The 57,671-nt window shown below is 62.7% G+C and carries 46 protein-coding genes, 1 tRNA gene and 1 pseudogene; 14 read left to right on the top strand and 34 right to left on the bottom strand.

Annotated elements, in window-relative coordinates; genetic code table 11:
* Positions 1-464: 464 nt before the first annotated feature.
* Positions 465-1,724 carry a UDP-N-acetylglucosamine 1-carboxyvinyltransferase gene (gene murA, locus ASU23_RS02185; RefSeq protein ID WP_007726224.1) on the bottom strand — a complete coding sequence of 420 codons (1,260 nt, stop codon included), beginning with the start codon at positions 1,722-1,724 and terminating at the stop codon, positions 465-467.
* A 54-nt stretch (positions 1,725-1,778) separates the two neighbouring features.
* Between murA and ASU23_RS02180 the strand changes: the two genes are divergently transcribed.
* A complete protein-coding gene (locus ASU23_RS02180; RefSeq protein ID WP_003941362.1) occupies positions 1,779-2,351 on the top strand; it encodes a cob(I)yrinic acid a,c-diamide adenosyltransferase in 573 nt (190 codons plus the stop codon).
* Positions 2,352-2,361: 10 nt separating this feature from the next.
* On the opposite strand, the gene ASU23_RS02175 is transcribed toward ASU23_RS02180, so the two are convergent.
* The 22 genes from ASU23_RS02175 to argS form a co-directional block, all read right to left on the bottom strand.
* Positions 2,362-2,784 carry a DUF2550 domain-containing protein gene (locus ASU23_RS02175; RefSeq protein ID WP_058037053.1) on the bottom strand — a complete coding sequence of 141 codons (423 nt, stop codon included), beginning with the start codon at positions 2,782-2,784 and terminating at the stop codon, positions 2,362-2,364.
* A gap of 49 nt (positions 2,785-2,833) precedes the next feature.
* On the bottom strand, positions 2,834-3,202 hold the full coding sequence (locus ASU23_RS02170; RefSeq protein WP_003941287.1) for a F0F1 ATP synthase subunit epsilon: 369 nt from the start codon (positions 3,200-3,202) through the stop codon (positions 2,834-2,836).
* Positions 3,203-3,208: 6 nt separating this feature from the next.
* Positions 3,209-4,660 carry a F0F1 ATP synthase subunit beta gene (gene atpD / locus ASU23_RS02165; protein ID WP_003941349.1) on the bottom strand — a complete coding sequence of 484 codons (1,452 nt, stop codon included), beginning with the start codon at positions 4,658-4,660 and terminating at the stop codon, positions 3,209-3,211.
* Between the two features lie 3 nt (positions 4,661-4,663).
* Positions 4,664-5,647 (bottom strand): F0F1 ATP synthase subunit gamma, encoded by a 984-nt coding sequence (locus tag ASU23_RS02160; protein ID WP_003941320.1) that lies wholly within the window; start codon positions 5,645-5,647, stop codon positions 4,664-4,666.
* A gap of 48 nt (positions 5,648-5,695) precedes the next feature.
* A complete protein-coding gene (atpA, locus tag ASU23_RS02155; protein WP_007726218.1) occupies positions 5,696-7,339 on the bottom strand; it encodes a F0F1 ATP synthase subunit alpha in 1,644 nt (547 codons plus the stop codon).
* A gap of 62 nt (positions 7,340-7,401) precedes the next feature.
* Positions 7,402-8,226, bottom strand: a complete 825-nt coding sequence (locus ASU23_RS02150) for a F0F1 ATP synthase subunit delta (protein ID WP_003941304.1) — start codon at positions 8,224-8,226, stop codon at positions 7,402-7,404.
* A 5-nt stretch (positions 8,227-8,231) separates the two neighbouring features.
* Positions 8,232-8,792 carry a F0F1 ATP synthase subunit B gene (locus ASU23_RS02145; RefSeq protein WP_003941337.1) on the bottom strand — a complete coding sequence of 187 codons (561 nt, stop codon included), beginning with the start codon at positions 8,790-8,792 and terminating at the stop codon, positions 8,232-8,234.
* Between the two features lie 7 nt (positions 8,793-8,799).
* Positions 8,800-9,042 carry an ATP synthase F0 subunit C gene (locus ASU23_RS02140; RefSeq protein ID WP_003941327.1) on the bottom strand — a complete coding sequence of 81 codons (243 nt, stop codon included), beginning with the start codon at positions 9,040-9,042 and terminating at the stop codon, positions 8,800-8,802.
* Positions 9,043-9,125: 83 nt separating this feature from the next.
* Positions 9,126-9,953: a F0F1 ATP synthase subunit A gene (atpB, locus tag ASU23_RS02135; protein ID WP_020970049.1), complete on the bottom strand. Its 828-nt coding sequence runs from the start codon at positions 9,951-9,953 to the stop codon at positions 9,126-9,128.
* A 280-nt stretch (positions 9,954-10,233) separates the two neighbouring features.
* Positions 10,234-10,644, bottom strand: coding sequence for a hypothetical protein (locus tag ASU23_RS02130; RefSeq protein WP_020970050.1), 411 nt, complete (start codon positions 10,642-10,644; stop codon positions 10,234-10,236).
* 92 nt (positions 10,645-10,736) lie between these two features.
* A complete protein-coding gene (locus ASU23_RS02125; protein WP_030537335.1) occupies positions 10,737-11,924 on the bottom strand; it encodes a glycosyltransferase family 4 protein in 1,188 nt (395 codons plus the stop codon).
* Positions 11,921-13,246 (bottom strand): serine hydroxymethyltransferase, encoded by a 1,326-nt coding sequence (glyA, locus tag ASU23_RS02120; protein WP_047270157.1) that lies wholly within the window; start codon positions 13,244-13,246, stop codon positions 11,921-11,923. Before glyA ends, ASU23_RS02125 begins: the two co-directional genes overlap by 4 nt.
* A gap of 2 nt (positions 13,247-13,248) precedes the next feature.
* Positions 13,249-13,911, bottom strand: coding sequence for an L-threonylcarbamoyladenylate synthase (locus tag ASU23_RS02115; protein WP_003941345.1), 663 nt, complete (start codon positions 13,909-13,911; stop codon positions 13,249-13,251).
* On the bottom strand, positions 13,908-14,840 hold the full coding sequence (gene prmC, locus ASU23_RS02110; RefSeq protein ID WP_054186744.1) for a peptide chain release factor N(5)-glutamine methyltransferase: 933 nt from the start codon (positions 14,838-14,840) through the stop codon (positions 13,908-13,910). The genes ASU23_RS02115 and prmC overlap by 4 nt, the downstream gene beginning before the upstream one ends.
* 77 nt (positions 14,841-14,917) lie before the next feature.
* The gene (prfA, locus tag ASU23_RS02105) at positions 14,918-15,997 is read right to left on the bottom strand and encodes a peptide chain release factor 1 (RefSeq protein ID WP_003941341.1); all 1,080 of its coding nucleotides are present in this window, start codon (positions 15,995-15,997) and stop codon (positions 14,918-14,920) included.
* 146 nt (positions 15,998-16,143) lie between these two features.
* On the bottom strand, positions 16,144-16,380 hold the full coding sequence (gene rpmE / locus ASU23_RS02100; RefSeq protein ID WP_003941310.1) for a 50S ribosomal protein L31: 237 nt from the start codon (positions 16,378-16,380) through the stop codon (positions 16,144-16,146).
* A 225-nt stretch (positions 16,381-16,605) separates the two neighbouring features.
* Positions 16,606-18,744 (bottom strand): transcription termination factor Rho, encoded by a 2,139-nt coding sequence (gene rho / locus ASU23_RS02095; RefSeq protein WP_007726195.1) that lies wholly within the window; start codon positions 18,742-18,744, stop codon positions 16,606-16,608.
* 503 nt (positions 18,745-19,247) lie between these two features.
* Positions 19,248-20,192, bottom strand: coding sequence for a homoserine kinase (thrB, locus tag ASU23_RS02090; RefSeq protein ID WP_007726194.1), 945 nt, complete (start codon positions 20,190-20,192; stop codon positions 19,248-19,250).
* 44 nt (positions 20,193-20,236) lie between these two features.
* Positions 20,237-21,319 (bottom strand): threonine synthase, encoded by a 1,083-nt coding sequence (thrC, locus tag ASU23_RS02085; protein ID WP_003941280.1) that lies wholly within the window; start codon positions 21,317-21,319, stop codon positions 20,237-20,239.
* On the bottom strand, positions 21,316-22,629 hold the full coding sequence (locus ASU23_RS02080; protein WP_007726192.1) for a homoserine dehydrogenase: 1,314 nt from the start codon (positions 22,627-22,629) through the stop codon (positions 21,316-21,318). The genes thrC and ASU23_RS02080 overlap by 4 nt, the downstream gene beginning before the upstream one ends.
* On the bottom strand, positions 22,626-24,047 hold the full coding sequence (lysA, locus tag ASU23_RS02075; protein ID WP_003941384.1) for a diaminopimelate decarboxylase: 1,422 nt from the start codon (positions 24,045-24,047) through the stop codon (positions 22,626-22,628). The genes ASU23_RS02080 and lysA overlap by 4 nt, the downstream gene beginning before the upstream one ends.
* Positions 24,044-25,696, bottom strand: a complete 1,653-nt coding sequence (gene argS, locus ASU23_RS02070; RefSeq protein WP_003941360.1) for an arginine--tRNA ligase — start codon at positions 25,694-25,696, stop codon at positions 24,044-24,046. The genes lysA and argS overlap by 4 nt, the downstream gene beginning before the upstream one ends.
* Before the next feature lie 216 nt (positions 25,697-25,912).
* Between argS and ASU23_RS02065 the strand changes: the two genes are divergently transcribed.
* Positions 25,913-26,740, top strand: coding sequence for a DUF3105 domain-containing protein (locus ASU23_RS02065; RefSeq protein ID WP_003941378.1), 828 nt, complete (start codon positions 25,913-25,915; stop codon positions 26,738-26,740).
* Positions 26,733-27,452, top strand: coding sequence for a DUF305 domain-containing protein (locus ASU23_RS02060; protein WP_058037051.1), 720 nt, complete (start codon positions 26,733-26,735; stop codon positions 27,450-27,452). Before ASU23_RS02065 ends, ASU23_RS02060 begins: the two co-directional genes overlap by 8 nt.
* 55 nt (positions 27,453-27,507) lie before the next feature.
* On the opposite strand, the gene ASU23_RS02055 is transcribed toward ASU23_RS02060, so the two are convergent.
* Entirely contained in the window at positions 27,508-29,877 is a 2,370-nt protein-coding gene (locus tag ASU23_RS02055; protein WP_058037050.1) for a phosphoketolase, read from the bottom strand.
* 243 nt (positions 29,878-30,120) lie between these two features.
* Between ASU23_RS02055 and ASU23_RS02050 the strand changes: the two genes are divergently transcribed.
* Positions 30,121-30,196 (top strand) — tRNA-Arg (locus tag ASU23_RS02050).
* Positions 30,197-30,442: 246 nt separating this feature from the next.
* Here the strand turns inward: ASU23_RS02050 and ASU23_RS02045 are convergent.
* A complete protein-coding gene (locus ASU23_RS02045; RefSeq protein ID WP_058037049.1) occupies positions 30,443-34,918 on the bottom strand; it encodes a hypothetical protein in 4,476 nt (1,491 codons plus the stop codon).
* Between the two features lie 770 nt (positions 34,919-35,688).
* Between ASU23_RS02045 and ASU23_RS02040 the strand changes: the two genes are divergently transcribed.
* The 3 genes from ASU23_RS02040 (at position 35,689) to ASU23_RS02030 (ending at position 39,952) form a co-directional block, all read left to right on the top strand.
* The gene (locus ASU23_RS02040; RefSeq protein WP_030537328.1) at positions 35,689-36,615 is read left to right on the top strand and encodes a LysR substrate-binding domain-containing protein; all 927 of its coding nucleotides are present in this window, start codon (positions 35,689-35,691) and stop codon (positions 36,613-36,615) included.
* 128 nt (positions 36,616-36,743) lie between these two features.
* Complete coding sequence (locus ASU23_RS02035; protein ID WP_007726181.1) at positions 36,744-38,072, top strand: MFS transporter; 1,329 nt, start codon at positions 36,744-36,746, stop codon at positions 38,070-38,072.
* Positions 38,073-38,074: 2 nt separating this feature from the next.
* Positions 38,075-39,952, top strand: coding sequence for an FAD-dependent monooxygenase (locus tag ASU23_RS02030; RefSeq protein WP_058037052.1), 1,878 nt, complete (start codon positions 38,075-38,077; stop codon positions 39,950-39,952).
* 73 nt (positions 39,953-40,025) lie between these two features.
* Here the strand turns inward: ASU23_RS02030 and ASU23_RS02025 are convergent, their stop codons facing one another.
* Positions 40,026-41,555 (bottom strand): MFS transporter, encoded by a 1,530-nt coding sequence (locus ASU23_RS02025; protein ID WP_007726177.1) that lies wholly within the window; start codon positions 41,553-41,555, stop codon positions 40,026-40,028.
* 85 nt (positions 41,556-41,640) lie between these two features.
* On the opposite strand from ASU23_RS02025, the gene ASU23_RS02020 reads away from it, so the two are divergent.
* On the top strand, positions 41,641-42,018 hold the full coding sequence (locus tag ASU23_RS02020; protein ID WP_003941367.1) for a MarR family winged helix-turn-helix transcriptional regulator: 378 nt from the start codon (positions 41,641-41,643) through the stop codon (positions 42,016-42,018).
* A gap of 233 nt (positions 42,019-42,251) precedes the next feature.
* Positions 42,252-43,403, top strand: coding sequence for a N(5)-(carboxyethyl)ornithine synthase (locus ASU23_RS02015; RefSeq protein WP_042445537.1), 1,152 nt, complete (start codon positions 42,252-42,254; stop codon positions 43,401-43,403).
* A gap of 9 nt (positions 43,404-43,412) precedes the next feature.
* Here the strand turns inward: ASU23_RS02015 and ASU23_RS02010 are convergent, their stop codons facing one another.
* From ASU23_RS02010 to ASU23_RS01990, 5 genes and pseudogenes are all read right to left on the bottom strand, one after another.
* Positions 43,413-43,784 (bottom strand): limonene-1,2-epoxide hydrolase family protein, encoded by a 372-nt coding sequence (locus tag ASU23_RS02010; RefSeq protein WP_058037048.1) that lies wholly within the window; start codon positions 43,782-43,784, stop codon positions 43,413-43,415.
* The gene (locus ASU23_RS02005; protein WP_058037047.1) at positions 43,781-44,935 is read right to left on the bottom strand and encodes a 3'(2'),5'-bisphosphate nucleotidase CysQ; all 1,155 of its coding nucleotides are present in this window, start codon (positions 44,933-44,935) and stop codon (positions 43,781-43,783) included. The genes ASU23_RS02010 and ASU23_RS02005 overlap by 4 nt, the downstream gene beginning before the upstream one ends.
* A pseudogene (gene cysC, locus ASU23_RS02000) lies at positions 44,932-46,775 on the bottom strand (adenylyl-sulfate kinase). The gene ASU23_RS02005 and the pseudogene cysC overlap by 4 nt, the downstream one beginning before the upstream one ends.
* On the bottom strand, positions 46,775-47,701 hold the full coding sequence (gene cysD / locus ASU23_RS01995) for a sulfate adenylyltransferase subunit CysD (RefSeq protein WP_003941285.1): 927 nt from the start codon (positions 47,699-47,701) through the stop codon (positions 46,775-46,777). The pseudogene cysC and the gene cysD overlap by 1 nt, the downstream one beginning before the upstream one ends.
* A 143-nt stretch (positions 47,702-47,844) precedes the next feature.
* Positions 47,845-48,780 (bottom strand): helix-turn-helix domain-containing protein, encoded by a 936-nt coding sequence (locus tag ASU23_RS01990; protein WP_058037046.1) that lies wholly within the window; start codon positions 48,778-48,780, stop codon positions 47,845-47,847.
* 116 nt (positions 48,781-48,896) lie between these two features.
* Here ASU23_RS01990 and ASU23_RS01985 point away from each other — a divergent pair, with 116 nt between their 5' ends.
* From ASU23_RS01985 to ASU23_RS01975, 3 genes are read left to right on the top strand one after another with little or no spacing between them, the layout of a single operon-like run.
* Entirely contained in the window at positions 48,897-50,063 is a 1,167-nt protein-coding gene (locus ASU23_RS01985; protein WP_058037045.1) for a hypothetical protein, read from the top strand.
* A gap of 2 nt (positions 50,064-50,065) precedes the next feature.
* Entirely contained in the window at positions 50,066-50,848 is a 783-nt protein-coding gene (locus ASU23_RS01980; RefSeq protein WP_007726165.1) for an SDR family oxidoreductase, read from the top strand.
* Positions 50,849-50,855: 7 nt separating this feature from the next.
* Positions 50,856-51,995, top strand: coding sequence for a sulfotransferase (locus ASU23_RS01975; protein WP_007726163.1), 1,140 nt, complete (start codon positions 50,856-50,858; stop codon positions 51,993-51,995).
* A gap of 72 nt (positions 51,996-52,067) precedes the next feature.
* On the opposite strand, the gene ASU23_RS01970 is transcribed toward ASU23_RS01975, so the two are convergent.
* Entirely contained in the window at positions 52,068-52,913 is an 846-nt protein-coding gene (locus tag ASU23_RS01970) for an alpha/beta fold hydrolase (RefSeq protein WP_058037044.1), read from the bottom strand.
* Positions 52,910-54,700 (bottom strand): amidohydrolase family protein, encoded by a 1,791-nt coding sequence (locus tag ASU23_RS01965; protein ID WP_058037043.1) that lies wholly within the window; start codon positions 54,698-54,700, stop codon positions 52,910-52,912. Before ASU23_RS01965 ends, ASU23_RS01970 begins: the two co-directional genes overlap by 4 nt.
* A gap of 97 nt (positions 54,701-54,797) precedes the next feature.
* Here ASU23_RS01965 and ASU23_RS01960 point away from each other — a divergent pair, with 97 nt between their 5' ends.
* Both ASU23_RS01960 and ASU23_RS35060 read left to right on the top strand, forming a co-directional pair.
* On the top strand, positions 54,798-55,445 hold the full coding sequence (locus tag ASU23_RS01960) for a TetR/AcrR family transcriptional regulator (protein ID WP_003941289.1): 648 nt from the start codon (positions 54,798-54,800) through the stop codon (positions 55,443-55,445).
* A 394-nt stretch (positions 55,446-55,839) separates the two neighbouring features.
* Entirely contained in the window at positions 55,840-55,965 is a 126-nt protein-coding gene (locus ASU23_RS35060) for a hypothetical protein (protein ID WP_003941303.1), read from the top strand.
* 82 nt (positions 55,966-56,047) lie between these two features.
* On the opposite strand, the gene dcm is transcribed toward ASU23_RS35060, so the two are convergent.
* Entirely contained in the window at positions 56,048-57,343 is a 1,296-nt protein-coding gene (dcm, locus tag ASU23_RS01955; protein ID WP_058037042.1) for a DNA cytosine methyltransferase, read from the bottom strand.
* Between the last annotated feature and the right edge of the window lie 328 nt (positions 57,344-57,671).

The raw sequence follows: 57,671 nt of genomic DNA, 5'->3' as shown, positions 1-57,671 counted from the left end.
AACAATCACCGACGAAAAATACTCACACCCCGAACATCAGAACCGAAACCCGAAGGCCCGGAACATCATCCGATATGTGAAGTACCAAAAAAATTTGGCACTGACATTCATCGACACACTGTTGAGTTCTCAAAGAACACGCACACACCATCACCACGACCCTATGGACGCCGCTCCGGGGCAACTTTCCCAGCCTATCCCAACCAAGTCACCGGCGCAAACCGGAACCCCGTGAAGAAAAACTGGATTGTGTTCGCCAGGCACTTCGTACAACCTCGTGTCACTCGCCGTGAAGGCGGGAGTCGGTGTCCGTGTCGCTCTGACCTGGAATAAGTTACGCGAACCTTCAATCAATTCACAAATCGCCTGGTCACTACAGCGATTGGCCGGCTAAGGCCAGGTCAGACTGTTGCGCCTATCTGCCAATCGCGAATAGACCCGAGTGTGACGCCGAGCACCGATACCTAGTCGGAGCCCACCCGCTCGATCACTCCCCCGAGTCCACGGAGATTCTCGACGAATCGCGGGTACCCACGGTCGATGTGGAAGATGTCGTGAACTTCGGTGGTTCCGTCCGCAACCAACCCCGCAAGCACGAGCCCGGCGCCGGCCCGAATGTCCGAAGACCACACCGGCGCACTCGACAACACTGGAACTCCGCGGATCACCGCATGGTGACCGTCAGTTCGGGCGTCGGCGCCGAGTCGGATCATTTCCTCGACAAATCGGAAGCGCGATTCGAACACGTTCTCGGTGATCATCGACGTGCCTTCGGCAACCGCAGCCAAACCGATTGCCATCGGCTGCAGGTCGGTCGGGAATCCGGGGTACGGCAATGTTGCGAAATTGACCGCTTTGGGCCGTTCACGCTGAATGACGCGGAAACCGTCAACCTCGGGAGTCACCTCCGCGCCGGCTGTCCGAAGCTTGTCGAGGACCAACCCGAGATGCTTGTGGTTCACCCCGCGAACTCGGACGTCACCCCTGGTCATGGAGGCAGCGACACCCCATGTTGCGGCAACGATCCGGTCACCGATGACGCGGTGCGTAGTCGGTTCCAACTTGCGGACGCCTTGAATGGTGAGCGTCGAACTTCCGCCGCCAGATACCTTGGCGCCCATCTCGTTGAGCATGTTGCACAGATCCACGATCTCGGGCTCACGTGCAGCGTTGTCGATCACTGTCTCACCACGGGCGAGGACCGCTGCCATCAAGATGTTCTCGGTTGCACCCACAGACGGGAAGACCAGGCGGATGTTCGCTCCATGCAGGTCGTCTGCCTCGGCAACTACACATCCGTGTTCGATCTCGCTGCGCGCACCCAACAGGCGGAGCCCGGATTGGTGCATGTCGAGGGGCCTCGAACCGATGGCGTCACCGCCAGGCAAGGCAACAACAGCGCGTCGACAACGCGCGACCAGCGGACCGAGAACACACACTGACGCTCGGAACTGTTTCACCGCATCGAAGTCAGCGTGATACTTCGGCTCGGCCGGCGTCGTGATCCGCACTTCGGAATCTTCGAGTTCGACTTCGCAGCCCAGACCTCGCAGAACGTCCGCCATCAGCGGTACGTCGAGAATGTCCGGGCAGTTGGTCACGACAGTGGTGCCTTCGGCCAACAGCGCCGCGGCCATCAGCTTCAGCACACTGTTCTTGGCCCCTCCCACCAGTACTTCACCTTCGAGGCGGTTACCCCCGGTCACAAGAAAGTGCTCACTCACGGTTCACAGCCTAGAGCCACAACCTCGTCGGCACCGCGCCGGTACCGTAGCCCTATGTCTGTTCACCTGACGAAGATCTACACCCGGACCGGCGACGACGGGACCACGGGCCTCAGCGATTTTTCCCGCGTGTCCAAGAACGATCCGCGTCTGATCGCCTACGCGGATTGCGACGAGACCAATGCAGCGATCGGTGTGGCCGTTGCCCTCGGCACTCCCCCGGAGAATCTCCTCGCAATGCTGCGCCAGATCCAGAACGACCTTTTCGACGCAGGGGCCGACTTGTCCACCCCCGTGGTCGAGAACCCGAAGTACCCGCCGCTACGAGTGACTCAGTCCTACATCGATCGACTCGAAGGGTGGTGCGATGAGCTCAATGAGCAACTGGCACCGTTGAATTCGTTCATTCTGCCGGGCGGAACCGCCTTGGGAGCCCTGCTTCACGTAGCAAGAACCGTCTCGCGCCGTGCGGAGCGTGCGGCTTGGTCCGCCATCGATGCGAACCCGGAGGACACGAGCGTGCTCCCCGCGAAATACCTCAACAGATTGTCGGATCTGCTCTTCATCATGGGAAGAGTGGCAAATCCTGAAGGCGATGTGCTCTGGAAGCCCGGCGCCGGAGCTTGAGCGGAACCGGTCAGGCGGTGCGTCGCCTACGGGCGCGCCCGTCCGGCCGCGATTCCACCCAGGACAGGAACGCTGTCAATGCTCCACTGTCCAAAGCGATTTCGTAGGCCGACGAGCCGTCATTGACCTTGACCACGACGATGTCGTCGCTCATGATGTCGAATTCGGTACCCGAGGGAGAGCGACGGCTCTCGACCTCGATTCCTTGACGATCAATCCTGGAGTCCGGGCCCGGCCGCAGACTCGACAGTTTGAAAAAGACAAAGGTGCTTTCGCCGTAGCGAATGATTCCGTGACGCCACCCGCTGTCCCCCGGGGATGGCAGAACACGAAGCAGTGCAGCGGTACCGCCGCGACGCAGAACCACCAGACGATACAGAAAAGCCGCGACGAGAACCGCGAGCAGCACAACCAGAATGATCAACACAGTCATTCCGAATGTCACTGTTCGTCGGCTTCCGTCGCGGCTTTACTCGAGTAACTTACGCGCGCTCGACGGCCCGGAGCTGACCCTTGGCGACCGCAATCGCTTCGAGGTCGCCCGAGTTCTCCGCCAAGACAGCCTTGGCTGCCTCGACGTCGATGTCCTGTGCCATGTCCGCGGACTCGGCAAGGATCGTCACCGTCGTCGCAGTGACGGAGAGAAATCCTCCGTGTACCGCAGCAACGATACGCTCGCCGTCGACCGAGGTGATCGACACGGTTCCGCCCTCGATCAGCTGGCCGAGGACCGGCTCATGCCCAGGCATGATTCCGATTTCACCCTCGGTGGTCTGAGCGCTGACCAGCGTCGCCGAACCAGACCACAAGCGCTGCTCGACGGCAACGAGTTCTACGGTCATCTCAGCCATCGTGGACTACTTCCCGGCCATCTTCTTGGCTGCAGCCTCGACGTCGTCGAGTCCACCGCAGCTGTTGAACGCCTGCTCGGGCAGGTGATCGAACTCGCCCTTGCAGACGCGGTCGAAGGCTTCGATCGTGTCGCGGAGCGGCACGACGGAGCCGGGCTCACCGGTGAACTTCTCGGCAACGATGAAGTTCTGGCCGAGGAACTTCTGGATACGACGGGCGCGGCCGACGAGGACCTTGTCCTCTTCCTGAAGCTCGTCCATACCGAGGATGGCGATGATGTCCTGCAGTTCCTTGTACTTCTGCAGGATGCGCTTGACCTCGTTGGCAACGCGGAAGTGCTCGGCACCGACGATGCCGGGCTCCAGGATGCGGGAGGTCGAGCTCAGCGGATCCACAGCGGGGTAGATACCCATCTGCGAAATCGGGCGCGAGAGCTCGGTGGTGGCATCGAGGTGCGCGAACGTCGTAGCCGGCGCGGGGTCGGTGTAGTCGTCGGCGGGCACGTAAATAGCCTGCAGCGAGGTGATCGAGCGACCGCGAGTCGAGGTGATGCGCTCCTGGAGCTCACCCATCTCGTCCGCCAGCGTGGGCTGGTAGCCCACTGCCGAAGGCATACGGCCGAGGAGGGTGGAAACCTCGGAGCCTGCCTGCGTGAAGCGGAAGATGTTGTCGATGAACAGCAGAACGTCCTGGCCCTGGACGTCGCGGAAGTACTCCGCCATCGTCAGTGCGGACAGGGCGACGCGCATACGCGTTCCGGGCGGCTCGTCCATCTGGCCGAAGACTAGGGCGGTGTCCTGGAGGACGCCCATCTCTTCCATTTCCAGGTGGAGGTCGGTGCCCTCACGGGTACGCTCACCGACGCCTGCGAACACCGAGGTGCCCGAGAACTCGCGAGCGATACGCGTGATCATTTCCTGGATCAGAACGGTCTTGCCGACGCCGGCGCCACCGAACAGGCCGATCTTTCCACCCTTGACGTACGGGGTGAGAAGGTCGATGACCTTGATGCCGGTCTCGAGGATCTCGGTCTTACCTTCGAGCTGATCGAAGGCTGGTGGCTTGCGGTGGATGCCCCACTGCTCGCCGTCGCGGCCGAGGCCCGGGGTGTCGAGGCAATCGCCCAGTGCGTTGAACACGTGGCCCTTGACGACGTCACCGACGGGAACCGAGATCGGCTTGCCCGAGTCGGTCACTGCAGTGCCGCGGACGAGTCCGTCGGTGGGCTGCATGGAGACGGTGCGGACCAGGTTGTCACCGAGGTGCTGTGCAACCTCGAGCGTCAGCGTCTTGGCGACCGAGGGAAGCGTGATCTCGGCGTTCAGGGCGTTGAACAGTTCAGGAACAGCGCCACGCGGGAATTCAACGTCCACGACGGGACCGATGACCCGCACGACGCGACCGGCTACGGCCGAAGCCGAACCTGCCCCGTTGTTTTCGGTTACTGCTGCGGTCATGTGCTAGTCACTTCCTGCGCTCGAGGCGAGCGCGTTGGCGCCGCCGACGATCTCGCTGATTTCCTGGGTGATCTGGGCCTGGCGAGCCTGGTTGGCCTGACGGCTCAACGTGTTCACCAGTTCGTTTGCGTTGTCCGTCGCGGCCTTCATGGCAGTACGACGGGCTGCCGACTCCGATGCCGCAGCATCGAGAAGCGACGAGAAGATACGAGTGCTGACGTACTTCGGGAGAAGAGCACCGAGAAGCTTCTCGGGCTCGGGCTCGAAGCTGAAGTCCGCGACGGGGCCATTGTCATGGTCGTCGTCGTGGCCATTCGTCAGCATGTCGTCACCGAGTTCGATGCGCTCTTCCGACACGAAGACCTCGAGAGGAGCCATACGGCGAACCTCGGGAGTCTGCGTCAGCATCGACACGAAGCGGGTGTAGACGATATGGAGTTCGTCGACGCCCTCGATCGTGCCTTCACCGTTCGGAGCGGCAACCTGGTTACCCGAACCAGCCATGAACAGCTCCACCAGGTGGCGGCTGGCCTTCGCTGCATCCGAGTAACCCGGATCCTGCGAGAAGCCCGTCCACGCAGCACCGATGTCGCGGCCGCGGAACGTGTAGTAGCCGAGCCCCTTGGAACCGAGCACGTACACGACCGGCTCCTTGCCCTCGCTGCGGAGGAGAGCCATGAGCTCTTCTGCCTGCTTGAGGACGTTGGAGTTGTAGCCACCACACATGCCGCGGTCACTGGTGACAACGAGGACCGCTGCCCGCTTGGGCTCCGGACGCTCGTTGAGCAACGGGTGATCGAGCGAAGCAGACGCACTCGCCAATTCGGTGAGTACCTTCGTGATCTCCTCGGCATACGGCTTGGACGCGGCGACGCGAATCTGAGCCTTGGTGATACGCGAAGTCGCGATCAGTTCCTGTGCCTTGGTGATCTTCTTGGTCGAGTTGACCGACTTGATACGAGACCGCAATTCGAGAATGCTCGCCATCGATCAATCACTCTCCCTTCGGAATTCGCAGTGTCATGGGCGCGTACGTCACTTGCTGACGGTCTTGCGCTTGACGTTGATCTGCTCGTTCGCGACCTCGTCGGCGCCCAAAGCGTCAGCCTCGGCTTCGTTCACTACCCGGCTTCCGTCGGATGCGATGAAGCCTTCCTTGAACTTGTTCGTCGCGGCGATCAGCTCAGCAGCGTTGTCGGCATCGAGTGCCTTACCGCCGTTGATGCTGGAGTAGACGCCAGCAGCCGAGTGCTTGAGGTCTTCGAGCAGTTCCTTCTCGAAGCGACGGACGTCGCCGATCGGAACGCTGTCGAAGATGCCTTCGCCGGCCAGGTAGATCGAGACGATCTGGTCCTCGACGGGGATCGGGCTGTACTGATCCTGCTTGAGCAGCTCGACCAGACGGGCCCCGCGCTCGAGCTGAGCCTTGGAGGCAGCGTCGAGGTCGGAAGCGAAGGCGGAGAACGCTTCGAGCTCACGGAACTGAGCCAGTTCCAGACGCAGCGAACCGGAAACCTTCTTCATGCCCTTGGTCTGTGCAGCGCCACCGACGCGGGAGACCGAGATACCGACGTTGATCGCGGGGCGAACGCCCTTGTTGAACAGGTCGGACTCGAGGAACACCTGACCGTCGGTGATGGAGATGACGTTGGTCGGGATGTACGCCGAGACGTCGTTCGCCTTGGTCTCGATGATCGGCAGAGCCGTCAGCGAGCCACCGCCGAGTGCGTCGGACAGCTTCGCCGAACGCTCCAGCAGACGGGAGTGCAAGTAGAAGACGTCACCGGGGTAAGCCTCGCGTCCCGGCGGGCGACGCAGCAGCAGCGAGATGGCGCGGTACGCCTCTGCCTGCTTGGTCAGGTCGTCGAACACGACCAGAACGTGCTTGCCCTGGTACATCCAGTGCTGGCCGATGGCCGAGCCGGTGTACGGTGCGAGCCACTTGAAGCCTGCGGAATCAGATGCCGGAGCAGCAACGATGGTGGTGTACTCCATCGCGCCCTTCTCCTCGAGGGCAGCCTTGACGCCCGCGATGGTGGAACCCTTCTGACCGATGGCAACGTAGATGCAGCGCACCTGCTTGTTGACATCGCCGGAATCCCAGTTGGCCTTCTGGTTCAGGATGGCGTCGATGCAGACCGCGGTCTTGCCGGTCTTGCGGTCGCCGATGATGAGCTGGCGCTGGCCGCGGCCGATCGGGGTCATGGCGTCGATAGCCTTGATACCGGTCTGGAGCGGCTCTTCGACCGGCTGGCGCTCGAGCACCGAAGCGGCCTGGAGCTCGAGTGCACGGTTCTCGGTGCTCTCGATCTCGCCGAGGCCGTCGATGGGCGCACCCAGCGGGTCGATGACGCGGCCGAGGAAAGCATCGCCGACGGGAACCGACAGAACGTCGCCCGTGCGCTTTACTTCCTGGCCTTCTTGAATGTTCTGGTAATCGCCAAGGATGACGGCACCGATTTCGGTGGCATCCAGGTTGAGCGCGACGCCGACGATTCCACCGGGGAACTCCAACAGCTCGTTGGACATAGCCGAAGGCAGGCCAGAGACGTGCGCAATGCCGTCACTGGTGTCGGTCACTGTGCCGACCTCCTCACGGGAGGCCTCCGGGGAGTAGCTCGCGGTGTAGTTGTCGATCGCGCTACGGATCTCGTCGGAGGAGATCGTCAGCTCCGCCATGTTTTTCCTGCTCTCGGTGTCTGGTCTTCGAAAAGATCTGGAGTATGTGTTCGGCTGAAGGACTACTTGAGGTTCTTCCGCAGTGCTGCGAGTCGACCCGCTGCGCTGCCGTCGATAACCTCGTCGCCCACCCGGACGACCAAGCCGCTGAGGAGTTCTGGATCGACCTCGACGTGCACTGCTACCGGCTTCCCGTAGGTGCGGGTAAGAGTGCTCGCCAAGCGATCCGACTGCTCCGAGCTCAACGCCGAGGCGCTGCGAACGTGAGCAACGGTGGTATCGCGCTGCGCTGCGGCAAGATTCGACAGCTGATCGAAAGTGTCTGCGGGTGCAGACTTCAACCGGCCGACAGCCTGTCCGGCGAGTGCCTCGGTGACCGCGGTGACCTTGCCGTAGAGCAAGCGGGAGAGGAACTCACGCTTGCGGGCTGCGGGAACCGACAGATCCGAGAGCGTCTGCTCCAGGCTGGGATCCCCTGCCACGATGCGACCGAGACGGAAGAGCTCGTCCTCAACGGTGTCCAACTGGCTCTGATCGGCTGCGGCGCGGAGCAGAGCTTCGCGTCCGAGCAGTTCGAGCGAGTTGACCAAGTCGCGGGCCGCAGACCAGTCCTGGCCTGCAGCTGCCTTCACGGTGGCGAGCGCCTCGGCGCCGACCTTTCCGGAGAACAACTGCTCTGCCAAAGCCTGGCGACCAGCGGCCGGTGCCGAAGCGTCAGCCAGCGCGCTGCGAAGAGCGCGCTGGCCGTCGAGTACCTCGACCACCGAGAAGAGCTCGGACCCAGCCTGAGCAGAAGCAGCAGTTGCGGCTCCTGCAGAGACGGCGCCCAGGGCACTGCTCAGCGCAGAACGAGTCTGCGCCAAGGCTTCACGGCTCGCTGCGTACATGTTGCTCACTTCCTGGCTGAATCAGCGCTGACGGTGTCGAGCTCGTTGAGGAAACGATCAACCGTTCCGGCGCGCTTCACGTCGTCGGCGAGGGACTCCCCGATGACCTTCTCGGCCAGGTCTACAGCGGTCTTGCCGAGATCCGAGCGGAGCTCAGCGACAATCTGCTGACGCTGGGCGACGAGCTGGCTGTGGCCTGCGGCCACGATGCGGTCGCTCTCGTCCTGCGCCTGAACCTTCATGTCAGCGATGATCTGCTGACCCTGGGTACGCGCTTCCTCACGGATCTGCGCTGCCTCGGTACGAGCTTCGGCGAGCTGCGCGCGGTACTGCTCGAGCGCTGCTGCTGCCTCCGCCTGTGCGTCTTCGGCTTTCTTGATGCCGCCCTCGATCTGCTCGGTGCGTTCGGCCAAGACCTTCTGGAACTTCGGAAGAACGAGCTTCCAGAAGACGAAACCAACTACTACGAGCGCGACCGCGGACCACACGATGTCGTATGTCTCGGGGATGAGGGGATTGTGTTCAGTCGTCCCCTCCGCCGCGAGAATTGCGATGGTGGCTGCCATGTCGGTCTTAGAAGATGAAGCCGGCGACGAGGCCGATCAGCGCGAGGGCCTCGGTGAATGCAATACCGAGGAACATGGTGGTACGAACCTGGCCGGCCATCTCGGGCTGGCGGACCATGCCTTCGATTGCCTTGCCCACAACGATGCCCACGCCGATGCCGGGGCCGATTGCTGCGAGGCCGTAGCCGATGGCTCCGTAGCCGCGCGACTTGGTCTCGACAACTTCCTGAGCGAGGTAAGCGATGCTCATGGTGTTCCATTCCCTTTCTGTTGACCTCCGCCGGATTCGGCAAGAGGCTCAGTTCTTGGTGTAGCTGGTGAGGAGGTAAAAGGTCAGTGCTCGTCGGCGTGGAGCGCCAGATCGATGTACACCGCGGTCAGCAACGCGAACACGTAAGCCTGCAGGAAGATGACCAGCAGCTCGAAGAACGTGAATGCGATACCGGCGATGATCGACGGAACGCCGAAGATCGCCTGGAATCCGCCGGACACGAAGAAGAAGTAGTTCGTCGCGCTGAAGAACAGCACCAGCAGGATGTGGCCGGCCAACATGTTGGCCATGAGACGAACCATCAGCGTGAACGGGCGCAGGATGAAGGTCGAGATGAACTCGATGGGCACCAACAAGAAGTGCAGGGGCAGCGGGACGCCGGGAACGACGATGCTGCTCTTGACGTACTTGAAGAAGCCGTACTTCTTGATTCCGACGTAGTTGAACACGATGTAGGCGAGCGCCGCGAGTACCAGGGGCATACCGATTCGTGCGTTCGGCGAGATGTTCAGGAAAGGAATGATGCTGGCCAGGTTGCTGGCGACCACGATGAAGAAGATCGTCGTGATGACCGGCAGGAAGCGCTTGCCCTGTTCCTTGCCCAGGATCTCCTCGGCGATGTTGATACGAACGAAGTCGAGCGCAAGCTCGGCGGCGTTCTGCATCCCACGGGGAACCAATCGAGGACTGCGCATCGCGATCACGAAGAAGGCTGCGACCAGCACCGACATCAGCAGACGAATCAGCATCAGACGGTCGAGCTCGAAGGGGCCCGCGTGAATCAACACGGAGGGCGGGAAAAAATCGTCTAGTGACGGCGCATGGAATTCATCCGCGGCCAGGGTGGTGACGCTCAGCGTTCTCTCCCGTAGTCGGTCCGCAGCCATCATTGACTGCGGTTCGATCGGACATTGACGATCTACAAGTCGACAAGTTCGACTCGCGCATTCGTCAGCAGCTGGAGAACCCTAGAGGGGCCTGGCGTCTGTCGGTGTCGGCGACTCTCGTCGACTCAGTGGTCAGAATTTCGACCACCTGCGAGCACATGGCATCGTCGGCTGAGTGTTACTCGGCCCACCATTGCTCTCGCTTGAACCGAACCTTATCAAGTCATCTACGACATTGTGTAGATGGGGTACCTGGAAGTCCGATTAGTTACCTCTTGTAGTACTACTCGTCGTCGTCGACGTTGCTGCTGGGAGTGGGATCGACGTACGGAGTTTTGGTTCCCAGGACGCCGTAAGTCTCCGCACCGAGCACCACGACCAGCGACATGATGATGACCAGGACGAGGGCGGTCTTGTTGTAGAAATCCATGTCCGAGAGGACAAAGAGAACCACCATCGCGAGAATCATCTTCAGCAGCCAGGTACCGAGCAGAACGGCACCGGCCGTGAGCGCAGGCAGCTTCGCTGTGAGCAGCACGCCCAACGCCGTGAACAAGATGAACCCGCCGCCGACGGCTGCGCCGATCAAAGCGCCGTAGACGCCTTCCTTACCGGCGAAGAGCCCGCCCAGGAGCGCGCCGACCACGGCCAGCGCGATCAGCCCCATCACACCCCACTTCACGGCCGACTTCATGGCGGCGGTCGAATCAGGGATGGGTTGCGAGGCAGGTACAGGCTGCGGCGTGTTCGTCACGATGCCCAAGGGTAATGGATCGGAAAACTTGGCTAGCGACGCTGCTGCTTGCGATCGATCAGGGAAGGCACCGCAGTGAAGAACAACGCAAGAACCAAACCGGCCGCGACGAGTACAACAACCAGCTGACGATTGAGCAGCGAGGATCCGACGGCACCGAACGCCAGGACGCTGACCCACAGGTAGATGACCAGCACAACTCGTCGGTGCGTGTGTCCGATCTGCAAGAGGCGATGATGCAGGTGCATCTTGTCCGGACTGAACGGACTGACGCCCGCTTTCGTCCGGCGGATCACGGCCAGGAGCATGTCCAGCATCGGGATGAACATCACAGCCCCGACCAGCAACAACGGCGCGAGGAGGCCGACGAGGTCGCGGGTTCCGTAAGCAGCGAGCGGAATACGACCGGATGCACTGGTGGAGATCGCGGCCAGCATGAGACCGATCAACATCGACCCGGAATCGCCCATGAAAATGCGCGCTGGATTGAAGTTGTGTGGAAGAAAACCGAGACAAGCGCCTGCCAAGGCCGCCGCGATCATCGCCGGCGGGTAGACACTCGCGTCGCCGCCCTGATCGTGGAGAAGACCGATCGAGAAGATGAGGATGGCGAGCGCCGCGATCAGCCCCAACCCGGCGGCCAATCCGTCGAGACCGTCGACAAAATTCATGGCGTTGATGGTCGCGACGGCAACAGCAACGGTGAACAGTCCGGATTGAATCTGATCGAGGATGATGGTGGACCCACCGTCACCGCCGAACGGGTTGTAGATGATGAACCAGCTGACGCCCATCACCACGAGAACGCCGGCAGCAGTCACCTGACCGACAAATTTGGTGAGGGCGTCGAGGCCCCACCTGTCGTCGATCACACCCACGAGGACGATGACGGCGCCAGCTACGAGCGCAGCGTGTACGTCAGGACTGCCGAAGCCGAAACCTCTTGTGAGCGCGGGTAATTGCTGCGCGAACAGCAGACCGACAGCCATGCCGACATACATTCCGACGCCACCGAGGCGCGGAATCGGCTCGACGTGAACGTCCCGATCACGAGGAATCGCGACAGCGCCGAACCTCAGCGCCAACAACCGGACTGCGCCAGTCGCCAGGTAGGTCACCACCGCCGCCGTACACAGCACGAGCAAAAGTTCACGGATGGGAACACCCGCTCCCCCGCCACCCTGTGCCAGATACGTGGTCGCCTCGTAGGAAGTGATCACTGCTCGAGATCACCCGTCTGGCGGGCATAGGCAGGCTTTGCCCGGACCAGTTCGCGAACGCCGTCGGCAACTGCTGCCAACTCGGCCTCTCCTGACGTGGTGGCGGGGTCCGCGACAACTGCGCGCGCGATCAACTCCCCCACCACGCTCATGTCGGAGCGGTTGAAACCCTGGGTCGTCACGGCCGCGGACCCGACGCGGATTCCGGACGTGACGGCGGGCGACTGCGGATCGAACGGAATCGCGTTCTTGTTGAGCGTGATCGAAGCCAGTCCGCACCTACGCTCGGCGTCGACGCCGGTGACACCGCTTGCGCGCAGGTCGAGAAGCGCCAGATGTGTGTCGGTTCCACCGGACACGGTGCGCAGGCCGCGAGCTTCCAACGACTGCGCGAGTGCCGATGCGTTGGCAACCACTTCCTGTGCATACCAACGATATTCCGGCGTCGACGCCTCTTTGAACGCAACCGCTTTCCCGGCGATCGCATGCATCATCGGGCCGCCTTGAATGAAGGGGAACACCGCGCGATCTACAGCCGAGGCATGCTCGCTGCGGCACAGGATCATTCCGCCGCGCGGGCCTCTGAGGACTTTGTGCGTCGTCGCGGAGACGACGTCGGCGTACGGAACGCACGAAGGTATCGCCCGGCCTGCCACGAGTCCGATGAAGTGGGCGGCGTCGACCCACAGGATCGCACCGACCTCGTCTGCGATCGAGCGGAAGGCTGCGAAGTCGATGGTGCGGGAGTACGCGGTCGCGCCGGCGACGATGATTTTCGGCTTGTGCGCCAGAGCCAGGGTGCGAACCTCGTCGTAGTCGATCAATTCGGTGGCCGAATCGACGTGATAGGGAACGGTGGTGAACCACTGCCCAGAAAAGCTGACGCGAGACCCGTGAGTCAGATGCCCACCGTGCGGCAGACTCATCGCCAATACGGTGTCGCCGGGCTTGGCGAATGCGGCGTACACCGCGAGATTCGCAGTGGCCCCCGAATGCGGTTGGACGTTGACGTGCTCGGCGCCGAACAGCGCCTTTGCCCGATCGATCGCCAGATTCTCGGCTACGTCGACGTACTCGCACCCGCCGTAGTAACGCCGACCCGGATAGCCCTCGGCGTACTTGTTGCTCAGGGTCGAACCCAAGGCAGCCAGTACGGCAGGGCTGGTGAAGTTCTCGCTCGCGATGAGTTGAAGTCCGTCGCGCTGACGCTCGAGTTCGGCCAGCGCAACAGCCGCGATCTCGGGGTCTGCCGTGGCAAGCTCACCGAAATCCGGTCCCCAATACGTGGATTCCCCCGCGCGCTCGCCGCCGGCGCCGACCATCGTTACGAAACTCCCTCTACGAGACTTTCCGGACTGGTGCCCAATACCTCGGCGATGGATTCTGCCGAGACGGCACCCACTCGCAAGATACGCGGTGAATTGCCGGTCAGGTCGACGATCGTGGAAGCAACGGCGTGTTCGGCCTTGCCCCCGTCGAGATACACGCTGGCAGATCCGCCGAGCTGATCTCGGGCTTCCTCGACGGTAGTTGCCGGCGGACGCCCCGAAATGTTGGCGCTCGAGACGGCAAGCGGTCCGACATCGCGCAACAGTTCGAGGGCAACCGGGTGGAGGGGCATGCGGAGCATGACGGTTCCGCGGGTATCACCGAGGTCCCAGGCAAGTGAAGGCGCCTGCTCGACGACCAGGCTCAGTCCGCCGGGCCAGAATGCTCGGATCAGATCCCGTGCCTGCGGGCGCACGCTGTAGACGAGCCCGTCGATGGTGTTCCACGATCCGACCAGAACCGGGACGGGCATGTCTCGCCCGCGTCCCTTGGCGCGCAACAGACTCGTGACAGCTTCGCTGTCGAACGCGTCGGCGGCGAGTCCGTAAAGGGTGTCGGTAGGGAGAACTACGAGTCGGCCGGCCTTGAGCGCGTTCTTCGCGGCGGCCAAGCCTGCGGTTCGGGAATCTGTCTGACTGCAGTCGTACACGGTACTCACTCAGCCATCCTTTCACTCTGCGCTTCGGGCGTTCGATTCCGCTGTGCTTCGACGTCGGTGGCGACACGTCTGGCGACGACGAATCGCGGACGACCGGCAAGATCTGGATGCTGCGCGACCTCGCCGAATACCCGGCGCGCCGAGAACAGCGCAGCGACGCCGTCCCCGTTGGTGTCGTCGTGCTCGATGCCTGCCGCGCCGCCGATTCGAAGCCACCGCGCGATGTTGCTGATCATGGGTTTGATGACGGACAGACCGTCGACGCCACCGAACAACGCGGTGTGCGGGTCGTAATCCATGACCTCAGGCTGCAATTGCGCGCCTTCCGGGATGTACGGCGGATTGGACACGACCAGATCGACGCCGCCCTCGAGCCCTGGCAACAGGTTCCGATCGGTGACATCACCCTGATGCAGATGGATCGGTGTATCACCGGCGGCCTCGCGGTCGGCAGCATTACGACGCGCCCACGCCAGGGCGGCGGGCTCCTTCTCCACGGCGTGAACGACGGCGTCCGGACGGGCCTCGGCGATGGACAGCGCGAGTACACCCGATCCCGTACACAGGTCCAGAACTACCGGCGGCTTGCTTCCGCAACCTTCGAGGAACGAGAGTGCCCAACCCATGAGCAGTTCGGTTTCCGGCCGCGGAATGAAGACACCCGGCCCGACAGCGACGTCGATGTTGCCCATCGACGCGACTCCGATGATGTGCTGCAACGGAATCCGCTTCACCCGTTGGGCAACCAACTCGTCGAACGCCGCGATGACCTCGGGATCGACCAACGGAATCAGTCCGAGACGCGTGCGTTCGACCCCGAGCAGGTGGGATGCCAACAACTCGGCGTCGGTGCGTGGGCTGGGCACACCTGCGGCGTCGAGCTGTTTTGCAGCTTCGATCAGCGCCAAACGAAGTGGAAGTCGACTCACGGGTACAGCCTGCCACGCTCGACCGACACGCGGTTCACCGAGTTCCCGGCGGGATGGAGGTCAGTCATGGTCTGCATCTACTCGGCCGCGAGACGCGCCTCTCGGTCCGCCTTGCCCAATGCATCGAGAAGTGCGTCGAGCTCACCGTCGAGCACCGCGTCGAGGTTGTGCGACTTGAATCCGATGCGGTGATCGGTGATGCGGTTCTCGGGGAAGTTGTAGGTGCGGATGCGCTCCGAACGGTCCACCGTCCGAACCTGACTCTGGCGGCCTGCCGACGCTTCTGCGTCCGCGGCCTCCTCGGCGACTACCTGCAAACGGGCTGCAAGGACCTGCATGGCGCGCGCCTTGTTCTGGAGCTGCGAACGCTCGTTCTGGCAGGTGACGACGATGCCGGTCGGAAGGTGCGTGATTCGGACAGCAGAGTCGGTCGTGTTGACGCCCTGACCGCCCTTGCCGGACGAACGGTAGACGTCGATACGCAGGTCACTCTCGTCGATCTGGACCTGCTCGACCTCTTCGGGCTCCGGGTAGACCAGAACGCCGGCAGCCGAAGTGTGAACGCGCCCCTGGGATTCGGTGACGGGCACTCGCTGGACGCGGTGAACGCCGCCCTCGAACTTCAGCCGCGCCCACACTCCGTCCGGGGTGTCCGACTTGCTCTTGATCGACAGCGTGGCTTCCTTGTATCCGCCGAGATCGGAGACCGTCGCGTCGAGAATCTCGACGCGCCAGCCATGCCGTTCCGCGTAGCGGACGTACATGCGGGCCAGGTCCGAGGCGAAGAGCGCGGATTCTTCGCCGCCCTCACCGGACTTCACTTCGAGGACGATGTCGTCGCCGTCATGCGGATCACGCGGCGCCAACTGATCGGTAAGCGTCTGCTCGAGCTGCGCGACCTCGGCTTCGAGATCGGGGATCTCGGCGGCGAAGCTGGAATCGTCGGCGGCTAGTTCGCGCGCGGCTTCCAGATCGTCCTGCGCAGCGGTGAGCTTGTTGTACGTCGACATGATCGGCGAGAGCTCGGAGAACCGTTTACCGACGCGCCTGGCAGCGGCAGGGTCGTTGTGCAGCGCCGGATCGGACATCTGTGCTTCGAGACCGGCGTGCTCCGCCAAGATGTCGTCGATGGCCGAGGGCTGGGTTGCGCCTGCCATGGTTCGCTCCGCTCTGAGTTTCGATTCCTACGGTGCGCGCTTGAAGGTATTTCGACGCCGGGACCCGGGAAACGCGCAAACCGAGTGCAGGCACAAAAAAGCCGACGCCCGATCTGCGCATGGCAGATCGGGCGTCGGCGGAACAGCTAGGACTCGGTGGCCGGGACCTTGCTGTCTGCGCGCTTGCCGTAGCGAGCCTCGAAACGAGCGACGCGTCCACCGGTGTCGAGAATCTTCTGCTTGCCCGTGTAGAACGGGTGGCACTGCGAGCAAACCTCGACGTTGATGCGTCCGGACTCCTTGGTGCTGTGGGTCTCGAACGTGTTACCGCAACCGCAGACGACGGTGGTCGCTACGTAGGTTGGGTGGATTCCTGCCTTCATGGTGTCCCTTTCAATGGTCGCCGGGTCGACGTCGCCAATCGACATCGTGAACCGGAACCGGACTCGGCCGTTCAGTATGCCAGATGCGGTACCTCACCGGATAATCCGCGTCTCGCACGCCTCGGGGTGGCTGTACGAAGTTGTCAACGCACTGCCCCTCGGTTTTGTTCCGCCCACGTCAAAGGCCCACAACCAGCTGGTTGTGGGCCTTTGACGTCGAGTCGATCAGTCGTCGATCGCACCCGGTGCGGTCTTGGAGACCTGCATCAGGAACTCGAGGTTGTTCTTGCTCTTCTTCAGTCGATCGATCAGCAGATCGATCGCCTGATGCGAGTCCAGACCGGACAGGACGCGGCGGAGCTTGTGCAGCACCGCAGCTTCGTCCGGGCTCAGGAGCAACTCGTCCTTACGCGTGCTGGACGGGTTGACGTCCACGGCCGGGAACACGCGGCGTTCGGCGATCTTGCGATCGAGCTTGAGCTCGGCGTTGCCGGTGCCCTTGAACTCTTCGAAGATCACGGTGTCGCCGGTGGATCCGGTCTCGACCATTGCGGTAGCGATGATGGTGAGCGATCCACCGTTCTCGATGTTGCGGGCAGCACCGAGGAAACGCTTCGGCGGGTAGAGCGCCGTCGAGTCGACACCACCGGAGAGGATGCGTCCCGACGCCGGCGAGGAGTTGTTGTACGCACGACCCAGACGCGTGATGGAGTCGAGCAGTACGACGACGTCCTTACCCATCTCGACCAGGCGCTTCGCACGCTCGATTGCCAGCTCGGCAACTGCGGTGTGATCTCCCGGCGGGCGGTCGAAGGTGGAGGAAATGACCTCACCCTTCACGCTGCGCTGCATGTCGGTCACTTCCTCGGGACGCTCGTCCACGAGGATGACCATCAGATAGCACTCAGGATTGTTGGTGGCGACCGCATTCGCGATCGCCTGCAACACGCTGGTCTTACCGGCCTTGGGCGGGCTGACGATGAGGGCACGCTGGCCCTTACCGATGGGCATCACCAGGTCGATGACACGCGTGGTGAGAATGTGCTGCTCGGTCTCGAGGCGCAGACGCTGGTTCGGGTACAGCGGCGTGAGCTTGTTGAACTCGGGGCGCTTCTTCGCGGCCTCGACGTCGCCGCCGTTGACCGTGTCGATACGGACCAGCGGGTTGAACTTCTGACGCTGGCTGCCCTGCTCACCGTCACGCGAGACGCGGACGGCACCGGTGATGGCGTCGCCACGGCGAAGGCCGTTCTTGCGGATCAGGTTCATGGAGACGTAGACGTCGTTGGGACCGGCGAGGTACCCGGACGTACGCACGAAGGCGTAATTGTCGAGGACGTCGAGGATGCCGGCGACCGGCTGAAGGACGTCGTCCTCACGAATCTCGGTCTCGCGCGAATCGTTGGGTGCGCCACCCTCACCGCGGTCGCGACCACGGCCACGGCGCTCGCGGAAACGGCGTCCGCGGCGTCCGCGTCCACCCTCTTCGTCGTCGTCCGGTCCGTTGTTGCGGTTGTCCGTGCGAGGACCGGCGTTGTTCTGGCCGGCGTTGTTCTGATTGCCGCGGTCCTGACGGTCCTGGCGATCCTGGCGATCCTGGTTGCCCCGGTTGCCCTGGTTCTCGCGCTGGCCCTGGTTGTCCCGCTGGCCCTGGTTGTCCCGGTTTCGCTCGCGGCGGGGACGCTCGTTGCCCTGCTCGGCGGGAGCCTGATCAGCGTCGGACTTGCCCTCGGTGCGCGCAGGACGCTCGGCCGGAGCCTCGGCCTTGGCGGTCTCGGCGACCTTCGAAGAATCGGCGGCCTTCGCGGTGTCCGCGTCGGACTTCACCGAAGGAGCTTCCTGCTCGATGCTCAGTTCACCCTGGTCGGGTGAACCTGCACGACGAGCGGCGCCACGACGCTGACGTCCGCGACGGGGTGCGCTCTGATCGGAATCCTCGGCGGATTCCGTACGCGCAGGCGCGGCCTCGGCAGGAGCCGACTCGGCTGCCGGAGCTGTTTCGGCTGCGGGGGTTTCGGTGCGTGCGGCGCGAGTGCTCTTGGCACGAGTGCGCGCAACGGGTGCGTCGTCGAGAGTGAGTTCACTCTGTGCGGGTGCAGCCTTTGCGCTGCCGCCCTGGCGCTCCTTGATGGCTGCGATCAGGTCACCCTTGCGCATGCCGGAAGTGCCTTTGATGCCCAGTTCACCCGCAAGAGTGCGGAGTTCGGTGAGCACCATGCCGGAGAGTCCGGCACCACGGCGCGTTTCGGCACGCTTCGTGGAGGTCGCCACCGCACCGTTCGATGCTGAAGATGACGCCTGAGAATTGTCGCCTGATTCCGACCCGGCGGGTGCAGAAGTGGCGATGAGGTCCGTATCGGTCACGGAGGTCCTTTCCTTCCCTCACTCGCACTGCGCAAAGTCGAGGGTTCGTCCCGCAGTTCGATTGAATACCGAACTCGGTGGTGCCGTACGTGGTTGCTGTCCAGAACTGCCGGCTTGTCCGCCGTCACATGATTGTCGGAAACTCTCGCCTCAAACTTTTCATGCGCTCGCAAACCTGCCCAACGCGCCTTCGTCGACGATTCACTCCCCCGTGTGTTGAACCCCAGAGTGATGGAACCTTTGAGTGTTCGATCCGCGGAGGATTCAAACCTTCGGAGAAGGTACAAGCGTGAGGATCATGCCTGCGAGAATCATGCCAAGGACTGTGGACCCCGATTGGGAAGGAGTTTTGCCCCCTGGTGATGCACCGGCGACTGACGCGCACGATGTACGGACATAGCCCAGGATAGCGCCCAAACCTGAGTCCGGCAAGAATTTGGACGACTGGGTGTGTCAGTTCACTACCGATCGGTAGTGGGCGATCACCAGGACCAAGGCAGGGATCAGACCGTCGTCGTGGATACTTCGACGCCGTCGGCGATGTCCAATTCGAGCACACGTAGTCCGTCTGCCCGCGCCGCTTCCGCGAGTTCGACGGGGAAAGGTTCTGTGCTGAGCGCCAACACGGTGGGGCCGGCTCCCGAAACGGTCGCAGCAATACCCGCCTCGCGCAGGATCCCGATCCATCGCGTCGTGAGCGGAAGCGCGGGTGCGCGCTGTGCCTGATGCAGGCGATCCTCGGTGGCCGCCATCAACAGATCGGGCCGAGCAGTGAGCGCAACGACGGCGAGCGCGCTGCGGCTCGCGTTGAACGAGGCATCCTGGTGCGGAACCAATTCGGGCAGGAGCCCGCGAGTGTGTGCGGTGGACGACCGCTCCTCGGGAACCAGTGCCACAGCACGGATGTCGGGATGGACGTCGAGTTTGGCCGCGGAGTAGATCGGCTCGTCGCCTTCGACGGCCGGTGGGCAACTCCACGAGACGACTGCGCCACCGAGAACACTGGCAGACGCGTTGTCCGGGTGACCTTCGAACTCGGACGAGAGTTGAACCAACTGCTCTTCCGTCAAGCCGATCTCGGCATCGAGAGCGCGCGCCAGACCGTTGGCTGCTGCCAATCCACCGACAGCCGCGGAAGCCGAGGATCCCAACCCGCGCGAATGCGGAATCGCGTTGCGGCACAACACGTCCAGGCCACTGGCCCACACTCCGGCCGCCTCGAGACCACGCTCGATGGCGCGGACCACGAGATGCGAAGGACCCCAGGGCACGTCGGCAGCGCCTTCACCTTCGACGCGAATCTGAAGGCCTGAATCCGTTGTGGTGACTACGATTTCGTCGTACAACCCCAACGCCAGACCGAGGGTGTCGAACCCCGGCCCCAAGTTCGCACTCGAGGCCGGGACGCGAGCAGTCACCGAAAGGCCGATAGGCAGGGTTATAGTCATGTCAGACACCGGATTCCGCGGAGTGGTCGATGAATCCACGGACACTATGCAAGCTCGAGGGCAGCCGCGACGGCAACGGGATCGACACCGATCGGCTCGACGTTCGGCATACCCTTCAAAGCCGTGTCAGGATCCTTGAGACCGTTACCGGTCACCGTGCACACGACGGTCAGGCCCGGCTCGAGCCAGCCCTCTGCACGTGCGGCGAGCAGGCCGGCGACACTGGCTGCCGACGCCGGTTCGACGAAGACGCCCTCGGTGGCGGCGATCAGACGGTAAGCCTCGAGGATCTTCTCGTCGGTGGCGGCACGGAATGCACCGTTCGACTCTTCCTTCGCGGCGACAGCGCCGTTCCAGGACGCGGGAGAACCGATTCGGATTGCGGTGGCGATGGTTTCGGGATCCTTGACGGGTGCACCGTTGACCAGCGGAGCCGCTCCGGCTGCCTGGACGCCGAGCATGCGGGGCTTGACCGTGGTCAGACCGTCCGCGTAGTACTCGGAGTATCCGCGCCAGTACGCGGTGATGTTACCGGCGTTTCCGACCGGGAGTGCGTGCACGTCGGGAGCCTTGCCGAGCACGTCCATGATCTCGAATGCCGCGGTCTTCTGGCCTTCGATGCGCACCGGGTTGACCGAGTTGACGAGGCCGATGGTGGGGAACTCGGCCGTGGTCTTGCGTGCCAGCTCGAGGCAGTCGTCGAAGTTGCCCTGGACCTGAATGATCTTGGCACCGTGCATGACTGCCTGCGCAAGCTTGCCCATGGCGATCTTGCCCTGCGGGATGAGCACGGCGCAGGTCATGCCTGCCTTGGCTGCATACGCAGCGGCCGAGGCGGAGGTGTTGCCGGTGGACGCGCACAGAACTGCACGCTGGCCACGGGCCAAGGCGTCGGTGACGGCCATCGTCATGCCGCGGTCCTTGAAGGAACCGGTGGGGTTGAGACCCTCGACCTTGAGGTAGACGTCGCAGCCGGTGATCTCGGAGAGGTGGCCGGCCGGCAGGAGCGGGGTGCCGCCTTCGCGCAGGGTGACGGTCTTCCAGTTGTCACCGATCGCGAGACGGTCCCGGTATGCCTCGATGAGACCCGGCCATGCCTTGTGGACGGGGTTGACGATGCCGGTCATTGTTCAGTGCCTTCCAGTCGCAGCACGCTGGTCACAGCGGTGACGAATTCGAGTTCGTTGAGGGCCGCCACGGTCTCGGAGAGAGCCGCGTCGGTTGCTACATGAGTGACGACCACCAGACGCGCGCCGGCGCCGGCGCCCTCCTGGCGGACTACGGAGATGCTCACGCCGTGCTTGGCGAACTCGGCGGCGACTGCGGACAGCACACCTTCCTTGTCCGCGACCTCCATGTTCACGTAGTAGCGCGTGAGGATGTCGCCCATCGGGGCGACCTTGAGCTTGGCGTACTTGGACTCGCGGGGGCCGCGGCCGCCGTGAACCTTGTTGCGCGCAGCCATCACCAGGTCACCCATCACCGCGGAAGCGGTGGGGGCGCCGCCTGCGCCCTGGCCGTAGAACATGAGCCGGCCGGCGTTCTCTGCTTCCACGACAACGGCGTTGAACGCGCCGTTGACCGAGGCCAGCGGATGGCTGAGCGGAACCAGCGCCGGGTACACGCGAGCGGAAATTCGCTCCTTGCCCTTGGGCGTGACGATGCGCTCGCAGATCGAGAGCAACTTGATCGTGCAGTCGAGTGCCTTCGCCGACGCCAGGTCGGCGGAGGTGATCGTGGAGATTCCTTCGCGGTACACGTCCGCGGCAGTGACGCGGGTGTGGAACGCGATCGACGCGAGGATCGCTGCCTTCGCCGCGGCGTCGTAGCCTTCGACGTCCGCGGTCGGGTCGGCTTCCGCGTATCCGAGGCGTCCGGCTTCGGCGAGGGTCTCTTCGTAGTCGGCGCCGGTCTCGTCCATCGCGGAGAGGATGAAGTTGGTGGTGCCGTTCACGATTCCGGCGACCTTGTTGACACGGTCTCCGGCCAACGACTGTGTGAGCGGGCGGATCACGGGGATCGCGCCGGCAACAGCGGCCTCGAAGTACAGGTCGACAGAGTTGGCCTCTGCAGCCTCCGCCAATTCACCGGTGTGGTCCGCGAGCAGCGCCTTGTTGGCGGTCACGACCGACTTGCCGGAGTTGAGCGAAGAGAGAATCAGCTTGCGAGGGAGCTCGATTCCGCCGATCACCTCGACCACGATGTCGACGTCGTCACGACCGACCAGGGACTCGGCGTCCGTCGTCTGCAGTTCCTCGGGAATTCCGCGGTCCGAGCCGATACGGCGGACGGCAACCCCCCGCAGTTCCAACGGGGCGCCGACGCGAGCTTCGAGTTCCTCGGCCTGCTCACGAATGATCCGGACGACCTCGCTCCCGACGTTGCCGAGGCCGAGAACGGCCACACCGATAGCGCGATGCGCCGATTCGCTCGTCACTGCGATACCTCCAAGCTGAGCAGATCTTCCACTGTTTCCCTCCGCAGAATCACGCGTGAGACTCCGTCACGCACCGCCACCACGGCTGGGCGGGTGAGCAGGTTGTACCTGCTCGACATCGAATAGCAGTATGCACCGGTCGCTGCTACCGCTAGTAAATCACCGGGCCCGACGTCCTCGGGCATCCAGGTGTCCCGAATGACCACGTCACCGGACTCGCAGTGCTTACCGACGATACGTGCAACGACGGGATCAGCCTCGGAAGTTCGCGAAACCAACTTGGCTTCGTACTCCGCACCGTAGAGGGACGTGCGGATGTTGTCGCTCATCCCGCCGTCGACGCTGATGTAGCGGCGTGTCAGCGAGCTACCCACCGTGACGTCCTTGATGGTGCCGACCTCGTAGAGCGTCACCGTGCCAGGTCCGGCGATGGCGCGGCCGGGTTCGACGGCAAGCGTCGGCTCCGGCAATCCGGCCAGTGCGGACTCGTTGCGCACGATGTGGCCGAGCTTTGCTGCCAGTTCGTCGACGGGCGGCGGGTCGTCGGAGGGGATATACGAGATCCCCATGCCGCCGCCGAGATCGATGATCGAAATCTGCTTGGTCTTCTCGACTCCGAACTCGGTGACGACGTCGCGGAGCAAACCGATCACGCGGTGCGCTGCCACCTCGAAACCGTCGACGTCGAAGATCTGCGAACCGATGTGGCTGTGCAGGCCGACCAGTCGCAAGTTGTCGGCAGCGAAGACGCGACGGACTGCGTCGATCGCCGCTCCCCCGGCCAGCGAGAAACCGAACTTCTGGTCCTCGTGTGCGGTGGAGATGAATTCGTGGGTATGCGCTTCGACGCCGACGGTCAGTCGGATCAACACGTCCTGAACGACACCGGCCTCACCGGCGACACGATCGAGTCGGTCGATCTCGATCGACGAGTCGAGCACGACGTGTCCGACGCCCGCGGCGACACCAGCGGCCAGTTCGGCGACTGACTTGTTGTTGCCGTGCATGGCAATTCGCTCGGCCGGGAAGTCCGCGTGCAACGCGATCGCCAGTTCGCCGCCGGAGCAGACGTCGAGCGAGAGGCCTTCGTCGGCGACCCAGCGTGCGATCTCGCCACAGAGGAATGCCTTGGATGCGTAGTGCACCTTGGCATCCGGGCCGAAGGCGCGGGCCATGTCACGGCAGCGCGAGCGGAAGTCGTCCTCGTCGATGACGAACAGCGGGGTGCCGTACTTCTCGGCAAGTTCACCGACCTTGACACCCGCGAGGGTCACTTCACCGTCGTCGCCACGAGAAGCGTTGCGCGGCCACACCTGCGGTGAGAGTTCGCCGAAGGCTTCGGGGCTGGTCGGACGGTCGGGCAAGCCGGGGGCCTGCAACTGCTCGGCGTGCTTGGGGCCGGCGGGGTGCGCGTTCACATTTGCTCCGGTGCGGTGACGCCGAGCAGTTCGAGACCGTTGGCCAGGACCTGTCGGGTGGCGGCGCAGAGAGCCAGACGCGCGCGGTGCACGTCGGTGGCGTCTTCGTCGCCTTGCGGAAGGATGCGGCACGCGCCGTAGAAGCGGTGGTACGCACCCGCGAGTTCTTCGAGGTAGCGGGCAATACGGTGCGGCTCACGCAGATTCGCAGCGCTCGACACGACGCGTGGGTACTCGCCGATCGTGCGGATGAGGTCACCCTCCTGCTCGACGGTGAGCAGGGCGAGGTTGCTCGCGTCGGCGGACAGACCGAGGTCTGCGGCGTTGCGAGCGATCGCCGAGAGGCGTGCGTGCGCGTACTGCACGTAGTAGACGGGGTTCTCGCTGCTGGTCTTGGTCCACAGGTCGAGGTCGATGTCGATGCTCGAGTCGACCGACGAGCGGATCATGACGTAACGCGAGGCGTCGACGCCGATTGCCTCGACCAGGTCGTCGAGGGTGATGACGGTGCCTGCACGCTTGCTCATCTTGACGGCAGTGCCGTCCTTGACGAGGTTGACCATCTGGCCGATCAGCACCTCGACGGTGTCCGGATCGTCGCCGAATGCGGCAGCGGCAGCCTTGAGACGGCCGATGTAACCGTGATGGTCGGCGCCGAGCATGTAGATACAGAGGTCGAACCCACGGGCGCGCTTGTTCTGGAAGTAGGCGATGTCACCGGCGATGTAGGCGGCGTTGCCATCGCTCTTGATGACGACGCGGTCCTTGTCGTCGCCGTAGTCGGTGCTCTTGAGCCACCACGCACCGTCTTCGTGGAAGAGGTTGCCCGAACCCTTGAGGGATTCGACGGCCTTCTCGACCGCACCGGATTCGAAGAGCGAGTTCTCGTGGAAGTAGACGTCGAAGTCGACGCCGAAGTCGTGCAGGGTCTGCTTGATGTGCGTGAACATCAATTCGACGCCGATGGCGCGGAAGGTTTCCTGCTGCTCGTCGGCAGGCAGATCCATGACGTCGGGACGCTGCTTCAGAACCGAGGCGGCGATGTCGGCGATGTATGCACCGGCGTAACCGTCTTCGGGAGCAGGTTCACCCTTCGCTGCAGCGATCAGCGAACGCGAGAAGCGGTCGATCTGGGCACCGTGATCGTTGAAGTAGTACTCACGTGTTACCAAACCACCCTGCGCGGACAGAATGCGTCCGAGCGCGTCTCCGACTGCGGCCCAACGGGTTCCACCGAGGTGAATCGGTCCGGTGGGGTTGGCGGAGACGAATTCGAGGTTGATCTTCTTGCCGGCGAGGGAGTCACCCGAGCCGTACGACGCACCGGCTTCGAGAACCGACACGACGATCGCGCCCTGGGCGTCCTTGTCCAACCGAATGTTGAGGAAGCCGGGCCCGGCGATCTCGGCGGATTCGATTCCGTCGGCAGCGGTGAGGGCTTCGGCGATCCAGCCCGCCAGCTCGCGGGGATTCGTGCCGACCTTCTTGGCTACCTGCATGGCAATGTTGGTGGCGTAATCGCCGTGCTCGGGGTTGCGTGGTCGCTCGACGGTGAGGGTTTCGGGTAGCACGGATACGTCGAGGCCACGATCGGCAAGGACGCTCGCTGCGGTTCCGCGGAGCAGTTCGGCAAGGTCAGCTGGAGTCACAGGTATTCATCCTATTGCCTGCACACCGGAAGTGGAGACTCGCCTCACGCCTCGCTCTCCGTGAACGTGCGCGGGGCCGCTGTGGCGTGTCGCACGCCACTCTCAAAGTTTGCCCTCAGACTCGGAAAGTACAGTGGTAATGCCCGAGCTACCACCGCGTACCTTCATGCGCGGGCGCGCCACACCTCAAGCCCACACACCGAAAGAGCCCAATCGATGCCAAGCGGTTCCGATAGTCGCGGTCCCAACAAGAACTCCGGGGCCAAATCAGCCAAGGCCATCAAGGCCGCCAACAAGAACAGTCGGCCGGCCAAGAAGGGCAAGGGCGGCGTCCCCGCTCCCCGCCAGATCCCCTGGCTGTCGATCGGCGCCGGTGTGGCTGTGCTCGCACTCATCGCCGTGCTCGGTATCAATCTGTGGCCCAAGGTCGAGGAGCGGCAGGCCCTTGAGCCGTACAAGTACAGCTCCGAGAACAAGGATCCGTCCGACAAGATCGACGGCGTCCTCAAGATCGAGTACCCGGCCGGCCAGCACGTCGATTCCACTCAGCGCGTGGCGTACGACCAGACCCCGCCGTTCGGTGGCCCGCACGACGCCACCTGGGCTAACTGCACCGGAACCGTGTACGCCGACCCGATTCGCACCGAGAACGCCGTCCACTCGCTCGAGCACGGCGCCATCTGGATCACGTACAACCCCGATCTCGTCGACCAGGACCAGATCGACAGTCTCGCCGGACGCGTGAACGGCAAGTCCTACATGCTGATGTCGCCGTACCCCGGTCAGAGCAGCCCCATTTCTCTGCAGTCGTGGGGCCATCGCCTCGAGATCGACAAGGCCGACGACGATCGCATCGATCAGTTCATCACTGCGCTGAACCAGAACCCGAACGTCTACCCCGAGGTCGGCGCGAGCTGCACCAACCCGCTGTTCACTCCGTCGACGTCGCCGTTCGATCCGACACCTCCGGGCGCCGACGCCATCCAGATGGACGGCACGGGCGCTACCCCGGCCACCGACGAACAGATTCCCGCCGGTGGATAGTTCGACGAACACCGATCAGTCTTCGAAGCCGAGTCAGCGCACCGCACTGCTGATCATCGGTCTGATCGGCGCGATGGCCGTCGGTTTTGCGCTCGGCGCACTGACCAACCTCCTCGGACCCGATGCGAAGTCGTCACTGACCGTTCCGGCTTCGGATTCGGTGGACGTGGGCTTCGCGCAGGACATGAGCGTGCATCACAGCCAGGCCGTCGACATGGCGTCCATCGCCCTGACGAAGTCCACGGACAACGACGTACGCACGCTGGCGTTCGACATCTTGACCACGCAGCAGAACCAGCTCGGTCAGATGCAGGCGTGGCTGACCATGTGGGATCAGCCGCTGTCCAAGGTGGGCCCGTACATGGAGTGGATGTCGTCGGATTCGGGCTCCGGCCATGGATCGCACGGGACTTCGGCCACGATGGACATGAGTCATTCCGGGCCGGTCGACACCATGCCCGGCATGGCGTCCCCCGAGGACCTTGCGGCTCTCCGCGCAGCGGAAGGTCTGCAACTCGACACTTTGTTCCTGCAGCTGATGCTTCGTCACCACGAAGGTGGGCTTCCGATGATGGAGTACGCAGCAGCCGACGCCACCGAGGGGCCGGTGCGCAGCCTGGCGCAGACGATGGTCAACACGCAGCAGAGCGAGTCCAAGCTGATGACCGACATGTTGGCAGCTCGCGGCGCAGTGCCACTGCCCATGAACTGAGCAGAACTGAACTGAGCCGAGAATGTTCAGACCCAACTGGGCCTGGTCCTGAATTTCAGGACCAGGTCCAGTTTTCTACTTCCGGCATGTCTTCGAGGTGCTCGACGATGTAACGCGAGTGCTTTTCGAGTTGTGTGCGGCAGAACTCCGCCAACTCGGACGCCCCGGCCGGCCGACGCTTGGAGCGTCGTAGCGCCTCGATCACCAGGTGGTAGCGGCTCATCTTGTTGAGGACGACCATGTCGAACGGTGTTGTGGTTGTTCCCTGTTCACTGAATCCGCGAACGTGGAAGCGCTCGGGACTCGGACGCCCGTGAATCAGTTCGTGCACGGCACGCGAGTATCCGTGGAATGCGAACACGACGTCGGTCTGCGCGGAGAACAGATCGAGGAAGACCCGCTCCCCGAATCCGTGGGGATGCTCGGTTGGCGTCAGCAAGGCCATCAGATCGACGACGTTGACGACGCGGGTGATCAGTTCGGGTGTGTGATCGCGCAGCAACTGTGCAGCAGCCAGGATCTCCTGCGTCGGCACATCTCCCGCGGCGGCCAGGACCACGTCCGGTTCCTGTCCGCGAGCCTCGGTTCCGGCCCATTCCCAGACCGAAGCGCCCGCCGCGCAGTGCTCGTGCGCTTGCTCGAGCGTGAGGTACTGCAGGTGCGGTTGCTTGTCCACGACTATCAGGTTGACGTGGTCGGTACTACGCAGGCAGTGATCCGAGATCGAGAGCAACGTGTTGGAATCCGGCGGCAGCCACACGCGGATCACACTGGGTGCCAAGGGAATAACGGCGTCGATCATGCCGGGGCCCTGATGACTGAATCCGTTGTGGTCGTTGCGCCAGCACGTACTGGTCAACAGCACGTTGAGCGAAGCAACAGACGCCCGCCACGGCAGGTCGACGGCATGTTGGAGCCACTTGGCGTGCTGGATGAGCATCGACACGCTCACCATCGCAAATGCTTCGTAGCTCGCGAACATCCCGTGTCGGCCCGACAGCAGATAGCCCTCGAGCCAACCCTCGCAGAGGTGCTCGCTGAGGACCTCCATGACACGACCGTCCGCGGACAGCCCGTCGTCGTAGTCGGTGATCGGCAGTTGCCAGCAGCGATCGGTTGTCTCGAATACGGCGCCGAGGCGATTGCTCGACGTCTCGTCCGGACAGAAGAGTCGGAAGATCCCGCCGCTGTCCTCGGTTTCCGTGGCGGCGTAGATGTCGCGCAGAAGCTCGCCGAGCACTCGCGTCGTCTCGTGGAAGGTCGAACCCGGGGATTGGATAAGAAGCGCGTACTTTTCGAGCGGCGGCATCGGGAGATCGACGCGAAGTCGTCCACCGTTCGCGTAGGGAGTGCTCCCCATGCGCTTGTCCCCCGTCGGCGACAGCGCCGCCAGTTCCGCGACGAGTGATCCGTTGGCGTCGAACAACTCGTCCGGACGGTACGACCGCATCCACTCTTCGAGTTGCCGCAGATGTGATTCGTTGCTTCGCACGCCGGACAACGGCACCTGGTGCGCACGATGTGTGCCCTCGACCAAGATTCCGTCGACGGTGTGTGGACCGGTCCATCCTTTCGGCGTCCGCAACACGATTGCCGGCCACGAACCCGTCCACTCCTCTCCGCGGCGTGCGGCACCCTGCATCTCGCGGATCTTCTCGTGCGCCTGCGAGATCGCTTGATACAGCTGAGGAAACACCGCGTCGGGGTCGTCACCGGAGACGACGATCGGCGCCCACCCCTGTCCACCAAGATAGGCCTGGATGTCTTCGTCGCTGCTGCGTCCGTAGACCGTCGGCCCGGCGATCTTGGCACCGTTCACGTGCAGGATCGGCAGCACCGCGCCGTCGCGTCGTGGATTCAGGAACGCCGGGAGCTTCCACGAGCCGGACAACGGCCCGGTCTCCGCTTCGCCGTCGCCGATCACACAGGCCACCACGAGGTTCGGATGATCGAAGGCAGCGCCGGCCGCATGGGCAAGGGCGTAGCCGAGCTCGCCGCCTTCGTGGATGCTTCCGGGTGTCTGCACACTCACATGGCTGGGCACTCCGCCGGGAGCGGAGAATCGCCGACACATCCGGTGGATGCCCTCGGCGTCGTCCGAGACTTCCGGATAGATCTCCGAGTACGTTCCCTCGAGATACGTCGACGCGACCAGCGCCGGACCGCCGTGCCCGGGACCGGTCACGTAAAGCCAGTCTGCGCCGGTGGCGACGATGTGCCGATTGAGGAGCGTGTAGATCATCGACAAGCCGGGGCTGGTCCCCCAGTGCCCGAGCAGTCGGGGCTTGATGTGCTCGGCACGCAACGGTTCCCGCAGAAGCGTGTTGTCCTTCAGATAGATCTGCGCGACGGTCAGGTAGTTGGCCGCTGCCCACCACTTCAGGTCGAGCGCGAGCTGGTCTTCGGAATAGTGGTGATCGGTCATCAACGACTCCCGTACCTCACGAGGGTGCCCGAGCAGTCCGCCCGAGCCTGTGCTCAGAGCCGAGCCTAGGCGTAAAAAGCATCCGAGTCAGTCGGTACAGATGATTCGACGACCATGGTCCCCGGCCGCATCCTCGACTACCTCACGCGAGGACGCCATGCCGAGACGGGTGCCGGTTTGGTCTTGTCCCCCCGTGATGCGCTACGCTAACGCAGCCCAATCGGCACACCGAAAGTTCGGTGCGCCCCCGTAGCTCAGGGGATAGAGCGTTCGCCTCCGGAGCGAAAGGTCGCAGGTTCGAATCCTGCCGGGGGCACCACGGTTCGTAAGGCTGGAACAGGCCGCATTAATCGAAACGACTGGTCAGATGTCATCTTCGCCAGTGCGAAATGGTGCTCGTCTTACACCACTCGTTCAAAATGGTGATGCACAGGTCATTTTTGCATCCACTGACGGGCGTGCACCCCAGGCGAGCGTCAGCTCAAGTGGCGAAAGGTCGTTGGCTCCGAGGACGGAATACCTCTTGAGAGCCGTCTCGCAACCCCGGCGACCTGCGCGTCCTTATCTAGTTGCGCACGGCTCCATCAATTGCTCGATCGACTCCGTAAACACCGAGTTCGAGCAGGCGATCAAGAATATTGAGTAGCGCCGTGATGCGCCGTCGGTCGCGAGTCTGCGCCAACCCACGGACCGCCAGATCCGAGATGTAGCGAGCATCCCCAGCAGCACCGGTCCCGATGTCGGCGACGTCTTCACCATGGATGTTCAGAAAGTGGTGTGCAGCGAGGTCGACAAGATCGTCGACCTTGTCCGGCGCTTCCTGCAGCGTGATGAGCAGTTGCGGGGTCGCGTGCACGTAGCTTGGTGACGCGATCAAGTCAGCCAGGAACTCGGTGTAAGGGCGCAGGTCGCCTCCACGCAGGTGACCTGCCAAGGTGCCAACCTTTTTCCGAACCTCATCGTCCTCGTCATGCATCAGGTGGCGCAGAGTCGACAGCACGAGTTCTGAATCGGCGGATCGATCAACCCTCGCGGCGCAGACCTCAGCCAGGCCGACTCGAACTTCCACATCGCTGGCCAAGGCTCGCTCCACAAGGGTTGGACGCCCCCATTGCAACGCAGCGAATGCCGCCACGCAACCCCCTGCCCTCCGAGCCTCGGCATCTGTTGAGCTGAGCATGCGATCGATGACCGGATCGACTACTTCGGGATCGACGTTGCCGATGTAGATCATCAGGTCGTCCAACATCTCCGAGGCAAGTAGAAGATCGTCGGCGTCGATGAGGCGTTCGAAGGCTGCGTAGGCCGTTGGCCGCGCATGTCGTAGGCAGGCAGCGACGGTGTGGGCGACGCAGGCGCGGACACTCAATACTGGATCGCTCGCCAGCTCGGCGAGGCGGGGGGCAACTAGTTCCGTGCGCGTGCCATCAGGGTCGTGGATCAGGAGGCCGCCGAGCGACTCAGCCAAACTTCCTCGCGAGGTGTTGTATCCGTTCTGGAACAAGGCACGTCCGGGTTGGTGGTCGTGTCGGCGTACAAAGACGGGCGCGTTGTCGACAGGGTCAGGAGCGTGCAGCGCCCGGTCGAGGACCATCTCAACGATATCCAACGGTGTCTCGTCGTAGACGTGACGGACCGCCCAGCCAAGCCAGCGGTCACAGTTGTCGAGGCCGAGGCTCATGACGTGACGGATCGCGCCGAAGACGGCGTGCTGTGCTTCTTCTGGAACAGATGCTTCTCCGAAGCCCCACAGGATCGCGGCGGGATAGGCGTCGTTGGTCTCGGGCGTCAACTGCATGGCCAATCCGGCGAATCGAAGAGGATCCTCAGCCGTTCGCGCCTTCAGCTGGTGCGCCAACTCGCGCGCACCGCCTACCTCGCTGCCGAGGTCGCGGTCGTCGTTGTCGTGCTTTGCCATGGCCTGCAGCCACTGTGCGTTGCTCATCTTCCCTGTGGCTGGGCCACCAATCGGCGACCCGACCATGTAGGTGGTGATTCCGGTCGGTGGCTCGGGCAAATCGCGGTTGAACTTGCGCTGGTACTCCTGTAGCCGTCGATATCCCAACGGTGATAACCGCCTGCGGTCGAGCGCTGATAGGAACGTGAAGGCGGTGTAGCCGAACCACCGAAGCGTGTGGTGTAGGTCGGAAGATTGGTATGTCGCGGGAAGGTCTCGCAGCTGCTCCTCAAGCTGCAGGTGGACCTCATCGCTGACAATCGGCGCTATGGCCTCAATGACCTCGCGCGAGAGCCAGTGCGAATCGGACAGGTACCCTGCTTCCAGGCGGTTGCCGCCTTGGAGAATCAGTTCAGCTGCCCACGGGGCAAAGGCCAGGCCCCCAGCAATCAGAGCGCGATACAACAACGACTGCGCCGCGTCGCATTCGTTCGCCGCCAACAGTTGCAACATCGACTCGATGGCTTCCGGCGATGTCTTCGCCCACTCTCCGAGCGCGTCCGCCACGCCGTTGTACAACGCGTCATCGACGTCGCCGTACCCCGACTCCGTACGAAGTCTCAGGCTGAAGTGCCGGTCGCGAAGAAGATCTTGCTCGTGTCGGTCGTAGTGTGTGGCCTTCATGACTGCGAGCAGATGCGGCACGAACGCCTCGGCGAACGCTTGCGGCTCAGCTTTGGATGCTGCCTCGATCATCTGAGTAGCGCCGTACTCATGAATGCCAAGGACGGCTACCTTGCCGTCGCTACCGAGCACCAGAGCAGACGGACTCTCAACAAAACAGGCCTTGAGCATCTCGATTGCCCAGCGTGGCTGGTGTTCCGCAAGCTCGTGTGCCGACAGCCAGTGGTTGTGATCCGCTGGGTTGATCTGGCCGGCGCGGATTGCGTCTAGCAAGAGTTCGAATAACTGCCGGTCAAGGTGCAGGTCGGCGCGCTGCGTCACCCGATTGAGCCACATCACGTAGTCGGGTGACTGGTTCCGCGCCGTCAGGAGGCTTGCCACCTCGGCGCCATTCTCGGCGCCGGCGTTGCCCATCCAGTTGATGCTCCTGTCACGTAGTGCGGCGTCGTGACTATCCAGCCACTTGTCGATGTGCCCTTGGGCGTAGAACGGGACGAACCAGGTAGGGCGTGCGAGCTGCAGCAACAGCCGTTTCGTGAGCGTGGAGTCCCTCTCGGCAAGGCGCAGCACAACTTCGACATCCTCGAGCGTCGGAGCACTGACGTTCGCAAAGACGGCGACCACTGTCTCCTTGATGTGGAAGCGAACGTCTGCGCTGCTTAGGACCTCCTCGACCTCAGTCCGGAACTGATCGGGATCTCGCTCACGGAGAAGCTCGAGGATCTGCCTCACTTGCGCGCGTCGGAACAGTTCTTGCTCTTGGGCGCAAAGGAATTCAACCATCGACTGCTGTCGTGACAGCCACTGGCGGGCGAATGTGAAGTCGAAGAACGTCTCGTGAAAGAAGGAGACCCGGTCGTCTTCGATCGCGATGACTTGTTCGGAGGCGAGAACCCGCGCGTGTTTGATGAAGTCGCCAGGACCGAGGATCTCGACGGGGACGGACAACGTCTGGTCGTCGCTCGCGGTGTTGGCGATCCGGGCCAGCACGTCGTTGAACATTGTTCCGGGCCGTCGCTCTTCGGAAGTCTGTTCTTTGCGCTGCCAGAAGGCTTCAAAGAGTGATCCTCGGGAGGTGAAGTTTAGGGCACCTGGCTGGTCCGCGACCGTCTCCAGCAGGACGAGGTTGAGCGGTGACCTGAGGAGTGCACGTTGCGTAGCAGTGAGCAAGTCGGAATCGAGACCCATGGCTGAGACAGCCGCCGCCGCTGCTTCGTCAGGTAGCGGCTCAACGGTCAGGCGTTCGACATCGTGCCGCGCATCGAGTTTGCGGATACGGTGGTCGTTCTCGACGTCGAATAGTCGGCAAGCCAAGATGACGCGCACCCCGTCAACCGCCGTTGCTTCTTGAATGAGATCGGCAATGACGTCGTAGCGCTCCGATAGGCGCCCGGACGCTAGCGACACGGCGTCGAGTTGGTCAATGATCAGGAAGGCGTCGCGGCCGTCTGCCGCCTGTCGCAACGCCGCAACCGGCGAGGTCGCGAGGCCCAGCTGAATGCCCAGTTCGACGGTCGAACCGAAGGCGCCACGGCGGTCAAGCCGGAACGCCAATACCTCGGCGTCTTGCGCCTCGAACTCGCGCGCAGCCTGGTAAAGCACAGCACTCTTTCCACCACCGCCGGCCCCAACAACGAGTGCAAGGCGGGTCGTAGTCATGAGGTCGACGAGAGTTACGGCTTCCCGCCTCTCGATCGACGGCGAGAGCAGTTCGCGCTCGATCGTGCCGCGCCAGCTCTGGGTCGTTGCCACCACCTGCTCATGGGACGTTCGCCGTGCCAGGGAGTCGCGCGGAGTGATGCCCTCGCGAGCAAGAGCGTCAAGCAGTTCGCGTCGCGTCATCCTCTTTCGCAGGTTGTCGAGCAACACCGCCCCTATGGCGACCGCCATGATGCCGCCGGTCGCGCCCTCCATGCTCACTTCGGCGAGCATGGCGTTGGTCATGATCAGATGCTCTTCGACTTCAATCTCGATCCGCATACCGCGCAGGGTCTGCCAGGCCCCGTCAGAGCTACCGAAGACATTCGCCGTGGTCAGCTCATCGAAGGTTGGTCTCAACTCGCGCGTGAGCTGATGCGCAACGAACTGCTGTGGGTCTGCCGATTGCCGCGCTAGGCCAGCCATGACGCGAAGTGCCCCGCTCGGAGTCATCGAACTGAAGTGAAACTCACGCCCAGCGGCAACGTGGCGAGCAGCTGCCGCCAAGACTCCGCGACCTCTGAGGGCTGCGATCGTCCAGTGATCGGTGATGTTGTTCTGACGCTTCACCTGGGTCACCGAGACGTCGCCGTGCTCGTTGACGTAAGTGAACTCTGAGCCATCAGCCAGATCAGGGTCGATCTCTTCGAGCGTGAGACTGCGACGCTCGTCCTGGATACAGAGCAGAGCGTGACGGATAGCCCAGGCCAACTCGTATTTATTACCTAGCTTGTCCGCGACACCACCACTGGCACCGGCCATTCGGGGCGGCGCCGGATGCTGTGGCGTGGGAGTTAACTCGCTGCTCGACTGTTCGGATTTCTCGCTCTCCCCTTCAGATGGATAGGGACGAGGGGCGCCAGTCACATCAACAGGCTAGTTCCGCCCGGCGACATTCACCACCGCGGACCGTCGTGGCGCACGCCAATCTGGGCGGAATGAGGCATACGCTCTGACGGTCTGGGACGGATCACTTCGCTGAACGCGAGAAGTCAACCTTGCGCCAGGCGGTCGCAGGACTACGCCCTGGTCGTGGACTGCGGGGCGGACTTCGCCGGGGCGACGTAAAACGTCTCCCCAACTGCCGCAAGGGTCCTGCCTGCCACGTCGAGCTCGATCGCATACAGCACTCGCGCTCATCGAGTCCGCTGCGGCGCAGGCGCAGGCTGCCTTCTCCAACGACCAGATGCCCGATGTTGGCCGAAACTCGCTTGCAAGGTCGGCCAACGTCGCACACGTCTCGGATCGCTGGATCATCTGCCGCGCAACGACCGGCTCGGGCGAAGTTCTGCGCGGCCCAACTAGGGCCACCACCGCCCTCGCTTGTCTGCAACAACCTTGATCGAGGCTCCATCACGTCACCGCAGACGACTCGCGGACCAGTGAGGTACCAGCGTTTCCCTACTGGCGTGATGTTCTGCGACTGTCGCATTACGCGCACCACGAAGACGCAGGTCAGCGATTGATCGTCGACCTGTTCACGGTGCCACACCAAAATATTCAGGGCAATCTACCCGACTACTGTCGATCTCATGCCTCGCATCGATCCTGCTCCCACGTACACGATGCGTCAGCTTGCTGCGTTTGTCGCGGTAGCCGAGACCGGAACGATCAGTGCCGCGGCCGAGCGCCTGCACCTCTCTCCTTCCGCCCTGTCCGCGGCGCTCACCGAACTCGAACGCGCGCTCAAAGTTCAACTGTGCGTTCGCCGTCGCTCATTCGGCATTCAACTGACCCGCACCGGTGAATCCGTTCTGGTGCGCGCCCGGGCGCTACTTCAGCAAGCCGGGGAACTCGAATCCGATGCGCTCGGAACCGGCGGAAGCGTGTCGGGGCCCATCGCGATCGGCTGTTATCCCGCTCTGGGGCCGACGGTGTTGCCGTCGATGATCGCCGGGTTCACCCGTGAGAATCCTGACGCGCAGGTGGAGTTCCGCGAGGACACTCAGAATCGGCTCCAGACACATCTCGAGAACGGCGAGTTGGACCTCGCAATCGCTTACGACCTGGACCTGTCTCCACAATTGCGCACAGTTCCGTTGGCCATCCGCGAACCCTTGATCGTCCTGGGTGCAGAACACCCACTCGCGCGGTCCGAGCGACCGATCCATCTTCCGGACCTCGCGGAACACCCGATGGTTCTCCTCGACGCGCCGCCGAGCACCAAACACGCGCTCGACGTCTGTCGCGCAGGCGGATTCGCCCCGAAGGTTGCCTACAGAACTGCGAACTTCGAGACGGCGCGGGCATTTGTCGGCCGTGGCCTCGGCTGGACGCTGCTACTCCAGCGGCCCAAGATCGACGTCACGTACGAGGGGCTCGAGGTGGTCGTCAAGACCATCGCTTCCCCCGCCGTGCCGTCGGTGCACGTAGTTCTCGCTTGGCACCAGAACACTCGCCTCAGCCGCGTCGCACGCGCTTTCATAGAATTCGTTTCACCCTCAGAACCTGCCCAATAGTCCCGCTACCAGGCAGCGGAGCTGGTTCCACGTATTTTCCGTGCAAGAACCTCCATTTCTTTCGCTTTTCAATTGTTGTGGCGCACGTCATTGTTTCTTCAAGCCACATTCATCTCGAAAGGCACTTCATGACCTCCATCGCCTCACCGACCGCAACGCGCGCCGCCGCGACGGTCAAGGCGCGTAAGGCCGCCCTCGGCAGCTTTGTCGGCACCGCCATCGAGTGGTACGACTTCTTCATCTACGGCACCGCCGCCGCACTCGTGCTCGGCAAGCAGTTCTTCCCCGGCACGTCCGATCTGGCCGGCACCCTCGCCGCCTTCGCCACCCTCGCCGTCGGATTCGTCGCGCGTCCCATCGGCGGAATCGTGATGGGCCACTTCGGCGACCGCATCGGACGCAAATCCATGTTGGTCACCTCGTTGATGCTGATGGGCTGCGCCACCGTTGCCATCGGGCTGCTACCCAACTACGCCGCTATCGGCGTCTTTGCCCCCATACTCCTGGTGACCTTGCGATTCGTTCAGGGACTCGGTGTCGGCGGCGAGTGGGGCGGCGCAGTTCTGGTCGCCACCGAAAACGCACCGGAGGGCAGGAAGGGGCTGTACGGCAGCGCACCACAAATCGGTGTTCCCGCAGGCGTACTGGTGGCCAATCTCGTCTATCTCCCCCTCGCCGCCTTCATGGACGACGATGCATTCAACTCCTGGGGATGGCGAATCCCGTTCCTGCTCAGCGCAGTTCTGGTGGGCGTTGCGATGTGGATCCGTCTCGGCCTCGAGGAAAGTGACGAGTTCACCGCGTCGAAGTCCGAGGCACCGGCGGAGTCCATGCCGATTCTCGAGGTTCTCACCAGACACTGGAAGACTGTGCTCCTCGCCGGTGGAACCTTCATCGCCACCAACGGAATCGCGTACGCGTACATGGTTTACGTCCTCAAGTACGGCGAGACCGAACTCGGCTTCAGCAAGACCACGATGCTCTTTCTTCTCATCGCATCCTGCCCGTTCTGGATGGCGGGAATGGCTTTCAGCGCTCACAAGTCGGACACTCTCGGACGCCGGACCGTCTACATCCGCAGTTCGATCACCCTGGTAGTGGCGGCAGCGGTGTTCTTTCCGCTGATCGACACAGCGATCGTTCCGGTGATGCTCGTATCGATGATCGCCCTCGGCTTCACGCTCGGCTGCTGCGCCGGCCCACAAGCGGCACTGTTCGCCGAATTGTTTCCCGCACACATCCGCTACAGCGGAGCGTCACTCGGCTACCAGATCGGCGCAATCCTCGGCGGCGGTCTGGCCCCGATGATCGCCACCGCGCTCTACGCCGCCTTCGACACCTCGTTCGCCATCACCGCCTACTTCGTGATCATTGCCGTGATCAGCCTGGTTTCCATCCTGCTGCTCCCGGAACCTCAATTGATCCCGAAAAACACTGCCGCACAGAAAGCCTCGTGACCATGTCGACCTACTTTCATCCGAAGAAGTACGCACCCGAGGACTTCGCCTCCCTGGCGCCTTCGGCCGACGCACTTCCCGTCGTGATCGTCGGAGCCGGCCCCGTCGGCATGGGCGTAGCCATGGGCTTGGCGCAGCGCGGCATTGCCGTCACGATTCTCGAAGCGGCCGATCAGGTCTCGTTCGGCAGTCGCGCGATCTGCGTGTCACGCCACAGCCTCGAAGTTGCCGAACGCCTCGGCTTCGGTGCCGAGCTCGAAGACATCGTTCTGCCGTGGGTGGGTGGTCGGAGTTACTACCGCGATCAGGAAGTACTGCAGTTCCGCATGGCATCCGCCGAGCACGACGCGCGTGGACCCATGGTCAACGTCTCGCAATCCGAGTTCGAGCAGATCATGACCGACAAGCTGCTCGCTCACCCACTGGTGAACTTCCACTGGTCGTCGTCGATCGCCGGCATCTCCGTCGGTGACGACGAGGTGACTCTGACCGTCGACACCGCGTTCGGAACCCGCGAACTGCGCGCGGCGTGGGTCGTTGCCGCCGATGGTGGACGCAGCAAGATGCGCGAACTCAGCGGAATCCGCTTGCAGGGCAACAGCTACGAGGGCAACTACGTCATTGCCGACATTCATTGGGAATCGGAACTCCCGGCCGAGCGTCTGGTGTGGTTCGACGCACCCAGCAACCCGGGGTCCACGATCATCATGCATCGCCAACCACGGGACATCTGGCGCATCGACTACCAGCTCGACGCCTCGGACGATCCGGAAGCGGAGACGCAAGAAGATCGCATCCGTGACCGCATCACGCGTCACCTCGAATGGCTCCAGAGCGACATCCCCTGGACCCTGGAATGGTTCGGCTTCTACCGCGCCCACGCACTCGCTCTGGAAGATTTCACTCACGGCCGTGTGCTTTTTGCCGGCGACGCCGCGCATCTCGTTCCGATCTTCGGTGTTCGCGGCCTGAACTCGGGCATGGAAGACGCCGAGACCCTGGTGTGGCAACTAGCCGCCGTCATCAACGGAGCTGCCGATTCCACCATCCTCGACGCGTATTCGAAGGAACGTCGCAGCGCGTGGCAGCAGAACGTCGACAACGCAGGCAAGTCGACGCTCATCATGTCGCCGGGAAGTCACGGCTACCGGACCACCCGCGATGCCGTACTCGAACTCGCCACCAAGCGAAGCGAATTCGCGCACCTCATCAATCCGCGCCAGTCGAGTGCGACGCACGCCCGGCTCTCCCCGCTGACGTGGCCCACAGCTGCGGGCGCCGAGGGCGTACTACCCGGCGATCCGTTGGAAGACAGGGTCGTCCAGGTCTCGGCGGACGGTTCATCTACCTCCTTGAACAGTCTGCGCGGTACTGGATTCGGCCTGCTGGCTTTCGGACTGTCAGCTGAGCTGGTATCCGAACTCGACACGCAAGCCGAAATCCTTGCTCAGGCCCTTGCACCGGAAACCGTACGCGTGATCACCGTGGGAACTACCGACTCCACGGTTCCCGATGCCGAAGGCAATCTCGCATCTGCCCTCGGCGCACGTGTCGGCGAGATCTTCGTGATTCGGCCCGACGGATTGGCGCTGTGCCGCATCAGCGATCCCACGCAATTGAACGACGTGGCCAAACACCTCACCGCCGGCACTGCGCCGACGCACTTCGATACGGCACAGTCGGCGACAACTGCGGTGGTCGACGACGAGGGCCATCGCGAGCACGTCTGGTTGGCACTGTCGAACGCACTGGATCAGGCTGATCCGTCCGACCGCGAAGCCATGTTGGCGCGCCTTGCCTTGATTCTCGGTTCGCAAGCTACGTCGACGACCTTCGACGTAGCACTGAAAGACGCTGCCCTGAAATCTGCCACGCGATAGTTCAGACACAGCAACTCGGCCGCGCAGGATTGTCCCCTACGCGGCCGAGCGCATTCGCGGATGAAGCGAGTATTCAGTTGACCTCGGCCAATTCCTTTTCTTCCTCAGCGCGCATTTCACGCACGGATCTTCCCCGCTGCGACCTTCCACGTACCAGCGGCGAGACGGTGATCGCCAAGCCCACCAGCGCGACCCCGGTGACCAGGATCAGTCCGGGATGGAACTGCTCGAATCCGGCGGTACCGGCGCCGGACGCGGTGTGCGATCCAGCGGTTACGAGGGCAGTGGTCAGAGCGAGCACGAGCGCCGCACCGACCTGAGCGGAGGTGTTCACCAGCCCGGACGCCAAACCCTGCTCCGAGTCGTCGACACCCGAGGTGGCCTGGGCCATGATCGAGGTGTACCCCAGCGCGAATCCGAGTCCGAGCAGGATGACGCTCGGCAGAATCGCCACGACGTACGACGGTGAATCGCTGCCCGCGAAGAGGAACCAGAGGTACCCGACGCTGAGCGACGTCAGTGCCGCGATGATGAGCTTGGCACTGCCGTACAGGTCGACCAGCCGTCCGACGAACGGTGATCCGAAGGCGACGATGATGCCCGCGGGGAGCAGTGCCATCGCCATCTTCAGGGGCGACCAGCCGAGGGCCGACTGCAGGAAGATCGTCATCATGAACTGGAAGCTCAGGTAGGAACCGAAGAGCGCGATGATGGCCAGATTCGCACGAACGATAGTGCCGACGCGCAGAAGCCCAAGTCGCACAAGCGGATGCGCCACCTTCTTCTCCACGAAGAAGAACGTCGCCAGAAGCACGGCTGCGACGGCGAACGAACCCAGCGTCATCGGGTGTGCCCATCCACGGGTCGGAGCCGAAACCATCGTGTACACCGTGAGAAGCATTCCCGTCACCAGGGTGACGGCGCCGACGAGATCGTGTCCCCCGGTATCTGCGGGACGGTCCCGCGGAATGAGGAAGTACCCACCGATCAGCGCGATGACGGCAAACGGAACCGGCATCAGGAACGTGAATCGCCAACCGGCACTGGTCAACAGCCCACCGAGGATCAGACCGGACGAGTAACCACTGGCGCCGAACACGGAGAACACCGACAGCGCACGGTTACGGGCCGGACCTTCCTTGAACGTCGTGGTGAGAATGGACATTGCGGTCGGAGCGGTGAAGGCCGCGGCCAATCCCTTCACGAATCGTGATGCGATCAGCAGTGTTCCGTTGTCGACAAGGCCACCGACCAGCGAGGCGATTGCGAACACGGTCAGTGCGATCAGGAAGACCTTCCTGCGCCCGAGAAGATCGGCGGTACGCCCACCGAGTAGCAACAGGCCGCCGAATCCGAGGACGTAGCCGTTGATGATCCACTGCAGCGAGGTAGTGGACAGGCCCAGTTCATTGCCGATGGACGGAAGCGCGACGCCCACCATCGACACATCGAGACCGTCGAGGAACAACACGAGGCAGAGCACCGCGAGGATGCCCCACAGCTTGAGGGACCAGCCCTCCCCTGTGGCCGGATCCGAGGATTCCGTAGAAACCGGGGCTTCCGGCGAATCGAATGGTTTGAGTGTCGAGTCTGTGCAAGTCACGTCAGCGAGAATAGATGCACATGCACATAATGCACAAGCATTTAATGCAATTGCACGTAATCGAGTCTTCAACTAGAATGCGGTCGTGACGTCGGAATCCGAATTGCGCAACACCTGGCGCTCGCTGTCGACCAGCTACAACGACATCGCGTGCGAACTCGATCGCCAGATGCAGTCGGCGCATGGGCTGAGCATGAGCGACTTCGAGGCTCTCGACCGACTCATGGACGCCACGTGCGAACGTCCACGCATGCAGGAGCTTGCCTCGGAGATGTACCTGAGTCCCAGCGCGCTCTCCCGTAGCGTGGCCCGTCTCGAGAAGGCCGGACTGGTTCAGCGAGCACTGTGCGAGGCCGACCGGCGCGGAGTCTTCGTCGACGTCACCGACAAAGGACGTCAGGTACACGCGGACGCCAGCAAAATCCAACTGGCCGTACTGGACTCACGCCTGCGCGAGCAGTAGCCACACGTCAGCGGAGCACGACACAGCGCCCGGCCACCGGGCGAGGGCCGTTCCGGACTAGACTGAGCACATACCGACGCGCCTTTCTGTTGCCGTCGGCGATCGACAGCAGCGCAGCCAGCACGCTTTCACGCGGTCCTGGCCGAGGCAATCTGCCAGCGTTCCTGCGGCTTCTGCTAGTCCCTCAGGCTCCTGCCTGACATCTCTACCTGCTCCTATCGAGAGATACACAATTGAACAACGCACGCACCCTTGGAGTCATCGGACAGTCGAGCAAACCGGCAGAACGCCGGTTGCCGATCCATCCTGCGCATTTCGATCGCATCGATGCCGAACTACGTTCTCGGATCTACCTCGAAGAAGGCTACGGCCACCCCTTCGGCTACTCCGACGACTACCTCTCGCGCCTCGTTGCCGGAATCCGCACGCGCAAGCAGATTTTGGCGGAAACCGATGTGGTTCTGCTACCGAAGCCGTTGGTGCGTGACCTCGCCGAACTACGGTCAGGTCAGGTTCTCTGGGGCTGGCCGCACTGTGTCCAGGACACCGAACTGACACAGATCGCGATCGACAAGAAACTGACTCTCATCGCCTTCGAGGCCATGAACTTCTGGCACAGCGACGGATCGTTCAATCTGCATGTGTTCCACAAGAACAACGAGCTCGCCGGTTATTGCTCGGTACTGCACGCCCTGCAGTTGATCGGTTCCACCGGTGATTACGGCCGGCGTCTCACCGCTGCCGTGATCGGTTTCGGAGCCACTGCACGCGGCGCGGTCACAGCACTCAAGGCGCACGGTATCCACGAAGTGGACGTCCTCACCCAGCGTGGAGTCACCGCGGTCAGCTCCCCCATCCACTCGGCGCGCATGGTCTCGTTCGACAACAACAACGGTGACGTCCGTGGCAGCCACGTCATGCTCGACAACCACAGCGTGCCGGTGCCCGGTTTCTTGGCCGAGCACGACATCGTCGTCAACTGCGTACTGCAGAACACGGACGCCCCACTGACGTTCCTGACCGAGGAAGACCTCATGGACTTCCAACCGGGAAGCCTCATCGTCGACGTCTCGTGCGACGAAGGCATGGGGTTCAGCTGGGCGCGTCCCACCTCGTTCGCGGATCCGACCTTCATCGTCGGCGACAACATCACTTACTACGGCGTCGATCACAGCCCGTCGTACCTGTGGAACTCCGCGTCGTGGGAGATCAGCGAATCACTTCTTCCCTACCTGCCCACTGTGATGGCAGGAGAGACGGCCTGGAAGGCAGACGAGACCGTCGATCGGGCCATCGAAATCCGAGACGGCGTCATCGTGAATCCCGCCATCACACGTTTCCAGCACCGCTCGTCGGACTACCCGCACGCTTTCATCGCGGAGTAGGCGCCCCGATCAGGCCTGGCCGGCTGCCGCATTGATCGGTGCCATGTCGAAATAGTCGCGCCAGGCTTTGATCTTTCCGTCCTCGACTTCGAACACCCCCATGACCGGGAGCGCTACGTCGGCGCCGTTGATGGTGAAGACGTCGACGCGCTCGTTCATGACGGTGTTGCCGTCCGCGACCTGACGCTTGATCTGAAAGTCGATGTTGCCGAAGGCACCGACAAACTGCTCGATGAACGCCCGGACGGCCTCGCGACCGACCACGGGCTCCATCGGGATGTTGTGATAAACGACGTCATCGGTGAAGTACTCGACGATTTTCGCGACATCGGCATTTGCCCACAGTGCGCAGAATTCGGCGACCAGCTTGTCCGGTGTCATTGTGTGCCAGCCTCTTTCGAATCGTCTCCGTGGGGTTCGATGATTGCCATGATGCTTTCGATCTCACCTGCCGGTATCCCGAAGTACTCGGTCACGAAAACCGTGACGGCCCGTGCCTGGCCAGGTGTTCCGAGGTCGAGCAGATACCGGGCTACGACGCTCTCGCCCCACTCACGCAGCGCGAGTTCACGTATCGCCACGATTCCGCGATATTGCTGGCCTTGTTCGAGCTCGTTGCTGATGAATGCGCCGCTGTCACCGGTTCGCTGACCGTTCTCGACCCGCCAGGCGTCGGCGGCGAAGCGGACCTTCGTTGCGTCATGAGTGAGCAATGCGTTCACGTATTCACGCGCCATGGCGACGCGTCCGCTGACCGCAGACTCCGTGGAGTGCTTGGCAATTGCGCCCAGGATCGACTCCGACAACTCAGGTCGGCAGATCACGAGATCCGGCAGGTACGGATGAGATTCGTTGTAGAGCAGCGGCGAACCGTCGATGCGGCTGCAATGCAGTCCCGCCGCCTGTGCGACGCCGACGGGTGCAGCCGAATCCCATTCCCACTGCCCACCGGCGTGCAGGTACGCGTCGACCTCGCCGCGCACCACCGCCATCGCCTTGGCGCCGGCCGATCCCATGTGCACCGCGTCGGCGCCGAGTTCGGCTGCCACCGCTTCGGTGAATGCGGGTGGTCGCGATCCGCTGACTACTACGCGGAGCGGCGAGTTGGCGGCAACCGAAGCTGCCTCGTCGCCACTGGAGTACACCGCTCCGAGCGCCGGCTGAGCAACCGCGGCTGCGGTAATTCCGCTACCGCGCTCCCAAAGCGCCACGTGCACTGCCCAATCCGCATGATTCGGCAAGCCGTATTCCTTGGAGCCGTCCAGCGGATCGATGATCCAGACCCGAGCTGCATCCAGACGACTGCGATCGTCGGCAGATTCCTCAGAGAGCACGGCATCGCCCGGCCGCTCGGCAGCCAACCGGTCGAGGATGTAGGAATCGGCGGCCTTGTCGCCCCGGCGACCCAGTTCACGACCGTCGTCGACACCCAGACCCTCGGCTCGGATCCCCAGGAGGATCGCACCGGCGGCCTGCGCCAATTCCGCCGCGAGTGCCTCGTCGGCGATTCTGCTGTGTGTGGATTCGCTCACCGGTCCAACACTTCCATAATTTGCAGCGCAAGTTCGGTAGGCGTTCCGTCTTCGGGTCTGATCACCAGCTCGGGACTTTTCGGAGCTTCGTAGGGATCGTCGACTCCGGTGAATCCCGTGATTTCCCCGGCCCTGGCCTTGGCGTACATGCCCTTGGGGTCTCGGGCTTCACATTGCTCGATCGGGGTGTCGACGTAGACCTCGACGAACTTCAGCCCGGCGGCCTCGTGCGCCGCCCGCACTCGATCACGATCTTCGCGGTACGGGCTGATCAGGCAGGCCACTGCCACTGCACCTGAATCAGCGAACAGCTGCGCCACCGAGCCGACTCGGCGGACGTTCTCGGCGCGGTCATCGGCACTGAATCCCAGATCCGCGTTCAATCCGTGCCGGAGGTTGTCGCCGTCGAGGCGGTACGCCGGGATACCCGCGGCCACCAACCGCCGCTCGAGTTCCACCGCGATCGTCGACTTACCCGAGGCCGAGAGACCGGTGAGCCAGACGGTGGCGCCGGCAGTCGCACGTTCCTCGCGAGAAACCTCCGAACTGTGCCAGACGACGCGCGATTCCTTGAGTGTCGGACCATTGATCATTCCGGCGGCGACGGTATTGCCCGTGGTCTCGTCCACGAGAATGAAGCTGCCCGTCACGCGGTTGCGGCGGTAGGGATCGAACATCAACGGCTGCTGCGTCTTGATCGAGATGCGGCCGATCTCGTTGAGGGACAGAGATTCTGCCTTCTCGTCGCGGTGCAGAGAATTGACGTCCAGCCGGTAGTCGAGCTTGACGATCTGCGCTTTCGTGGAGCGCGTGGTGTGCAGCAACGAGTAGCGATTGTTCTCCGACAGAGTTGTCTGTTCGGTCAACCAACAGACCATCGCATCGATTTCCTGCCCGACCTGCGGCCGGTTGTTGAGCCGACACAATTGGTCCCCGCGGCTGACGTCGAGGTCGTCGGTCAGCTCGATGCATACGGCCGAGGGCGCAAACGCTTCGTCGATCACGTCACCGCCCGGCCCGTGGACTGCCTTCACCGTCGAGGTGAATCCTGAAGGCAAAGCCACGATTTCGTCGCCGGGCTTGAAGACGCCACTGGCCACCGTTCCGGCGTATCCACGGAAATCGTGGAGGTCGGCGTCGGTCTGCTTCTGCGGACGGATCACGTACTGCACCGGGAAACGCGCGTCGATCAAATTGCGATCCGACGCGATGTGCACCTGCTCGAGATGGTGCAGCAGAGAAGGCCCGTCGTACCAGGACATGTTCTCGGTCCGGGCAACGATGTTGTCCCCCAACAGCGCCGAGACCGGATGAACGTCAGGTCGTGGACGTCCAGTTTGATCGCGAACTGTCGGAATTCTTCCTTGATCTCCTCGAACCGTTCCTGAGACCAGCCCACGAGGTCCATTTTGTTCACACACAGCACGAGGTGCGGTATCCCCAGGAGAGTGGACAAGAAGGCGTGCCGCCGCGTCTGTTCGAGCACCCCTTTGCGAGCATCCACCAGGATCAGGGCAAGATCGGCCGTCGACGCGCCGGTCACCATGTTGCGGGTGTACTGCTCGTGCCCGGGAGTGTCCGCAATGATGAACTTCCGATGAGGGGTCGCGAAATACCGGTGGGCCACGTCGATCGTGATGCCCTGTTCACGCTCGGCGCGCAATCCGTCGGTCAGTAGCGCGAGGTTGGCGTACTCGTCGCCGCGTTCTCGACTGCTCCGTTCCACGGCCTCGAGTTGGTCCTCGAAGATCGACTTGGAGTCGTAGAGCAACCGGCCGATGAGTGTCGATTTTCCGTCGTCGACACTGCCCGCTGTAGCGACTCTCAGCAGTTGCGGCATCAGAAGTACCCCTCTTTCTTACGATCTTCCATGCCAGCTTCGGAAATCCGGTCATCAGCTCTGGTTGCGCCACGCTCCGTGATACGGCTCGCCGCAACTTCTTCCACGACAGCGCCCGGTGTTTCGGCCGACGATTCGACACATCCGGTACACGTTGCGTCGCCGACCGTACGGAAGCGCACCAACGCCTCGTAGGACTCTTCGCCGGCGCGAAGCTCGAGGAAACGGGTGCGTGCCAACAACATTCCGTCGCGTGGAACCACCTCGCGACGATGGGCGTAGTAGATGCCGGGGAGGTCGATCTGCTCGCTCTCGATGTACTGCCAGATGTCGAGCTCTGTCCAGTTGGAGAGCGGGAAGATCCGAATATGTTCGCCCTTACGGTGTTTGCCGTTGTACAGGTTCCACAGTTCAGGTCGCTGCACCTTCGGATCCCATTGCCCGAACTCGTCCCGGAAGCTGAACACCCTCTCTTTGGCGCGCGCCTTCTCCTCGTCTCGGCGAGCACCACCGAACACGGCGTCGAACTTGTTGTCGCGAATTCCGCGCAGCAACGCGTGCGTCTGCAGGCGATTGCGACTGGAACCGACTCCGGTGTCCTCGATGACGCGTCCGGCGTCGATGTCGTCCTGCACGCTGGAGACGACAAGACGCAGGTTGAAGCGATCGACCGTCTGGTCGCGGAATTCGATCACCTCGTCGAAATTGTGACCGGTGTCGACGTGCATCACAGCGAACGGCAGTGGGGCAGGCCAGAATGCCTTGGCCGCTACGTGCAGCATCACGACGGAATCCTTACCTCCGGAGAACAGGAGGACCGGCTTTTCGAAAGTCGCTGCGACTTCGCGGAAAATATGGACCGCCTCCGCTTCGAGTGCTCGCAGATGCGACAACTCGTAGGCGGGCGGGGTCTGGAGTGTTGCCATGTCTTTCGCTCCTGAGCATCACGTACTCCGTGCGGAACACCATTTCCGCATCGGTACATTTATGTACCGGACTGGTTCTAAATTGAACGCAATCACAGAATAGAACTCGTTCTACCCAAAGGTCAATGACCGGCAATAAGACGTCACAGACCGCGAACCGGACTCCTGCCACCAACTTCCGCCGTCACCGCATCCGCCGCCGCAACCAGCACCGCGGCGCGGCGCTCGATCTCGGCGCCCGTGATCGCCCCACCCACATAAAGTGTCAGCACAAGGGCCTGATGCCCCTCGGCGTCGTAGGTCGGGGCCGCGATGAGACTGACGGGATGCTCGTCGTCAGAGCTGATGTCGCGTCCGAGATACACCCTCTCGCCCAGGCTCGAGACCATCTCACCGAGCAGTTCACGCACCTCCGGCGGAAGATCGTGCGTCGCAACGCCCGCCATCAGCGTGTGCAGTCGCTGCCCGACGGGATCCAGACTCTCGACCAGATACCCCGCAGCCCGACACTCGCGGACCACGTTCCACAGACGCTCGCGATCCAAGCGCACCGGCAGGCTCGGCTCTTTGCTCAGCCAACTGTCCATGTCGTGATCCGAACCCCAGAGGACGTACATCAGCCCGACCGGCGGAGCGAACGGGTACACCTGACCGACCTTGGCAGCGCGACGCGCGCCGATCGGTCCGGTCACTTCGAGAACGCTGATCTGATCACCGATCACACCGGACGCCGTGCACGTCGTCCCGAACTCCGTGCTCACTTTCTCCAGATGGGTGCGGGCAATGGGTCCGACGGCAAATCCTCGCTGAGCTGCACGTCCGGCCGCGATCAAGGCCGGACCGAGCCCGTAGGTCTTCGACACCTCGTCCCGAGTCAGGTATCCACGATCAGCCAGCGCCGTGAGGATTCCCAAGCAGGTGGGCTTGCTGATCTCGAGCGCGCGGGCCAGTTCCGACAGCCCGAACCACTGATCAGGGCGACCGACGAGGTAGTCGAGCACCTGAACCACCCGTTCGGTGGGAGGCGATTGTCTCCCCTTCGGGCGTCCCTCTTCAGGCGTCTTCTCCGGTCCACCCATTGACCACTCCCTAGAACGCGTTCTATTGTCGAAATACCCAACATCTACCAAATAGGTACATATTTGTACCACGACGCTCTGGACCGGCGACATAGTCGGAACTGTGAGGAGCCAGCGTGCTGACGGACCCGTTTGCCGAGGCGATCGCCGAAGCCGAGAAATTGATCGAGACTGCGCCGCACATCAGATCCGAACAGGATCTACTGGAGGGATACCAATATCTGGCCGGCGGAATCATCGCGACGACGCATGCCGCCTGGGCCGGCGAAAAGACCCATCCGAGTTTCATCCAGGGCACCGGACCATTCACCAAGATGGGCCTCGACAACCCCGACACTCTGTACTTCGGCGCCCGAATCAACGACGACAAGGAATACAAGGTCACCGGAAAGCGCGGCACCACAGCCGATCTCAGCTTCCAGGTGTTGAGTGGGAACTACACCAACTCGAACGTTCCCGGCAGCGAAATCGCCTTCGACGACCGCGAGCTGGAGATAGACGACGACGGTAACTTCGTCGCTTGGTTCGGCCCCGGCCCTGCCGACGGCCGAGCCAACTACTACACCCTGGCGCCCGGATCCTCGCAGCTGGTTGTTCGCGAGGTCTACAGCGACTGGAGTCAGCAGCGCGGTGTGATCCGCATCGAGCGCACCGATTCGATCGGGATAGCGCCGCCACCTCTCACCGCCGAAGAGACCGAGAAGCGTTACGCCCGGGCTGGGAAGGCACTGGTCACGCGGGTCAAGACGTGGCTCCAGTTCCCGGAGTGGTTCTACCTCAAGCTCACGGTCAACACCATGACCGAACCACGCCTGACACCGGGCGGGCTGGCAACGCAGTACTCGTCGGTGGGACATTACGAACTCACCGACGAGCAGGCGATGATCATCACCGTTCCCGCCTCCGACGCACCGTATCTCGGCTTCCAACTCGGGAGCCTCTGGTACATCTCACTGGACTACGTCAATCATCAGACCTCCCTCAACAACGGCCAGGCCCAGGTCGATCCGGACGGGATGGTCCGAATGGTGGTCAGCGAGAAGAACCCCGGTGTCACCAACTGGATCGAAACCGTCGGACATCCGCGCGGCATTCTGCAGTTCCGTTGGCAGCGCGTGTCCCGCGAGCTGACGCCGCAGGACGGTCCCACCGTCGACATCGTCGCCGTCGCAGATATTGCGAAGCACCTGCCGCATTTCGACACCAACGCCATCACCGCCGAGGACTGGGCAGCACGCATTGCCCAGCGCCAGGCCGCCATCGACAACCGAATGCTGGGGTAATCATGACCGCCTTGCTCGAAGACCGTGTAGTAGTCATCTCCGGAGTCGGCCCGGCACTCGGCCGCGCTCTGGCCCTTCGATGTGCGTCGGCCGGCGCGAGTCTTGTTCTCGCAGCACGTACGCAATCGCGACTCGACGACGTTGCGAAGGAAATAGTCGATGCCGGTGGGCGCGCCGTCACCGTTGCCACCGACATCACCGACCAGGCTTCCGCCGAGAATCTGGTGGCCGAGTCCATTGCCGCCTACGGCAAAGTGGACACTCTGATCAACAATGCATTCTCGATTCCGTCGATGAAACCGTTGGCTCGCACCGATTACCAGCACATCCGCGACAGCATCGAACTGACCGTTCTCGGGGCGTTGCGCCTGACTCAGCTGTTCACGCCGGCACTTGCCGAGTCGGACGGCTCCGTGGTGAACATCAATTCGATGGTGTTGCGGCATTCGCAAGAGCGTTACGGCAGCTACAAGATGGCGAAGTCGGCCCTGCTCGCCATGTCGCAGTCCCTGGCCACCGAACTCGGCCCGCAGGGAATTCGTGTCAATTCGATTGCACCCGGCTATATCTGGGGCGACACCCTCAAGGGATACTTCGCGCACCAGGCGGAGAAGTTCGGCATGACTGTCGAGCAGATCTACGAGCACACTGCGTCGAACACCGACCTCAAGCGCCTGCCGACGACGGATGAAGTATCCGATGCGGCGATCTTCCTGGCGTCCCCGATGGCCAGCGCGATCACCGGCCAATGCATCGACGTCAACTGCGGCGAATTCCATCACTAGGAGCACCATGACTGAACGCACTCACGTCGGCACCGTCGAGGATCTCCACGCCTCGGCGACACGGATGACCGGACTGACGGACTTCGGCGTCGACGATTACACCGAAGCTCTGTCGGTCCTGCTCGAGTCCTACGACCGCGACGAGGATCTGACGCCCTTCGGCAGCAAGATCTCTCGGGTATTCCTTCGCGGCGCCCTGGTGGCCCGTCTGCTCAGCGAATCGGCGTGGAAGGAGCATCCGGAACACGCCGACGTCAAGATCGAGCGGCCGATCTTCGTCACCGGATTGCCACGGACGGGCACCACTGCCCTGCACCGCCTCCTCACGGTCGACCCGGCTCACCAGGGCCTCGAGATGTGGCTGACCGAGTTCCCTCAGCCTCGCCCGCCTCGCGATACGTGGGAATCGAACCCGGTATTCGCCAAGATCGAGGAGACATTCGGTCAACACCACGTCGAGCATCCCGAATTCATGGGCGTGCACTACATGTCGGCCAGCGAAGTCGAAGAATGTTGGCAACTCTTGCGTCAGACGTTCAAGTCCGTGTCGTACGAGTGTCTGGCCAATCTACCCACGTACTCCGCATGGCTGAAGGACCAGGAGTGGTCGAACGCCTATGCACGACACAAGAAGAACCTGCAGCTGATCGGTCTGCCCGATCAGGATCGACGGTGGGTCCTCAAGAACCCGAGCCACCTGTTCGCGCTCGACGAATTGATGGAGGCGTACCCCGACGCGCTCGTCATTCAGACTCACCGCTCCCCTACGACGATCATTCCGTCGGTATGCAGCCTGGCCGCCCAGGCGACAGAGGGTTGGTCGAACACGTTCACCGACAAGGTGATCGGCGAAAGTCAGCTCGAATTGTGGGCCAGGGGGCTCGAGCAGTTCGACAGTGCACGCGCACACCACAATCCCGCACAGTTCATCGACGTCGACTATCAGGACTTCGTCACCGATCCGCTGGGAACCGTCGAGAATATCTACACGCACTTCGACATTCCGTTGACATCTACTGCGCAGCAGTCGATGGAGGCAATGCACGAGGAAAGCCGCTCCGGTGCTCGCAAACCGTCGCACAAGTACACGCTCGAGGAGTTCGGCCTGACGAAGGAGCAGGTGGAAGAGCGATTCGGAGCTCGCTGACCACGGTTGGTCGACGACCTTGCTGACAACTGAAGCCCCGCCGAACGGCGGGGGCTTCAGTACGAAACTCGGTCAGCTGCTGAAATGCTCACCGAGCAACCGATCCAACTCCGTCGGCGCCTCGTCGGGGATCCAGTGGCTCACACCCCGGAGAACTTCGAACCGGTACGGACCGTCGACAAACGCGGGGGTGAGCGCAGACCCCTTGGGTCCGATGGCGGCGTCGCCGTCACTCCAGACGTGCAGGGTCGGCACGGTGACCCTGGCAGTTGCGGGGTTCGGCTTGGTCATCCACATCGCGCGGTACCAGTTCAGACCGCCGCGTAGCCGACCGGGAGCCAGCATGGCGTTCAGATCGCGCCGCGCGTTCTCCGGCGTCTGCCCGCTCGAAATCAGGAACTTTTCACCCGCCGACGTGGAGGACAGAATCTTCTCGGGGACGAAGGGCAATTGGAACGCCCCCATGTACCACGACTTCAGTCCCTGTGTGCTGGTCACCATCGCCTTGATGAACGCCAGTGGGTGCGGAACCGACACCGCGGTCACGGTATCGAGCAAGTCCGGCCGTTCGGCGGCCACCTGCCATGCGACTGCGGCACCCCAGTCGTGGCCGACCAGGTGCACTTTGCCCACCCCGAGTGCGTCGATCAGTGCGACAGTGTCAGCGGCGAGTTCGGACCCGCGGTACGCCCAGCGCGCTTTCGGCCGCGCGCCGGGTGAGTACCCTCGCTGATCCGGTGCGACGGTCCGGAAGCCGCGGTCGTGCAGTAGCGGTGCGAGCTGATCCCACGAGCTCGAATCCTGCGGAAATCCGTGCAGGAGAACCACCACCGGACCGTCTGCCGGACCTTCGTCGCGTACGTCGAAGGTCAGCCCGGTCCGGGAGTACGAGGTGAGGCGATCCGCCGGTGTAATCATAGCGCCACGCTAGTCTTCGCGGCCCTGGTAACCGGAGCCTTTTCACCGGCACGCAGGAACTGACCTGTCTTTTCGATTCCGAATCCGGGGGCGAATTCACCTTCGCGGTAGACGAGTCGGCCGTTGATCACCGTAGCGACCGCTGCGTCGTCGCTGCGGTTGACCATCCGGCTGATCCCGCCGTACTCGGGAACCTTTGCCTCGAACAACCCGTCCACCGACTCGTCGAGCCCGGCCGGGTCGATGACAACGAAGTCCGCGCGGTCACCCTGGCGTAGATGCCCGGCGTCGATGCCGTACCAGTCCGCCAGTTCGCCCGTCAGGCGGTGGATTGCGCGCTCGATGGTGAGGAACGGCTTGCGGTCACTCTGAGCGTCCTTGACGCGCTTGAGGAGTCGCACCGGGTAGTTGTAGAACGCCATGTTGCGCAGATGCGCGCCGGCATCGCCGAAGCCCATCTGCACACCGGAACTCGCGGCGAGTTTCTTCGCGAACTTGGGCCGGTGATTGGCAATGGTGGTGCGCCAGCGAAGATCTCGCCCGTACTTCACCACCAGGTCGAGGTACGCGTCCACCGGGTGCACTCCGCGGATGTCACCGACCTGACCGAAGTTCTTGCCGATCAACGTCTCGTCCGGGCATCCCACGATGACCGCATCGTAGAAATTGCGATGCCAGATGCGGGGTGAGAACTTGTTGTCGTAGTCCTTACGAAATGCGCGACGGTACGACTCGTCCTGGAGCAGTTCGTTGCGCTCCACCTGGTCCTTGAGGTGCAAAGCGGCGGCGCCGGCACCGAACTCCTCGAACACGACGAGGTCGATTCCATCCGCGTAGACGGTGAAGGGAACCGGAAGGTGCTGCCACTTGAAATCGGTCTTGGCGAAGCGATTGAGCAGTGGGGCCGCAGCGAGCATGAAGTACACGATCACCGGGTAGGCCTTCGAATCCGCGCCGGAGAGCAGCGACGTCTTGAGCGGCTTCTTGCGTCCGATCGCGGAGCTTTCGGCGAAGAACGCCGCGACGTTCGGATGCAGGTTGATGGTCGGAGCGCTCTGCAAGATCTTTCCGCGATCGCGAAGGATGCGGTTGAGGAATCGGAACTCTTTCCACCGTGCATACGTCGACGGCAAAGAGCGAGAACGATATTCGTCGCCGTCGATCTTGTCGAGGGCATTGGTCATCGACGACAGGCCCAGCATCCCAGCGTCGATGGCATCCTCGAGCATCGAGCCCATCCGGCCGAGTTCCGAGCGAGTCGGCTTGACCTTCTTGTCGGTACCGCGCCCCAGTCCGAGTACGTGCGTGCGGATGTCGGAATGACCGATGAAGGCCGCGACATTGGGTCCGAGGGGAAGGGCTTCGAGGGCGGCGGTGTAAGCCGCGGGACCGGTCCAGGTCTTGTTCGCTTCGAGGATGCTCAGCACCGCGTCGTGGGGAACTGCTTCGACCCGGCTGAACAGATCCGCAATCTCGCGCGGGGTCGAATACACCGTCGACAGCGAGCAATTGCCGAGCACGACCGTCGTGACGCCGTGGCGAACCGATTCCGGAAGCCCTGGACTGACCAAGGCTTCGGCGTCGTAGTGCGTGTGGACGTCGACAAAACCGGGGAGAACCCACTTGCCGGCCGCGTCGATCACTTCTGTGTCCGGCCCGATCTCGAGGCGCGTCGTGGACACCTCCGCGACCACGCCGTCTCGAATTCCGAGATTACGACGCAGACCTGGAGCCTCCGTCCCGTCGAACCACAACCCGTCGTTGACCACGATGTCGAAAGCAGACACTGTCGGACTCCTCGCCTCACGTATGTGTTACCTCACGTTATAGACAGCGTTGAGTAAAAGTCAATGAACCTTCCGAACCAATACATAAGATGACGGAATGGCTGCAGTCCCCCGCTCTCCCGAAGACCGTCAGAGGCAAATCCTCGAGGTGGCAGTACAGATGCTGCGGACCGAGCCTTTCGACCAACTGTCGATGGATCGCGTCGCAGCCGAGGCCGGTGTCTCGCCGCCACTGCTGTTCCACTACTTCAAGAACAAGAAGGGTTTCCAGAACGCCATCCTCGAGGCCGCCTCGGCCGATCTCGAAGATCGAATGCGACCGGATCCCGAGCTACCCATCACGTCCCAGCTGCGCTCAGGTATCGAGACATTCGTCGACGCCGTTATCGAGCACCCCACCATTTACCTCGCCGTGATGCGTATGGCCGGCAGTGGTGACGTCCGAATGCGCACGATCTACCGAGGCATGCGCCGCACTTTCACTACGTGGATTGTCGCTGCGCTGACGAATCTAGGCATCGAATCGAATGCGACCGTGGAGGCGACAATCGCCGGGTGGCAGGCATTCATGGAGGAAATCGTCGTCAACTGGATCGACGAGCCGACGCTCGAGCGAGGCGAAATGGTCGACCTCTGCGAACGAATCTTCTACCACTGCCTACCGGCAGCGGGCATCAGCGTGGAGCAAATAGTGGCAGCCACCGTTGTCGCGACGGCCAGTGAGTCCGGCGCAACACAACTGTGATCTTCGTGCCGGGGTTTCACAGGTGGTCACGATTGGGTATCTTGCTTGCAGTGGCACTGGACCACGACCCCAACACATGAAGGATCCAACATGGAGTCTGTCGAAAACGTATTGCCCGAGGGTGTCAAGCTCGAAGACGTCTTGAGTGTCCTCAAGGTCGCAGTTGCGGGCATCGGCCTCATCAGCGCACTTTCGGCATTCAGCTGATCGCAAAGCGTCATCGACAGGCCGGACTTCGGGGAGTCCGGCCTGTTTTTTGTTTACATTCCTGAACAATCCGTGAACTTTTCAGCAACTTCAGCGCAAAGCGGTCATTTCGACCCAAACAAGCGTCCAGTTTGCTAATTTGTGTCTGCGACACAAGGTCGTACAGAAACACCACGCAGACACAACCTTGTACATACACACCTGTACATACGACACGGAGGACCGAAACATGGGTTCCATCAACACCCTCAGCGCCGTCATCGACATCATCAAGGTCGTCCAGCCGTTGATCGCCAAGCTCAACCTCAGCTGATTCGCTTGCACCACACCCCTGCCAGGGCGTAACTCGAAATGGGGCCGACATCGTCGGCCCCATTTTCCGTCGGTGCTCCATCTCAGCCGAGTGCCTTCTTGATCTCTCCTGCCAGTACCGACGCCAGCTGCGGTGGCACCGCATTGCCGATCATCGTGCGCACCGCTCCCCACTTACCCTCGAAGACGTAGTCGTCGGGAAAGGTCTGGAGGCGAGCAGCTTCTCGAACGGTCAACGATCGCGTGTGTTTCGGATGCACGTTGCGTGAAGCCGAGATCATCCCGAAAGTGGTTCCGACCGTGGACGCCGGCTCGTCCCACCGGAGGCGCTTGTACGTCGTGTTGTACCCGGACGACGGTCGCATGGCCGGATCTTCGTTGTCGTGAGCCGACATTCCTTCCGGCACATCACGCAGCCACCGCAAGACGTGCTCGGGATGTTCGACGGCCCAGTGCAGCGGGTCCGTCTCGCAGGCCTGCCCGGATTCCAGCGGGGCCAGGTCGACGGTGGCGTCGCGGAAAGTCCTCAGCGGTGCAACATCATTCACGCCGTGAGTCTTCGGCGGGAAACGCAGCGGCCCGATACCACTGTCGCGGCGGGTCGCCACGATGAACACTCGTTCCCGGAACTGCGGCACTCCGTAATCCTGCGCATTCACCGTGTTGACCGAGGCGTCATAACCGCATGCAGCCATCTCGCCGAGAATCCGGTCGACGACCATCCCACCGTCCGGGTCCTTCATGCTGAGCAGCAGTCGCACGTTTTCCATCACCACGACCTTCGGCTTCACCAGTTCGGCGAGCTGCAGCAGGTTCCGGAAGAGATGGTTGCGCGGATCGTCGCGGTCTCGCCGGCCGGCAAGGCTGAACCCCTGACACGGCGGTCCCCCAGCCAACACATCGATGTCCACTTGTGCCAGAAGATCTTTCACCCGGGCTTCGTCGATCGCCCGAATGTCCTCGCCGAGGCACTTCGCGCCGGGGAAGTTCCGATCGAAGGTCGCACGCGCCTCCGGCACGACTTCGATGTATCCCTCCACCGAAAACCCCGCCATCCGAAAGCCTTCGGCCATACCGCCACAACCCGAGAACGCTGTCAATACGGTGGGGCCGCCGCTTCCTGCCCCCGCGACGGCACGCCGGGCCACCGAGGCGGGGTCGTTGACCGGTGTCGCTCGACGCGCACGGGTACTACCGCTCGATCGCTTCCGGGGGGCCGCGTACGTGCCCTCACGCTTGGCCGCTTCCAACGCGGAGAGGGCCGTGAGGACTGCTCGCTCAACCAGCGGCTTCGGATATGCCTTGTCGAGTTCCCACGCGGAGACGACTGCTGACGAGACTCCCGCTTGGCGGGCGAACTGGAACTGACTGATCCCCACGTGCAAGCGCCGCGATCGCAGGTCCTGTCCCGAAATCAATTCAGTGCCTCACTCATGTGGTCCGCTCGCTCCGGCAGCCCAGACTATCGCAGCCGACCCCGCGAACCAGGACCACACAAGAGAGACCGGCAGGCGATATGCCTGCCGGTCTCCGACACGAGCGGATGACGGGACTCGAACCCGTGTGAACGGCTTTGCAGGCCGGTGCCTAGCTGTATGAGGAACGGACGTTAGTTACGCGGTGCCGGCGGTAAGCGGCGGGCGGTCGTCCTCCGCGTGTTGAATGCGGTCGATGATAATTGTAGTGAACGTTCCAGATTTCCACGGC

This window comes from Rhodococcus sp. KB6, from assembly GCF_001445685.1.
Classification (GTDB): domain Bacteria; phylum Actinomycetota; class Actinomycetes; order Mycobacteriales; family Mycobacteriaceae; genus Rhodococcus_F; species Rhodococcus_F qingshengii.
Note: the sequence above shows the minus strand (reverse complement) of the source record. Positions and strands in the feature narration are given on the sequence as shown.

Excerpts from the sequence above, each read along its gene's own strand:
- ASU23_RS02180 (WP_003941362.1), top strand. The coding sequence starts at position 1,779 with ATGTCTGTTCACCTGACGAAGATCTACACCCGGACCGGCGACGACGGG.
- ASU23_RS02175 (WP_058037053.1), bottom strand. The coding sequence starts at position 2,784 with ATGACTGTGTTGATCATTCTGGTTGTGCTGCTCGCGGTTCTCGTCGCG.
- ASU23_RS02170 (WP_003941287.1), bottom strand. The coding sequence starts at position 3,202 with ATGGCTGAGATGACCGTAGAACTCGTTGCCGTCGAGCAGCGCTTGTGG.
- atpD (WP_003941349.1), bottom strand. The coding sequence starts at position 4,660 with ATGACCGCAGCAGTAACCGAAAACAACGGGGCAGGTTCGGCTTCGGCC.
- ASU23_RS02160 (WP_003941320.1), bottom strand. The coding sequence starts at position 5,647 with ATGGCGAGCATTCTCGAATTGCGGTCTCGTATCAAGTCGGTCAACTCG.
- atpA (WP_007726218.1), bottom strand. The coding sequence starts at position 7,339 with ATGGCGGAGCTGACGATCTCCTCCGACGAGATCCGTAGCGCGATCGAC.
- ASU23_RS02150 (WP_003941304.1), bottom strand. The coding sequence starts at position 8,226 with ATGTACGCAGCGAGCCGTGAAGCCTTGGCGCAGACTCGTTCTGCGCTG.
- ASU23_RS02145 (WP_003941337.1), bottom strand. The coding sequence starts at position 8,792 with ATGGCAGCCACCATCGCAATTCTCGCGGCGGAGGGGACGACTGAACAC.
- ASU23_RS02140 (WP_003941327.1), bottom strand. The coding sequence starts at position 9,042 with ATGAGCATCGCTTACCTCGCTCAGGAAGTTGTCGAGACCAAGTCGCGC.
- atpB (WP_020970049.1), bottom strand. The coding sequence starts at position 9,953 with ATGATGGCTGCGGACCGACTACGGGAGAGAACGCTGAGCGTCACCACC.
- ASU23_RS02130 (WP_020970050.1), bottom strand. The coding sequence starts at position 10,644 with ATGAAGTCGGCCGTGAAGTGGGGTGTGATGGGGCTGATCGCGCTGGCC.
- glyA (WP_047270157.1), bottom strand. The coding sequence starts at position 13,246 with ATGGTCGGCGCCGGCGGCGAGCGCGCGGGGGAATCCACGTATTGGGGA.
- prfA (WP_003941341.1), bottom strand. The coding sequence starts at position 15,997 with ATGGCAGGCGCAACCCAGCCCTCGGCCATCGACGACATCTTGGCGGAG.
- rpmE (WP_003941310.1), bottom strand. The coding sequence starts at position 16,380 with ATGAAGGCAGGAATCCACCCAACCTACGTAGCGACCACCGTCGTCTGC.
- thrB (WP_007726194.1), bottom strand. The coding sequence starts at position 20,192 with ATGACTATAACCCTGCCTATCGGCCTTTCGGTGACTGCTCGCGTCCCG.
- thrC (WP_003941280.1), bottom strand. The coding sequence starts at position 21,319 with ATGACCGGCATCGTCAACCCCGTCCACAAGGCATGGCCGGGTCTCATC.
- ASU23_RS02065 (WP_003941378.1), top strand. The coding sequence starts at position 25,913 with ATGCCAAGCGGTTCCGATAGTCGCGGTCCCAACAAGAACTCCGGGGCC.
- ASU23_RS02055 (WP_058037050.1), bottom strand. The coding sequence starts at position 29,877 with ATGACCGATCACCACTATTCCGAAGACCAGCTCGCGCTCGACCTGAAG.
- ASU23_RS02045 (WP_058037049.1), bottom strand. The coding sequence starts at position 34,918 with ATGGCCGGTGCCAGTGGTGGTGTCGCGGACAAGCTAGGTAATAAATAC.
- ASU23_RS02040 (WP_030537328.1), top strand. The coding sequence starts at position 35,689 with ATGCCTCGCATCGATCCTGCTCCCACGTACACGATGCGTCAGCTTGCT.
- ASU23_RS02035 (WP_007726181.1), top strand. The coding sequence starts at position 36,744 with ATGACCTCCATCGCCTCACCGACCGCAACGCGCGCCGCCGCGACGGTC.
- ASU23_RS02030 (WP_058037052.1), top strand. The coding sequence starts at position 38,075 with ATGTCGACCTACTTTCATCCGAAGAAGTACGCACCCGAGGACTTCGCC.
- ASU23_RS02010 (WP_058037048.1), bottom strand. The coding sequence starts at position 43,784 with ATGACACCGGACAAGCTGGTCGCCGAATTCTGCGCACTGTGGGCAAAT.
- cysD (WP_003941285.1), bottom strand. The coding sequence starts at position 47,701 with ATGGCAACACTCCAGACCCCGCCCGCCTACGAGTTGTCGCATCTGCGA.
- ASU23_RS01990 (WP_058037046.1), bottom strand. The coding sequence starts at position 48,780 with ATGGGTGGACCGGAGAAGACGCCTGAAGAGGGACGCCCGAAGGGGAGA.
- ASU23_RS01980 (WP_007726165.1), top strand. The coding sequence starts at position 50,066 with ATGACCGCCTTGCTCGAAGACCGTGTAGTAGTCATCTCCGGAGTCGGC.
- ASU23_RS01975 (WP_007726163.1), top strand. The coding sequence starts at position 50,856 with ATGACTGAACGCACTCACGTCGGCACCGTCGAGGATCTCCACGCCTCG.
- ASU23_RS01970 (WP_058037044.1), bottom strand. The coding sequence starts at position 52,913 with ATGATTACACCGGCGGATCGCCTCACCTCGTACTCCCGGACCGGGCTG.
- ASU23_RS01960 (WP_003941289.1), top strand. The coding sequence starts at position 54,798 with ATGGCTGCAGTCCCCCGCTCTCCCGAAGACCGTCAGAGGCAAATCCTC.